The organism is Micromonospora sp. NPDC049679 (assembly GCF_040659735.1).
In the GTDB taxonomy this organism is placed as follows: domain Bacteria; phylum Actinomycetota; class Actinomycetes; order Mycobacteriales; family Micromonosporaceae; genus Micromonospora_I.
Map to the genome: position 1 here is coordinate 1 of NZ_JBFANZ010000002.1, position 57,208 is coordinate 57,208.

Annotated in this window: 53 protein-coding genes and 1 pseudogene (1 of these 54 cut by a window edge); 25 read left to right on the top strand and 29 right to left on the bottom strand. The window is 71.6% G+C overall.

From position 1 onward, the window contains the following. Positions 1-85: 85 nt before the first annotated feature. Positions 86-1,174 (bottom strand): UDP-N-acetylmuramate dehydrogenase, encoded by a 1,089-nt coding sequence (locus AB0J06_RS01730; RefSeq protein ID WP_357423489.1) that lies wholly within the window; start codon positions 1,172-1,174, stop codon positions 86-88. A gap of 66 nt (positions 1,175-1,240) precedes the next feature. Here AB0J06_RS01730 and AB0J06_RS01735 point away from each other — a divergent pair, with 66 nt between their 5' ends. From AB0J06_RS01735 to AB0J06_RS01760, 6 genes are all read left to right on the top strand, one after another. Further along, positions 1,241-2,005 carry a maleylpyruvate isomerase N-terminal domain-containing protein gene (locus AB0J06_RS01735; RefSeq protein WP_357423491.1) on the top strand — a complete coding sequence of 255 codons (765 nt, stop codon included), beginning with the start codon at positions 1,241-1,243 and terminating at the stop codon, positions 2,003-2,005. A 146-nt stretch (positions 2,006-2,151) separates the two neighbouring features. Next, positions 2,152-3,462 carry an ABC transporter substrate-binding protein gene (locus AB0J06_RS01740; protein WP_357423493.1) on the top strand — a complete coding sequence of 437 codons (1,311 nt, stop codon included), beginning with the start codon at positions 2,152-2,154 and terminating at the stop codon, positions 3,460-3,462. A gap of 127 nt (positions 3,463-3,589) precedes the next feature. Continuing rightward, positions 3,590-4,600, top strand: coding sequence for a sugar ABC transporter permease (locus AB0J06_RS01745; protein ID WP_357423495.1), 1,011 nt, complete (start codon positions 3,590-3,592; stop codon positions 4,598-4,600). Beyond that, entirely contained in the window at positions 4,600-5,475 is an 876-nt protein-coding gene (locus AB0J06_RS01750) for a carbohydrate ABC transporter permease (RefSeq protein WP_357423497.1), read from the top strand. Before AB0J06_RS01745 ends, AB0J06_RS01750 begins: the two co-directional genes overlap by 1 nt. 35 nt (positions 5,476-5,510) lie before the next feature. Further along, positions 5,511-6,905, top strand: coding sequence for a GH1 family beta-glucosidase (locus tag AB0J06_RS01755; RefSeq protein ID WP_357423940.1), 1,395 nt, complete (start codon positions 5,511-5,513; stop codon positions 6,903-6,905). Between the two features lie 22 nt (positions 6,906-6,927). Further along, positions 6,928-7,944: a LacI family DNA-binding transcriptional regulator gene (locus tag AB0J06_RS01760; RefSeq protein WP_357423499.1), complete on the top strand. Its 1,017-nt coding sequence runs from the start codon at positions 6,928-6,930 to the stop codon at positions 7,942-7,944. Positions 7,945-7,992: 48 nt separating this feature from the next. Here the strand turns inward: AB0J06_RS01760 and AB0J06_RS01765 are convergent, their stop codons facing one another. From AB0J06_RS01765 to AB0J06_RS01805, 9 genes are all read right to left on the bottom strand, one after another. Next, a complete protein-coding gene (locus tag AB0J06_RS01765; RefSeq protein WP_357423501.1) occupies positions 7,993-8,766 on the bottom strand; it encodes an EI24 domain-containing protein in 774 nt (257 codons plus the stop codon). 621 nt (positions 8,767-9,387) lie between these two features. Continuing rightward, positions 9,388-10,275: an alpha/beta fold hydrolase gene (locus AB0J06_RS01770; protein ID WP_357423503.1), complete on the bottom strand. Its 888-nt coding sequence runs from the start codon at positions 10,273-10,275 to the stop codon at positions 9,388-9,390. Further along, a complete protein-coding gene (locus AB0J06_RS01775; protein WP_357423505.1) occupies positions 10,272-10,586 on the bottom strand; it encodes a DUF2516 family protein in 315 nt (104 codons plus the stop codon). Before AB0J06_RS01775 ends, AB0J06_RS01770 begins: the two co-directional genes overlap by 4 nt. 69 nt (positions 10,587-10,655) lie before the next feature. After that, a complete protein-coding gene (locus AB0J06_RS01780) occupies positions 10,656-11,210 on the bottom strand; it encodes a hypothetical protein (protein ID WP_357423507.1) in 555 nt (184 codons plus the stop codon). After that, on the bottom strand, positions 11,210-11,848 hold the full coding sequence (locus AB0J06_RS01785; RefSeq protein ID WP_357423509.1) for a helix-turn-helix domain-containing protein: 639 nt from the start codon (positions 11,846-11,848) through the stop codon (positions 11,210-11,212). The genes AB0J06_RS01780 and AB0J06_RS01785 overlap by 1 nt, the downstream gene beginning before the upstream one ends. A gap of 187 nt (positions 11,849-12,035) precedes the next feature. After that, complete coding sequence (locus AB0J06_RS01790) at positions 12,036-12,995, bottom strand: asparaginase (RefSeq protein WP_357423511.1); 960 nt, start codon at positions 12,993-12,995, stop codon at positions 12,036-12,038. Between the two features lie 45 nt (positions 12,996-13,040). Then, positions 13,041-13,880, bottom strand: coding sequence for a 3-keto-5-aminohexanoate cleavage protein (locus AB0J06_RS01795; RefSeq protein ID WP_357423513.1), 840 nt, complete (start codon positions 13,878-13,880; stop codon positions 13,041-13,043). A 47-nt stretch (positions 13,881-13,927) separates the two neighbouring features. Beyond that, the gene (locus AB0J06_RS01800; RefSeq protein ID WP_357423515.1) at positions 13,928-15,013 is read right to left on the bottom strand and encodes a folate-binding protein; all 1,086 of its coding nucleotides are present in this window, start codon (positions 15,011-15,013) and stop codon (positions 13,928-13,930) included. Continuing rightward, complete coding sequence (locus AB0J06_RS01805) at positions 15,010-15,432, bottom strand: Fur family transcriptional regulator (RefSeq protein WP_357423517.1); 423 nt, start codon at positions 15,430-15,432, stop codon at positions 15,010-15,012. The genes AB0J06_RS01800 and AB0J06_RS01805 overlap by 4 nt, the downstream gene beginning before the upstream one ends. 23 nt (positions 15,433-15,455) lie before the next feature. Between AB0J06_RS01805 and AB0J06_RS01810 the strand changes: the two genes are divergently transcribed. Further along, a complete protein-coding gene (locus tag AB0J06_RS01810; RefSeq protein ID WP_357423519.1) occupies positions 15,456-16,301 on the top strand; it encodes an aminotransferase class IV in 846 nt (281 codons plus the stop codon). Between the two features lie 137 nt (positions 16,302-16,438). On the opposite strand, the gene AB0J06_RS01815 is transcribed toward AB0J06_RS01810, so the two are convergent. Together AB0J06_RS01815 and mtfM are read right to left on the bottom strand one after the other, a co-directional pair. Beyond that, on the bottom strand, positions 16,439-17,029 hold the full coding sequence (locus tag AB0J06_RS01815; protein ID WP_357423521.1) for an FABP family protein: 591 nt from the start codon (positions 17,027-17,029) through the stop codon (positions 16,439-16,441). Between the two features lie 49 nt (positions 17,030-17,078). Beyond that, positions 17,079-17,183: a small membrane protein MtfM gene (mtfM, locus tag AB0J06_RS01820; RefSeq protein WP_357423523.1), complete on the bottom strand. Its 105-nt coding sequence runs from the start codon at positions 17,181-17,183 to the stop codon at positions 17,079-17,081. A gap of 25 nt (positions 17,184-17,208) precedes the next feature. Here mtfM and AB0J06_RS01825 point away from each other — a divergent pair, with 25 nt between their 5' ends. Next, a complete protein-coding gene (locus AB0J06_RS01825; protein ID WP_357423525.1) occupies positions 17,209-17,571 on the top strand; it encodes a DsrE family protein in 363 nt (120 codons plus the stop codon). 82 nt (positions 17,572-17,653) lie between these two features. Here AB0J06_RS01825 and AB0J06_RS01830 read toward each other — a convergent pair whose 3' ends face one another. Both AB0J06_RS01830 and AB0J06_RS01835 read right to left on the bottom strand, forming a co-directional pair. Further along, complete coding sequence (locus AB0J06_RS01830) at positions 17,654-18,520, bottom strand: hypothetical protein (RefSeq protein ID WP_357423527.1); 867 nt, start codon at positions 18,518-18,520, stop codon at positions 17,654-17,656. 60 nt (positions 18,521-18,580) lie between these two features. After that, entirely contained in the window at positions 18,581-19,054 is a 474-nt protein-coding gene (locus AB0J06_RS01835; protein WP_357423529.1) for a winged helix-turn-helix domain-containing protein, read from the bottom strand. 305 nt (positions 19,055-19,359) lie between these two features. On the opposite strand from AB0J06_RS01835, the gene AB0J06_RS01840 reads away from it, so the two are divergent. Continuing rightward, positions 19,360-23,763, top strand: a complete 4,404-nt coding sequence (locus AB0J06_RS01840; RefSeq protein ID WP_357423531.1) for a S8 family serine peptidase — start codon at positions 19,360-19,362, stop codon at positions 23,761-23,763. Positions 23,764-24,100: 337 nt separating this feature from the next. Here AB0J06_RS01840 and AB0J06_RS01845 read toward each other — a convergent pair whose 3' ends face one another. The 5 genes and pseudogenes from AB0J06_RS01845 to AB0J06_RS01865 form a co-directional block, all read right to left on the bottom strand. Then, on the bottom strand, positions 24,101-24,421 hold the full coding sequence (locus AB0J06_RS01845; protein ID WP_357423533.1) for a DUF1416 domain-containing protein: 321 nt from the start codon (positions 24,419-24,421) through the stop codon (positions 24,101-24,103). A gap of 2 nt (positions 24,422-24,423) precedes the next feature. Continuing rightward, positions 24,424-25,272 (bottom strand): sulfurtransferase, encoded by an 849-nt coding sequence (locus AB0J06_RS01850; protein WP_357423535.1) that lies wholly within the window; start codon positions 25,270-25,272, stop codon positions 24,424-24,426. 228 nt (positions 25,273-25,500) lie between these two features. Further along, positions 25,501-25,578, bottom strand: a pseudogene (locus AB0J06_RS01855) (Ms5788A family Cys-rich leader peptide); the annotation flags it as partial. 68 nt (positions 25,579-25,646) lie between these two features. Then, complete coding sequence (locus tag AB0J06_RS01860) at positions 25,647-26,435, bottom strand: DUF2993 domain-containing protein (RefSeq protein WP_357423537.1); 789 nt, start codon at positions 26,433-26,435, stop codon at positions 25,647-25,649. Between the two features lie 88 nt (positions 26,436-26,523). Then, on the bottom strand, positions 26,524-27,642 hold the full coding sequence (locus AB0J06_RS01865) for a hypothetical protein (RefSeq protein WP_357423539.1): 1,119 nt from the start codon (positions 27,640-27,642) through the stop codon (positions 26,524-26,526). A 258-nt stretch (positions 27,643-27,900) separates the two neighbouring features. Here AB0J06_RS01865 and AB0J06_RS01870 point away from each other — a divergent pair, with 258 nt between their 5' ends. The 7 genes from AB0J06_RS01870 (at position 27,901) to pstB (ending at position 35,071) form a co-directional block, all read left to right on the top strand. Next, a complete protein-coding gene (locus AB0J06_RS01870) occupies positions 27,901-28,614 on the top strand; it encodes a response regulator transcription factor (RefSeq protein WP_357423541.1) in 714 nt (237 codons plus the stop codon). A 219-nt stretch (positions 28,615-28,833) separates the two neighbouring features. Beyond that, complete coding sequence (locus tag AB0J06_RS01875) at positions 28,834-29,697, top strand: polysaccharide deacetylase family protein (RefSeq protein WP_357423543.1); 864 nt, start codon at positions 28,834-28,836, stop codon at positions 29,695-29,697. Positions 29,698-29,757: 60 nt separating this feature from the next. Continuing rightward, complete coding sequence (gene mshD / locus AB0J06_RS01880; protein WP_357423545.1) at positions 29,758-30,699, top strand: mycothiol synthase; 942 nt, start codon at positions 29,758-29,760, stop codon at positions 30,697-30,699. A 259-nt stretch (positions 30,700-30,958) separates the two neighbouring features. After that, the gene (gene pstS / locus AB0J06_RS01885) at positions 30,959-32,065 is read left to right on the top strand and encodes a phosphate ABC transporter substrate-binding protein PstS (protein ID WP_357423547.1); all 1,107 of its coding nucleotides are present in this window, start codon (positions 30,959-30,961) and stop codon (positions 32,063-32,065) included. Positions 32,066-32,106: 41 nt separating this feature from the next. Beyond that, a complete protein-coding gene (gene pstC, locus AB0J06_RS01890) occupies positions 32,107-33,207 on the top strand; it encodes a phosphate ABC transporter permease subunit PstC (RefSeq protein WP_357423549.1) in 1,101 nt (366 codons plus the stop codon). Then, positions 33,204-34,274, top strand: a complete 1,071-nt coding sequence (gene pstA, locus AB0J06_RS01895; protein WP_357423551.1) for a phosphate ABC transporter permease PstA — start codon at positions 33,204-33,206, stop codon at positions 34,272-34,274. Before pstC ends, pstA begins: the two co-directional genes overlap by 4 nt. Positions 34,275-34,294: 20 nt before the next feature. Further along, positions 34,295-35,071 carry a phosphate ABC transporter ATP-binding protein PstB gene (gene pstB / locus AB0J06_RS01900; protein WP_357423553.1) on the top strand — a complete coding sequence of 259 codons (777 nt, stop codon included), beginning with the start codon at positions 34,295-34,297 and terminating at the stop codon, positions 35,069-35,071. 126 nt (positions 35,072-35,197) lie between these two features. Here the strand turns inward: pstB and AB0J06_RS01905 are convergent, their stop codons facing one another. Beyond that, positions 35,198-36,019, bottom strand: coding sequence for an NUDIX hydrolase (locus AB0J06_RS01905; RefSeq protein ID WP_357423556.1), 822 nt, complete (start codon positions 36,017-36,019; stop codon positions 35,198-35,200). 170 nt (positions 36,020-36,189) lie between these two features. On the opposite strand from AB0J06_RS01905, the gene AB0J06_RS01910 reads away from it, so the two are divergent. Continuing rightward, positions 36,190-37,158 carry a Gfo/Idh/MocA family oxidoreductase gene (locus AB0J06_RS01910; RefSeq protein WP_357423558.1) on the top strand — a complete coding sequence of 323 codons (969 nt, stop codon included), beginning with the start codon at positions 36,190-36,192 and terminating at the stop codon, positions 37,156-37,158. 126 nt (positions 37,159-37,284) lie between these two features. On the opposite strand, the gene AB0J06_RS01915 is transcribed toward AB0J06_RS01910, so the two are convergent. The 4 genes from AB0J06_RS01915 to AB0J06_RS01930 form a co-directional block, all read right to left on the bottom strand. After that, on the bottom strand, positions 37,285-38,292 hold the full coding sequence (locus AB0J06_RS01915; RefSeq protein WP_357423560.1) for an inorganic phosphate transporter: 1,008 nt from the start codon (positions 38,290-38,292) through the stop codon (positions 37,285-37,287). A 74-nt stretch (positions 38,293-38,366) separates the two neighbouring features. Continuing rightward, positions 38,367-38,993 carry a DUF47 family protein gene (locus AB0J06_RS01920; RefSeq protein WP_357423562.1) on the bottom strand — a complete coding sequence of 209 codons (627 nt, stop codon included), beginning with the start codon at positions 38,991-38,993 and terminating at the stop codon, positions 38,367-38,369. Between the two features lie 127 nt (positions 38,994-39,120). Then, positions 39,121-40,077: a PPK2 family polyphosphate kinase gene (locus AB0J06_RS01925; RefSeq protein WP_357423564.1), complete on the bottom strand. Its 957-nt coding sequence runs from the start codon at positions 40,075-40,077 to the stop codon at positions 39,121-39,123. A gap of 79 nt (positions 40,078-40,156) precedes the next feature. Beyond that, positions 40,157-40,660, bottom strand: a complete 504-nt coding sequence (locus tag AB0J06_RS01930; protein WP_357423566.1) for a DUF402 domain-containing protein — start codon at positions 40,658-40,660, stop codon at positions 40,157-40,159. 261 nt (positions 40,661-40,921) lie between these two features. On the opposite strand from AB0J06_RS01930, the gene AB0J06_RS01935 reads away from it, so the two are divergent. Next, positions 40,922-41,512 (top strand): TetR/AcrR family transcriptional regulator, encoded by a 591-nt coding sequence (locus tag AB0J06_RS01935; RefSeq protein ID WP_357423568.1) that lies wholly within the window; start codon positions 40,922-40,924, stop codon positions 41,510-41,512. Positions 41,513-41,543: 31 nt separating this feature from the next. Further along, positions 41,544-43,730 (top strand): ATP-dependent DNA helicase, encoded by a 2,187-nt coding sequence (locus tag AB0J06_RS01940; protein WP_357423570.1) that lies wholly within the window; start codon positions 41,544-41,546, stop codon positions 43,728-43,730. 36 nt (positions 43,731-43,766) lie between these two features. On the opposite strand, the gene AB0J06_RS01945 is transcribed toward AB0J06_RS01940, so the two are convergent. Further along, positions 43,767-45,095 carry an AI-2E family transporter gene (locus AB0J06_RS01945; protein ID WP_357423572.1) on the bottom strand — a complete coding sequence of 443 codons (1,329 nt, stop codon included), beginning with the start codon at positions 45,093-45,095 and terminating at the stop codon, positions 43,767-43,769. Between the two features lie 150 nt (positions 45,096-45,245). Here AB0J06_RS01945 and AB0J06_RS01950 point away from each other — a divergent pair, with 150 nt between their 5' ends. Beyond that, positions 45,246-45,584, top strand: a complete 339-nt coding sequence (locus AB0J06_RS01950; protein WP_357423574.1) for a co-chaperone GroES — start codon at positions 45,246-45,248, stop codon at positions 45,582-45,584. Positions 45,585-45,628: 44 nt separating this feature from the next. Here the strand turns inward: AB0J06_RS01950 and AB0J06_RS01955 are convergent, their stop codons facing one another. Continuing rightward, positions 45,629-47,149 carry a PrsW family intramembrane metalloprotease gene (locus AB0J06_RS01955; RefSeq protein WP_357423576.1) on the bottom strand — a complete coding sequence of 507 codons (1,521 nt, stop codon included), beginning with the start codon at positions 47,147-47,149 and terminating at the stop codon, positions 45,629-45,631. Positions 47,150-47,302: 153 nt separating this feature from the next. Then, positions 47,303-48,475 carry an FUSC family protein gene (locus AB0J06_RS01960; RefSeq protein ID WP_357423578.1) on the bottom strand — a complete coding sequence of 391 codons (1,173 nt, stop codon included), beginning with the start codon at positions 48,473-48,475 and terminating at the stop codon, positions 47,303-47,305. 80 nt (positions 48,476-48,555) lie between these two features. On the opposite strand from AB0J06_RS01960, the gene AB0J06_RS01965 reads away from it, so the two are divergent. Next, positions 48,556-49,200: a metal-dependent phosphohydrolase gene (locus AB0J06_RS01965; RefSeq protein WP_357423942.1), complete on the top strand. Its 645-nt coding sequence runs from the start codon at positions 48,556-48,558 to the stop codon at positions 49,198-49,200. Here the strand turns inward: AB0J06_RS01965 and AB0J06_RS01970 are convergent. Continuing rightward, complete coding sequence (locus AB0J06_RS01970; protein WP_357423580.1) at positions 49,197-49,469, bottom strand: DUF4031 domain-containing protein; 273 nt, start codon at positions 49,467-49,469, stop codon at positions 49,197-49,199. The two genes, AB0J06_RS01965 and AB0J06_RS01970, sit on opposite strands and share 4 nt — an antisense overlap. 36 nt (positions 49,470-49,505) lie before the next feature. On the opposite strand from AB0J06_RS01970, the gene AB0J06_RS01975 reads away from it, so the two are divergent. Next, a complete protein-coding gene (locus AB0J06_RS01975; protein WP_357423582.1) occupies positions 49,506-50,900 on the top strand; it encodes an FAD-linked oxidase C-terminal domain-containing protein in 1,395 nt (464 codons plus the stop codon). Between the two features lie 45 nt (positions 50,901-50,945). Here AB0J06_RS01975 and AB0J06_RS01980 read toward each other — a convergent pair whose 3' ends face one another. Beyond that, entirely contained in the window at positions 50,946-52,784 is a 1,839-nt protein-coding gene (locus tag AB0J06_RS01980) for a glycerol-3-phosphate dehydrogenase/oxidase (protein WP_357423944.1), read from the bottom strand. A 79-nt stretch (positions 52,785-52,863) separates the two neighbouring features. On the opposite strand from AB0J06_RS01980, the gene AB0J06_RS01985 reads away from it, so the two are divergent. The 3 genes in view from AB0J06_RS01985 to AB0J06_RS01995 are tightly spaced (at most 49 nt apart) and all read left to right on the top strand, a layout consistent with a single transcriptional unit that may run on beyond the window. Further along, positions 52,864-55,326 carry a S8 family serine peptidase gene (locus tag AB0J06_RS01985; RefSeq protein WP_357423585.1) on the top strand — a complete coding sequence of 821 codons (2,463 nt, stop codon included), beginning with the start codon at positions 52,864-52,866 and terminating at the stop codon, positions 55,324-55,326. 49 nt (positions 55,327-55,375) lie between these two features. Continuing rightward, positions 55,376-56,302: a GNAT family N-acetyltransferase gene (locus tag AB0J06_RS01990; RefSeq protein WP_357423587.1), complete on the top strand. Its 927-nt coding sequence runs from the start codon at positions 55,376-55,378 to the stop codon at positions 56,300-56,302. Positions 56,303-56,341: 39 nt separating this feature from the next. Continuing rightward, positions 56,342-57,208 carry the 5' portion of a sugar porter family MFS transporter gene (locus tag AB0J06_RS01995; protein ID WP_357423589.1) on the top strand. It continues 585 nt past the right edge of the window, so only the first 867 of its 1,452 coding nucleotides appear in the window; the start codon lies at positions 56,342-56,344; its stop codon lies beyond the right edge, outside the window.

Below are 57,208 nucleotides of genomic sequence, written 5' to 3' on the forward strand. Positions count from 1 at the left end.
CGCGGCGGGGGCCGGGCGGCCGGGGGGGGGCGGGGGCGGGAGGGGGCGGGGGCGGGGGCGGGGGCGGGGGCGGGGGCGGGAGGGGTTAGAGGGAGCAGTTGACGAGGACCGGCTCGGGGTGCAGGGTCACGCCGAAGCGGTGCCGTACGCCGTCACGGATCTCCCTGGCCAGCGCGAGCAGCGCGGCGGTCGAGCCGCCGCCCCGGTTGGTCAGGGCAAGGGTGTGCTTAGAGGAGATCGCCACCCCGTCCGGCCCCCGGTAGCCCTTCGGAAAGCCGGCCCGGTCGATCAGCCAGGCCGCGCTCAGCTTGACCACCCCGTCCGGCCCCGGCCACGAGGGCGGCTCGCCGATCTCGCGGGCTCGCTCCCGCAGCAGCGCGTACGCGGCCGCGTCGAGCACCGGGTTGGTGAAGAACGAACCGACCGAGCAGGTGTCCGGATCGGCCGCGTCGATCACCATGCCCTTGCTCGCGCGGAGCCCGAGCACCGTGCTGCGGGCCGCGGCGAGCGGGACGCGGTCGCCGACCTGCACACCGAGCGTCCGGGCGAGTTCCGCGTAACGGACCGGGGCCGACAGGGGCGAGCGGGCCAGCCGGAAGTCGACGGAGAGCACGGCCCAGCGGTCGTTGTGCTTGAAGACGCTGCCCCGGTAGGCGAATCCGCACTCGTCGGCGGACATACTGCGGATCTCGTCGGTGGCCCGGTCGTAGACGCGGACGGCGGTGACCGTCTCGGCCACCTCCTGCCCGTAGGCCCCCACGTTCTGGATCGGGGTGGCGCCGGCGCTGCCGGGGATGCCGGAGAGGCATTCCAGTCCCGACCACCCGGCGTCGACCGTGGCGGCGACGAGTTCGTCCCAGGGCTCGCCGGCCTCCACCCGGACGTGGACCGTGTCGGCCTCCTCGGCGAGCACGCGCACGCCGCGGGAGCGGACCAGCAGCACGGTGCCGGGGAAGCCGGCATCGCCGATCACCACGTTGCTGCCGCCGGCAAGGATCAGGATTGGCTGATGGAGCAACGCGGCTTCGCGTACTCTTTCCACCATTCCGTCCGCATCTGTTGCGGTAACGAGTCGCTGAGGCGGACCACCCAGGCGCAGGGTGGTATAGCTCCCCAGCGGTGTCGGGGCCGTCGGGTCTGCGGCGGTTGGCGCGTCGGCGCTAACGTCGGGCACGCCTTTCACCCTAGGCTGGGGAAGCCGGGCCAACCCACTGGCGGTCCGGTCAATCCGGAGGACGCGATGAGCAGAGTGCACGGAACCAAGGACTTCTGGATCGGCGCACTGCGTGCGGAGGGTCCGGCCTTCCACGCCGCGGTCAGCGAGGCGACGCCCGACACGCCCGTGCCGTCCTGCCCGGACTGGACCGTGACCGATCTGGTCCATCACCTCGGCTCGATCTACACGTGGGTCCGCGAGCATGTGGCCCGGGGCGTCACCGACGTCCCGCCGAAGCGACCGCCGACAGACGGGCTGCCGGTCGGCGAGGCCGCGATCGAGTGGTGGCAACAGGAGTTCGACCAGCTCATGCTCCTGCTCGACGGGCTCGACCCGGAGCTGCCGGCGTGGAACTGGGCGCCTCAGGCCAAGCGGGCCGGCTTCTGGCACCGACGGATGGCGCACGAGACGGCGGTGCACCGGTGGGACGCGCAGATGGCGGTCGCGGCGGTCGAGCCGATCGAGGCCAAGCTCGCGGTCGACGGGGTGAGCGAGGTGCTCGACACGTGGCTCCCGGCCGGACGTCGGCAGGCCGATCCCGCCCCGTACGGGGTCGTGCAGCTGATCGCCGTCGACGCCGCCCAGGAGTGGTTCCTCAGACTGCGCGGCGAGGGCGTGGCGCTGCTCGACACCGACACGATCCTCGACAGCGACGACCACAACACCCGCACGATGGCCTCCGGCACCGCCAGCGACCTGCTGCTCGCGCTCTGGGGACGGGTTGGTTTCGACGTCTTCGAGATCGCCGGTGACCCGAACCTGCTCAAGGCGCTGCGCACCGGTCGATGACCCTCCGCCCGGCGGGGCGAGGTAACACGCTCGCAACTTTCTGAGAGCGCTCTCTTGACACGACCATGCCCCCGGTCCAGTCTTCCCGGAGAGCGCTCTCTTACATGCGTCACCCCCACCACGCCACGACCTGAGAGGGGTCACAGATGGGCGTCATCCCGCGTCGTCGCCGCGTCGCCGCGGCCGCGGCCGCCGCGTTGACCGTGCTCGCGGCGGCCACCGCCTGCGCCGGCGCCGACACGTCGAGCGCCGACGGCAAGGTCACCCTGACCGTCGACGTCTTCGGCCAGTTCGGCTACGAAGAGCTCTACAAGCAGTACATGGCGAGCCACCCCAACGTGAAGATCGTCGAGCGGGGCACCGGCGGCAACCTCGACGAATACTCACCGAAGCTCACCCAGTGGCTCGCGGCGGGCAAGGGCGCCGGGGATGTCGTCGCCATCGAGGAGGGACTGCTCGTCGAATACAAGGCCAACCCGAAGAACTTCGTCAACCTGCTCGACCATGGAGCCGCCGACCTCAAGGGCAACTTCATGGAATGGAAGTGGAACCAGGCGTTGACCGCCGACGGTAAGCAGCTCATCGGGCTCGGCACGGACGTCGGCGGCATGGCCATGTGCTACCGCAGCGACCTGTTCGCCAAGGCCGGCCTCCCCACCGACCGCGCTGCGGTCTCCAAGCTCTGGCCGACGTGGCAGGAGTACATCAAGGTGGGCGAGGCCTTCAAGGCGAAGAACACCGGCGCCTCGTTCCTCGACGCCGCCACCAACACCTTCAACACCATCGCGCTGCAGACGGCGGGCAATGCCGCCGGCTACCACTACTACGACACCGACAACAAGCTCGTCGTCGACACCAACCCGGCCGTGAAGCAGGCCTGGGACATCACGATGGACGTCATCGACTCGGGGCTCTCCGGCAAGTACGGCGCCTGGTCCGAGGAGTGGGTCGCCGCCTTCAAGCAGGCCAAGTTCGCCACCATCGCCTGCCCCGCCTGGCTCACCGGGGTGATCGAGCAGAACGCCGGCGCCGACGCCAAGGGCAAGTGGGACATCGCCTCGGTGCCCGGCAACGGCGGCAACTGGGGTGGTTCGTTCCTCGCCGTGCCCCGGCAGGGTAAGCACCAGGCCGAGGCGATCGAACTGGCAAAGTTCCTGAGCAGCCCGCAGGGGCAGATCGGCGCCTTCAAGGCCAAGGGCCCGCTCCCCTCCTCGCCGCAGGCGCTGGACGACCCCGCGGTCAAGGAGGCGACCAACCCGTACTTCACCGACGCTCCGGTGGGGCAGATCTTCGGGTCGGGCGCGCGGAACCTGAAGCCGGTCTACATGGGACCGCGCAACCAGGCCGTGCGCACCGAGGTGGAGAACGCGGTGCGCACCGTCGAACTGGGTCAGCGCAGTGCGGCACAGGGGTGGCAGGACGCCGTGGCCAACGCGAAGAAGGCCGCGGACAAGTAACCCCCGGGTGTGGCGGACGGGGCCGATGGCACGCCTTCCATCGGCCCCGCACCGCGGCGCGTACCCGTCCTGCGATCCGCGGACCGCCCGCGGAACTCCCCGTCGATCAGCGGTAAGGAACCCCCCGATGAGTCTGCATCTGGAGGTCGGCCCGCCCCGCGAGGGCAGCCGGGCCGGATCCGGGCCGGCCCGGCAACACGGGCGACCGGACCGGTCCCCGCGCGCCTGGCTGAGCCGGTTCGACCTGTTGCTCTCCCCCTACTTCTACATCGCGCCGTTCTTCGTCCTCTTCGCGATCTTCGGCGCCTACCCGCTCGGTTACACGCTCTGGGTCTCGCTGCACGACTGGGATCTGCTCGCCGAGGAGCAACCCTTCGTGGGGCTGGACAACTACACGCGCCTGCTGGGCGACGCCGACTTCTGGAATTCCGTCGTCAACACGCTCGGCATCTTCGCCCTCTCCACCGTGCCGCAACTGCTCCTCGCGCTCTGGTTGGCCCACCTGCTCAACCGGCGGCTACGCGCCCGCACGCTGTTCCGGATGGGGGTGCTCATCCCCAACATCACCTCCACCGCGGCGGTCGCGATCGTCTTCGGACAGCTCTTCAGCCGCGAGTTCGGCATGATCAACTGGCTGCTCGACCTCGTCGGGGTCGACGGCATCGACTGGAAGGCCAGCAAGCTCACCGCCTGGATAGCCGTGTCCACCATGGTCGACTGGCGATGGACCGGCTACAACGCGCTGATCTTCCTCGCCGCCATGCAGGCCATCCCCCGCGACCTGTACGAGGCGGCGGCGATCGACGGCGCGCGGCAGGCCCGGCAGTTCTGGTCGATCACCGTCCCGCTGCTGAAACCGACCATCATCTTCTGCGTCATCGTGTCGACCATCGGCGGCCTGCAGCTCTTCACCGAACCGCTGCTCTTCAACTCCGGCACCAACCCGATCCGGGGCGGACCGATGCGGGAGTCCCAGACGATGACGATGTACATGTTCGAGAACGCGTTCGCCCCGAACTTCAACTTCGGGTACGGCTCCGCCGTCGCCTGGATGCTCTTCGCACTGATCGTCGTCGTGGCGCTCATCAACGTGCTGATCATCCGCAGGCTCGGCAACGACCCGGGCGGGAGGCAGTGATGACCATTCTGCAGATGCGGGGAAGGGCCCGTGCCGGCGCGAGCGGGCACCTGTGGGGCGCGAGCCGGCTCACGTACGCCGCGCTCGCCGCGACCGCCGTGCTCTCGGTCTTCCCGATCTACTGGATGTTCGTCGTCGCCACCCGCTCCAGCGACGCCATGGGGCAGGTGCCGCCGCCGGTGACGCCGGGCGGCAACTTCCCGGCCAACCTCGACCGGCTCCTCGGCAACGCCGACGCTCACTTCATGACCGGCATGCTCAACTCCGCGATCGTCGCCGGCGCGGTGACCGTCTCGGTCGTGTTCTTCTCGTCGCTGGCCGGCTTCGCCTTCGCCAAGCTGCGGTTCCGCGGGCGGAACGCGCTACTGCTGGTGATCATCGCGACGATGATGGTGCCGACCCAGCTCGGGGTCATCCCGCTCTACATGCTGATGAGCGAGCTGAACTGGAACGACCATCTGCAGGCGGTGATCATCCCGTTCCTGGTCACCGGCTTCGGCGTCTTCATGATGCGCCAGTACGCCAGCCAGGCGGTCAGCAACGAACTGATCGAGGCGGCGCGGATCGATGGCTGCAGCACTCTGCGGATCTACTGGAACGTGGTGCTACCCGCTCTGCGCCCGGCCGCCGCCGTACTCGGGCTGCTGACCTTCATGACCACGTGGAACGACTTCCTCTGGCCGTACGCGGTGCTCAACGATCCGGAAAATCCCACCGTGCAGCTCTCGCTGCGCGCCCTCTCCAACGGCTACTACCAGGACATGTCACAGATCTTCACCGGGACCGCGATAGCTACGCTTCCACTACTGCTCGTGTTCATCGTTTTCGGCCGCCAGATCATCGGCGGGATCATGGAAGGTGCAGTCAAGGCGTGAACAGCTTGGATCCGCAGTTGGTGACCGGTCCCGCCCTGCTCGAACGGCCTGCGACAGAGGTGCGTTTTCCCGAGGGCTTCGTGTGGGGTGCGGCGACCGCGGCGTACCAGATCGAGGGCGCCGCCCGCGACGACGGCCGCGGGCCGTCCATCTGGGACAGCTTCAGCCGCACCCCCGGGAAGGTGCACGCGGGGCACACCGGCGACGTGGCCTGCGACCACTACCACCGGTACCGCGACGATGTGGCGCTCATGGCCGACCTGGGGTTGCACGCCTACCGCTTCTCGGTGGCGTGGCCCCGTATCCAGCCCGACGGCTCCGGCCCGGTCAACCCGCGCGGCCTCGACTTCTACGACCGGCTCGTCGACGAACTCTGCGGACGCGGCATCGATCCGATCGTCACGCTCTACCACTGGGATCTGCCGCAGACCCTGGAGGACCGGGGTGGCTGGGCGAGCCGGGAGACGGCCGAGCGCTTCGCCGACTACGCCACCGCCGTCTACGCCCGCCTCGGTGACCGGGTGACCACCTGGACCACGCTCAACGAGCCCTGGTGCTCGGCCTATCTCGGCTACGGCAACGGGGTGCACGCGCCGGGACGGCAGGACCCGGCCGCCACCTTCGCCGCCGTACACCATCTGCTGCTCGCGCACGGCCTGGGCGCGCGGGCACTCCGCGCGGCCGGCGCGACGACCGTCGGAATCACCCTCAACCCCGCGGCCGTCTTCCCCGCCGACCCCGCGAGCGCCGCCGACGAGCAGGCGGTACGGCTCGTCGACGGACTGCACAACCGGATCTTCTTCGATCCACTGCTGCGCGGCCGCTACCCGGCCGACGTTCTCGACCACGTCGCCCGCTTCACCGACCTCGCATACCTGCGCGACGGTGACGAGAAGATCATCGGTGGCCCGGTGGACCTGCTCGGCATCAACTACTACGCGCCCACCTATGTCGCCGCCCGGCCCGGCGCCGTGGGCGGTGGCGGCGCCTATCCCGGCACGGAGGGTGTCGAGTTCCTGCCACCGGTCGGGCCGCTGACCGACATGGGCTGGATGATCGAGCCGGGCGGCCTCACCGCGCTGCTCGAGCGGGTCTCCCACGACTACCCCGGCGTGCCGATGATCGTCACGGAGAACGGCGCGGCGTTCGAGGACAAGTTCAACCGCGACGACCCCGACGCCGACGGTCGGGTGCCGGACGCGGACCGGGTCAGCTACCTCGACGGGCACCTGCGGGCGGCGCACGAGGCGATCTCCCGTGGCGTCGACCTGCGCGGCTATCTCGTATGGTCGTTGCTGGACAACTTCGAGTGGGCGGAGGGCTACCGTAAGCGGTTCGGGATCATCTACGTCGACTATCTGACGCAGCGACGGGTGCCCAAGGACAGCGCGCGGTGGTATCAGGAGGTCATTCGTCGTAACGGCCTGTGAGTGATCTTGTGGAGGATGCGGCATGACGGTGGCCCGGGAGCGACCCACGCTGGAGGCGGTGGCCCGGCGGGCCGGGGTCTCCCGGGCCACCGTCTCGCGCGTCGTCAACGGCTCGACGACCGTCGCCGAACCCATCCAGGAGGCGGTCCGCCAGGCCGTCCGCGAACTGGGCTACGTGCCCAACCTCGCCGCCCGTAGCCTGGTCACCCAGCGGACCGATTCGATCGCGCTGGTGTTGCCCGAGTCGGCCAGCCGGATCTTCTCCGACGACCAGTTCTTTCCCGGCATCATCCGCGGGGTGAGCCAGGAGCTCGACGCGGCCGACAAGCAGCTCGTGCTGATGATGGCCAACTCGACCGCGAGCCAGGAACGGATCGAGCGCTACGCCACGGGCCGGCACGTCGACGGCGTCATGTTCGCCTCCATGCACGGCGTCGATCCGCTACCCGGCGTCCTCACCCGGATGGGCATCCCGGTGATCTGCAGCGGACGGCCGTTGGGGCGCGCCGCCGTGCCCGTCCCCTACGTGGACGTCGACCACGTCGGCGGCGTCGCGAAGGCGGTGCGGCACCTGCTCGACTCCGGGCGGCGCCGGGTCGCCACGATCGCCGGGCCGCAGGACATGGTCGCCGGCATCGACCGGCTCGCCGGCTACCGCAACGAGCTGCAGGACTCGGGATGCCGCTCGATCGTCGCCGTCGGCGACTTCACCCGCGAATCCGGCGCGTTGGCGATGCGGCAACTGCTCAACGACGATCCACAACTCGACGCGGTCTTCGTCGCCTCCGACCTCATGGCGCACGGCGCGTTGCGCACCCTGCGCGAGACCGGACGGCGGGTCCCCGACGACGTGGCGGTGATCGGGTTCGACGACATCGAGATGGCGCGCTACACGGATCCGCCGTTGAGCACCGTCCGCCAGCCGATCCACGAGATGGGGCGCGAGATGACGCGCCAACTGCTCCGGCTGGCGGCGGGTGAGGAGATCGAGCCGGAGCTGATCCTCCCCACCGAGCTGATCATCCGCGAGAGCAGCTGAGCCCGCTCGACCCGGTCGCGGTCACGTTCCCCGCGACCACGGTCTCGATTACGCCGACTCGGTCGGCAGGCCGAACACCCGCCGGGCGAGCAGCGTGCCGCCCGCGACCGCGGCGGGCATGACGAGCACCGCGCCGAGCGGGATCAGGAAGCAGCAGAACACGCTCACCCCGAAACCCAGCGCCAACGGCCGGTTGGCCTTGAGCAGCGCGCGGCGGTCCGGAAGCCGCAGGCCACGGCGGTAGAAGGGGGCAGCGACCAACTCGACGGCGAGGAACCAGCCACCGATAACCGCGGCGATCACCGGAATGACCGTCTGCCCGACCACCGGGATGAAGCCGGCGACGAAGAGCGGGATGCCGACCAGCAGCGACATCAACACCAGTCGCAGCGAGTCGAAGAGGCTGTGCCGCAACGACACCCACCACGGCACGTCGATCTGGTTGGGCACGCCACCGAAGCGCTCCTCCACCTTCTCCGAGATCTTCTCGTAGAACGGGTCGCCGATGAGGAGCGTGACCGCGGTGAAGACGAGTACGCCGACCAGACCGCCCACGCCGAGCAGCGCCGCCGCGACGGCGAAGCGGATCAGGTCACGCATTCCCTCGGACCAGTTGTCCGCGAACGGGGTGAGCAGGTCGGCCAGGTCGGAGACGAAGTAGATGAGCGTCCCGTACGCGGCGAGGAAGAGCAGACCGGAGATGAGGGCCGGAATGATGCCGAGCAACAGCAGCCGCGGGTTGCTCACGTACATGCCCAGCCCGCGGCCGAGCAGCACGACCCCGGCGAAGAACTGGCTGAACGTGCTCTGAGGTCCCTTCACGACGGGGAAGCCTAGTGCCCCCCGTCCAGCCCCGCGCGGTGAGCGGAGCGCGGGCCGGCCTCGGCCGCGGCATGGGATCGCTGCGTCGGGGTGGAGTCGGGATCGCGTGTCCCGGTGGGCTGGCCCGTCGGCTGCCCGGTGGGTTCGGGTTCCGGGGTGGACTGCGCCGTGGGGGACGTGGCGGGCATCGTCGCCGCCGGCGCGGTCGCCGTCGGCATGGAGGGCGGCGGCGTGACGGGTCGCGGGGTCGAATCGCCCGGCGGCTCCGTCGTGCCGCTGGCCGGTCCCGGGACGTCACCCCGCGGATGGCTGGACGTCGGCGTCGGCATGGGGGGCGTCGTATCCGCGGTACCCAGGATGACCACACCGGCCGGCACCGGCGGGAGCGGCGGGGCGTCGCCCGCCCAGGCCCAGCCGGCCCAGATCGAAAAGGGCAGGCCGGAGATCACGACCAGGCAAAAGACCGATTTGGGCGAAGTATGCACATTAAATCACCGCTTTTTAGGCGGTTTCGGTTACGCCTTCGGACGGGTGAACATGGCTGAATGGACGATCGCCGGTCGACGAGACGGAGCGCGTACGCGCGGTCGACCCGTCCCGCGCTCTCCACCTCGGCCACCGCTACTCGTTGAGAAAGCTCCCGATGCGCTCCCGCAGGTCCGCGCGATTGTTCCAGAGCACGCCCGGCTTGTCGTACACGTGCAGCGTGGCACCGGGAAGCCCGGCTGCAAGCCGCTCCGCGACCTCGACCGGATGCAGTTCGTCGCCGGCGCAACCGATCACCAGCGCACGGGCGCTGACCGCGGCCAGCGCGGCCCGGTCGGCGACCGCGACCTCGTCGAGCAGGCCGTCGAGAGAGGACCCGAGCCCGTCACGCATGAGCTGGTCGATGCGCTGACGCAGATAGGCCCAGCCGGCCGGGGTGTTCCGCACGGCGGGGGGCAGTTCGGCGGAGACCACCTCGGCCACCGCCGACAGGTCGCCGGCCTCGACCGCGGCGATGAGCTCCGTCAGTCGCTGCCGCGCCACGGACGGCCGCGCCTCGTCGAGTACCGCGGGAAGGAAGAAGACCGCCCGATCAAAGCGCTCCGGGCTCTCCGCGAGCAGCCGGCAGAGCGTCGCGGCGCCCAGGCTGACGCCGAGGGCGCGGGTCGCGCCGGACAGATCGGCCACGGCACGCAGATCACGGGCGAGATCCCCGTAGCTCCACGGGCCGGGCGGCGCGTCGGAGCGGCCGTGCCCCCGGAACTGGAAGAAGACCTTGCGGCCGACCACGCCGCTGGCGAGTGGACGGGTGACGGCGATGCCACTGGCGAAGCCGTGCGCGAACACGGTGACCGGGTGACCCACCCCGGTGACCAGCCGCTCCAGCAGGACCCCGTGCGGCGTCGCGACGAGCTCGGTCTCCGGCTCGGGCAGCGCCGGCCGTCCGGTCCGCGGCGCGGTGGGACCCGGCCCGTACGTGCGCGGGCCACCGTCAGGCGGCGGGGGCCAGCGGAAATCTCTCACCAGAAGCCTTTGCCATCGGTCAGGTCACGCAGGCCGACGCGGACGTCGAGCAGATAGATCAGGGAAGCGGCGATGCCGACCAGTCCGAAGATGCTCAACACGCCGAAGCCGAGCAGGGTGAGGAGCAGGCAGATGCCGAGGATCGCCAGCCAGGCTCCCTTGGGGATGGTGCCGATCGCCGGGAAGGCATCGGAGCGCTGGGTGAGGCAGTGCACGAAGGCGACGCCCTCCACGACAAGGGCGAAGACGAGGAGCGCCAGGTCGATGACGGTCTTGACATCGAGGTAGAAGATCGGCGCGGCAGTGACCATGCGGTGAAGTTTATGCCGCAAGCCCCGGGTGCGTACCATCCGGCGCACCCGGGGCTTGCACGGTGGTCGTTACTTGGCGGTCGCGCGCGTGCGCTTGGCCGGCTTCGCGGCCTTGGCCACCGGCGCGTTCTCCTGCACGATCTCCGCGACGTCGGCCGGGGTGGCGGTGACCTCGGCGGGCGCCTCGGTGGCCTCGATGTCGGCGTTGACGGTCTCGGCGGCCTGCACCACGCCGGTGCCGACGACGCGCTCGCCGTGGGCGACGAGCGCCCCGTAGACGGCGACGGCCCGCTCCTGCGCGGCCTGCGCCCCCGCGACGAAGGCGGCGGTGTTGCGCGTGGCGACCTCACGCAGGCGCTCGACGTCGAGCTCCTGCGTGGTGGCCTTCTCACGCAGGTTGGCGGCGGTGGTGTTGGCGGCGCGCAGGGTGGCGGCGGCCTTCTCGCGGAGCCCGGTGGTGCTGGTCACGGCCTTCTCGCGCAGCTCAACCGTGGTGTTCACGGCCTTACCGCTCAGGTCGGTGACGACCTCGGGCAGCTTGCGCAGCTGGCGGTAGGCGAGGTCACCGGCGCCGGCGACGGCGTAGAGCGGGGCGGGGATCCGGGTCGTCCTGGGCTGGCTCATTACTTCTCCTCCTCGGCCGCGGGTGCGGTCGCGCTGTTCGGGTCGGTCATTTCCGGGCGGACGCGGGTCGCCTTCCTGGCGACCCTCTTCACTGGCTTGGGGGTGGTCGCGGGCGCGGGGGTGGCACCGGCCTCGGTCACCGCGACGGACTCCAGCACGCTCTCGATCGGGCTCGCCGCTGGCTGCTGCTCGGCGACCACGACGGTCTCGGTGGCAGCGGGGGCGGACGCGGCGGTGTCCCCAGCGGAGGGATCGGGCTCCGCAACGGGCGCGGCGGCAGCGGCTTCGGCGAGGCGGGCGTTCTCCCGGCGGAACGTCTCGTAGATCTGGCTCAGCGACTGCTTCTGCGACATCGTCAGGTCGGCGTCGGCCGCGATCGCGGCCAGGACGCCCTGCCCGTTGTTGTCATCGAGCAGCCCGGCGCGCAGGTACATCACCGGCGTGGACACCCGCAGCGCGCTGGCGAGCTGCTGGAGGACCTCCGCGCTCGGCTTGCGCAGGCCGCGCTCGATCTGGCTCAGATAGGGGTTGCTCACGCCCGCCTGGTCGGCGAGCTGACGCAGCGAGATCTTCGCGTTGCGGCGCAGGTCGCGGATGAAGCCGCCGACGTCACGGGGCAGATCCTTCGGTGTGGCCATGACCTCGACGGTAAACCTCATCGCTTGCAACTGCAAGCGAAGTGCTAGCGACAGTTAGCGGGGTCACTCATGAATGTGTTTTTCCTCGAACGCCCCCGGCCGGTCAACGCCGCACTGCTGGAGTTTCTGGCGCCGGTCTGACCCGCACGCGGCGCGATCGTCCACGCACACCGGTTCGTTACGCGTGCTACCAGATGGCGCGGACGCCACCCACCCGCTGGCCGGCGCCGAAGAGCGGCACCTCGGCCAGCTCGGCGAGGATCGGAGCGTCCACGCCGAGCCGGCGCAGCGCCGAGACGAGCACCGGCATCCGGGCCCGCATCTGACCGTCGTCGATCTTCATCGCGACGGCGCCGACGCCGGGAAGCGCGACCGCGAGCACCCCCTCCGCGCCTCCCTTGGCCAGCAGCGCGGGCACCCCGGTCATCAGCCGGGTGTCCTCGGCAGTCGTGCCCGCGACCACCGCCGGGTGCGCTCGCATCGCCGACGCGACGGTCTGCTCGACCGACCCGGCCGCGCCGCAGACCAACCGCAGGTAGGCGCCGGCCAGTCCGGTCAGCGAGATCGCGAGCACGGGCGCCCCGCAACCGTCGACGCCGACCGCGCCCGCCGGCTCACCGGCGAACTCCTCCACCGCGGCGGTCACCTGCCGCTGCAGGGGGTGGTCCGGATGCCAGTACTCCTCCAGCGGCCATCCGGCCGCGAGGCAGGTGAGCAGCATCCCGGTGTGCTTGCCGGAGCAGTTCATCTGGATCCGCGCCGGGCCTCCGCCAGCCCTCAGGACGGCGGCCGCGGCCTCCGCCCCGATCGGCATGTCCGGCGGGCAGCGCAGCGCGGACTCGTCCAGGCCGGCGCTGCGCAGCAGCGCACGTACCCGCGCGAGGTGGAAGTCCTCGCCGTGGTGGCTGGCGCAGACCAGGGCCAGATCGGCCGGATCCGCCAGCCGCAGGCCGGCGCGGAGCATGCCGATCGCCTGCATCGGCTTGCTGGCAGAGCGCGGGAAGACCGGCGAGGTGATGTCACCCGCCGAGGTCACCACCGTGCCACCCGCATCGAGCACCGCCACTGAACCGCGGTGGAAACCCTCCACGAAGTCGGAGCGGACCACCTCAGCGAGCGGCACGCCGCCCTCGTAAGTCTTTCTCATCTTTCCGACCGTACCCATCGGGCTTTGCGCCGCCGTGACGAAACGTCAGGACCGGGCCGAAAGGCCGAGCAGCTGCCGGGCCTCCCCGGTGGTGGCGGGCGGTCGCTGCGCGAGCTGAGCGAAGCCGACCGCACGGGCGACGAGCTGCATGTTGGACTCGACCGGCCGCCCCTTGGCGTAGGTGATCGTGTCCTCCATCCCGACCCGCAGGTGACCGCCGGCGGAGAGCGACGCCAACATGACCGGGATCGTGCTACGCCCGATGCCGGTGGCGGAGAAGCTCGTCCCCTCCGGCAGGTCGCGCAGCGCCTGGTGGCAGGCGACCAGCGCCTCAGTGGTGCCGGGCATCCCGCCGGGCACCCCCATGACGAAGTCGACGTGCACATGCCCGCCGGCCGGCAGCCCGTACTTGTCGAGCAGCCGCCGCAGGGACGTCAACTGGCCCAGGTCGAAGATCTCGTATTCCGGCACGATCCCGCGCTCCTGCATCCGGGTGTGCAGGTCGACGATGAACGCCCAGCGGTTGAGGAACACGTCATCACCGAAGTTGACCGTGCCCATCGTGCAGGAGGCCATGTCGGGGGCGGCGTCGAGCACGGCGAGCCGGTCGGACTCCGGGTCGGTGACCGCGCCGCCGCTGGAGAGCTGCACGATCAGGTCGGTGGTGTCGCGCAGCGCCGCGACGGTGTCACGCAGACGGCCCAGATCCAGGGTGGGGCGCGCGTTGTCGTCGCGGATATGGACGTGGATCACGGAGGCGCCGAGCGCCTCGCATTCCTTGGCCGTGCTGACCAGCTCATCGAGCGTCACCGGCAGCGCCGACACGGCCTCTTTGGTCGACTCGGCGCCGGTCGGCGCAACCGTGATCAACGTCATTGTTGTCATGCCACTGATAGTCGCACACCCGATGATCGACTCGCCCGTGGCGATCCTCAGTCGGGGTCGATCGCCGCCGCCGACTCGGCGACCAGCAGCGGGGCGTCATCAGGCACGTTGCGCTTGACCACCGCGAGGGCGACCATGCCCAGCTCGAAGTGGCGCACGGCGGTGCCGACGAACCCGACCGCGCGGCCGTCGCTGGTCACCGGAGTGCCGACAGCCGGCGGCTGATCGGTGGCCACCCCGTCGAGATGCAGCAGGACGAGACGACGCGGGGGCCGACCGAGGTTGTGCACCCGGGCGACCGTCTCCTGCCCGCGATAGCACCCCTTGTCCAGGTGCACCGCGGGCGCCACCAGATCCACCTCTGCGGGAATCGTGCGGTGATCCGTCTCGAACCCCACCCGTGGCATCCGCGCCGCGACCCGGATCGCCTCGTACGCCCAGAGCCCGGCCACGGGCACTCCGGCGTCCGCCAGTCGACCGGCGACCTCCTCGATGGCGCCCCGCGGCACCAGCAGATCCACCCCGAGCCGCACCCGCCGGGCCCAGCCCGTCCCGTCGCCGGGCAGCGGGCGGACCTCGTACATCGTGGTGGGGCGGGGCGGCATGGCGCCGGCGGCGAACTTCGGGCCCGGCACGACGACCGCGTCCGGTTCGGCCAGCCCCTCGACGCCGAGGGCGGCGGCCGCCTCCCCCGCGCGCGGTCCGACCAGCGAGAGCAGCGCCCAGTCGGCGGTCGCGTCGCGCGGCTCGACGCGGGTGAAGAAGCGCATCTTCTCGAGGAACGCGAGCAGCGGGTCGGCCCCGCCCGGCTCCGTGTCCAGCCACGTCGTCACGCCGTCCTCGGCGACCATCGCGTGGTGCTCGACGTGTCCGTGCGGAGAGAGCACGAGCAGTTCGGTGCCCTGCCCGGCGCGGAGGTTGGCAAGGTGCTGGGTGGTGAGCGTGTGCAGCCAGCCGATCCGTTCCTCGCCGGGCACCGCGAGGACCCCGCGATGCGACCGGTCGACCAGACCCACCTCGGTGGCAAGCCGGCGCTGCTCGCGCATCGGGTCGCCGTAGTGCGCAGCCACCCCGGCGTCGCGCGACTCCTCGTCGAGCGCCTCGATCGCGACCGCACCCGCAATGTTGATCATTCTCGCTCCCCACATCGCCGGCAGACCCCGAACAGTGCCACGTGCCCGATGTCGACCGAGAACCCCTGCCGCTCCTCCAACTGCCGCGCCAACGGCGCGAGCAGCGTCGGATCCAGCTCCGTCACCGTCCCGCACGACCGGCAGACCAGGTGGACGTGCTGGTCGTCGCCGGCTCGGTGATAGGTCGGCGACCCGTGCGACAGGTGCGTATGGGTAACCAGCCCCAACTCCTCGAGCAACTCCAGCGTGCGGTAGATGGTGGTGATGTTCACACCGGCGGCCACCTCACGCACCGCCGTGTGCACCTGCTCCGGTGTCGCGTGCCCCAGGTCGTAGACGGCTTCCAGAATGAGCTGTCGTTGCGCGGTCAACCGCAACCCACGCGACCGCAGCATCTCCGCCAGGGATGATTCCGACACCGTCCGATCATAGTGTGGGACGCATGTCCCGCCACCAGGTCGTCGCCGTGCTCGGTCGGGGCGTCGTGCCACCCGACACCCCGGTGCTCCCGGTGACCGACCGGGGCGTGCTGCACGGCGACGGGCTCTTCGAAACCATGCACGTCCGCGACGGCCGGCCGTGGCTCGCCCACCAGCACCTCGACCGGCTGCGCGGCGCGGCGAAGGCGGTCGCGCTGCCGCTTCCCGCCCCCGCAGATCTGGCCGCGCTCCTCGCCGAGACCTGCGCCGGCTGGCCGGCCGGCATGGAGGGGGCGCTGCGCCTGGTCTGCACACGTGGCGCGGAGGGCGGCGGCGCCGGCACCGTTTTCACAACGCTGTCCGAGGTGGAGCCCGGGCTCGTCCGCGCCCGGCGCGCCGGCATCACGGTCGCCACCCTGCCCCTCGGAGTCGCCGCGACCGCCCGCGCCGGCGCGCTCTGGCTGCTCGCGGGGATCAAGTCCACGTCGTACGCCGCAAACCTCGCCAGCCGACGGTGGGCCGCCGCGAACGGGTTCGACGACGTCCTCTGGACCTCGACCGACGGCTACGCCCTGGAGGGACCCACCGCCAACCTGGTGTGGCTCGACGGGGACGTCCTGTGCACCGTGCCGGCCGACCGCACCGGAATCCTGCCCGGCATCACGGCCCGGTGGCTGCTCGACCACGCGGCCACCCTCGGTTGGAGCGCGGCCGAGCGGATGGTGACCCCCGACGAGTTGCGTGACGGCGGCGGTGTCTGGCTCACCTCGTCCGTCCGCGGGCTCGCCGAGATCCGCTCGCTCGACGGGAACGCACTCCCGCCGTCACCACACACGGCGATGATCCGCCAGCTGCTCGGCTTCACCTGACCGCGCCGCGCGGCGTCTCGCCCCGCCCGGTCCCGCCTCGCCTCGCCTCGCCTCGCCGATCCTGCAGTTGTGGCGCGAACCTATCCCGCCGTCAGCGGCCTGTCCGGCGCCACAACTGCAAGATCGCGGGGATCAGGTCAGCCCGCGACCCGGGTGAGACGGGCAGACAGGTGCGGCGAGAGCCCGTGGCCGACCGCGGCCATCTCCTGGGCGTAGAGGAGCGCGCCCTCGACAATCCCGAAGAGCCGATGGCCGGCCGTGACCTCCTTGGCGGTCGTCGTACGAACCACCGCGTCGGTCGACAACTCGACCTGCATCCCGTTGACCCTGCCGAGGTAGAGCTCCATGACCCCGGTCGGGCTGATCATCATTGCTTCGAGCTCATCGGTCGCGCGGTCGCCGTCCATCACCGGCCGCCACCAGCCCAGCTCCCGGCCCGCCGGTCGGACCGGCCGGGACTGCTCGTCGAGCAGCCACGCCCGCGACTCGTACTGCAGGAACGGACGGCCGTCATGGCTGATCCGGATCTCCTGCCCGTAGTCGAAGTCCTCGATGGTCGGATAACCCCCGCGCCCACGCCCCCGCCACACACCGACGTACGGCAGCAGGCCGAGCAGCGCCGGGTGCAGGTCCGGACCGACGCGCAGGTCGTGGGTCTCTTCAAAGGGGTACGGCTCAACCGGCGGCGCGTTCAGCCACGGCGGCTGCATCGGGTTGTCGCTCACCAAATCCGCCTTCCGTTCGCGACTGCGGGGCTCGCAAGCTCACTCCTCGCGCTCACCAACGTCCTCTCGAAATCCGTACCGCGAGATACACCAAACCACCGGCCAGTGCGCCGAAAGCGGCGACCAGCAGGCTGACGAACCCAATCTCGGTAACCATGACAAGGTCATCCTATGCTGGCCCCATGGCTCGCACTCTTGTCGTCAAGGCCACCGCCGGTTCGGACTCCCCCGAGCGGTGCGCGCAGGCCTTCACGGTGGCCGCGACGGCGGTCGCCTCGGGCGCCGAGGTCTCGCTCTGGCTGACCGGCGAGGCGTCGTGGTTCGCCCTGCCGGGCCGGGCGCAGGAGTTCGAACTGCCCCACTCGGCGCCGCTCGCCGAACTCCTGCACGTGGTGCTCACCAGCGGCCGGGTCACGGTCTGCACACAGTGCGCGGCACGACGCGAGATCAGCGAGGATGACGTGCTCCCGGGCGTGCGGGTCGCCGGGGCCGCCGTCTTCGTCGAGGAGTCGTTGGCCGAGGGGGCGCAGGCGCTCGTCTACTGAAGCCGCTCAAGATCCGGCTGATCGGGCCGTTGCGGACCCGGCGCGCCGCCGACCCGCGCGACGTACTCCCTGATCACCGCGGTCAGGCGGGCGGGCAGGGGATGGTGACGCTGACCCGCACCTGGTCGTCGCCGCGCTGAACGACCACCCCCCGGTCCGGGGTGCGGTAGACGTAGCGCTGCGGCGTGTCGAGCACGACGGTGGCGCCGGCGGTGATCGAGCGCAGGCCGTCGGCGAACGGGGTCGGCGTGCCCACCTGACCCGTCGCGTGCGCCGTGACGGTGCCGCCCCCCGCCGGGCAGGCCGCGCCCACGGTGCGCCCCAACTCGATCCCGGACGCGTCGAGCGCGGTCAGCACGCGCTGCGGCTCCTCGTTGATCGGTCGACCGGGCAACAGGTCGGCGATCGCCACGTCGACCGGTCGGCAGCCGGTCGACACGGTCAGGGTCACCACGCCCGGTGCGCCGACCCTGCCGCGGACGCTGACGAACTCGCCGGCGTCGCCGCGTAGGGAGTGCGAGCCGCCGTCCGGGCTGTGTCGCACCTGCGCGTCGTAGGAACGGGGCAGCGACGCCGCGATCCGGTCGAGCAGCGCGGGGCCGCCCGCCTCGGCGGTGTAGAAGGTGATCTCGTTGGTGAGGGTTCCGCCGGAACGGATCGGCGTGATCCGGCAGCCCTCGTCGAGCGTGTCGCCGGCCACATCGGTCACCACATCACCGCCGGCCGCGGCGATCAGGTGCCCCACCGCCCGGGCGACCACGGATGACGCCTCGCCGATGCTGCGCTGCTCGCGGACCGTCGGCTCGCCGTGCCGGACGGAGAGGTAGGCGAGCGCCGCGAGCAGCAGCGCCCAGAACACGACCACTGCGAGCAGCCACCGGTTACCCCGGGAGGGCGCGCCGTCGGACTGCGCCGGCATCGGGGTCCGGGCCGCTGGGTCGGTGGTCACCGCGCCATGGTGCCAGGTCGGGGAAAGCAGACGGCCCGGTGGGCTGCCGGCGGCGTCGGGTCAGCTCCGCACGGTGAGGCGGTAGCCGACGCCCCGTACCGTCTGCACCTCGGGACCACCCTTGGCGGCGCGCAACTTGCGCCGCAGCCGCTTCACCGCGGAGTGCAGGATCGCGGTGTCGCCGAGGTAGGCGCCGCCCCACACGGAGCCGAAGAGCCGCTCGTACGTCCAGACGGCGACCGGCGGGCTGGCCAGCCGCGCCAGCAGCTCGCGCTCCAGCCGGGTGAGCGTCAGCGGCTCATCCCGCCAGGTGACGAGGTGGCCGCTGGTGTCGACGACCAACTCGCCGAGAACGACCGGCCCGGGCTGGCTGGTCAGCTCGACCGACGGGGGCGGAAAGAGCATCGCGCGCAGCTCGGCGAGGTCGGTGCAGACCACCACCGTGCCGCAGTCGTCGAGCCGCCGGACGACCCGCTCGCGGATCGCCACGTCGGCGGAGACGCACACGACCAGTGGAACCTCACCATTGACCACCGCAAATCCTCCCCCGGATGCCGCGTGTCACCAGACAACGCCGTTTGGCCCAACGAGTCAACAGCGACAAGCGCCGATGGAACGAGGATCCGCACGGTCGCTGACAGCGTGCCCATGTACTGCCCGAGAACTGCTCGACACGACCCATTGATCACCACCGCTGGCCACTAAACCATGACTCCAAGCCGTCGTGGGGGCACCGTGCGTACACGATCGCCGCCCATGCCGCACGCGGGTCCGGAGCTCCGGAGCCGCGGGATCGGCGTCCGGCCGGATCGGGAGCCGTGAAAAGGGGGGAGCAGGCGATGTCGCAACACGCTCGGAAAGGGGGCGGCGGACGACCCGGATTGCGGCACGCGCTGGCCGTCGCGGCCGCCGTGGTTCTCGGCGTCACCGCACAACCGGCACCGGCTCCGGCGACCCCGCCGCCAGCGCGGGCAGCCGTCAGCAGTCAGCTCCTGACCGAGCTCGACGCGAAACCCAGCACCGGCTTCATGGTCTACCTGCGGGAGAAGGGCCAGCTGGGGTCGGCGGCCCGGCTCCCCGGTTCCGACGCACGGGCGGCCGAGGTCTACCGCCAGCTCAGCGGCGCCGCCGAACGCAGCCAACGCACACTCCGCGCCGAGCTGACCGCACGCAAGGCGACGTACCGGCCGTTCTGGATCGCAAACGCGCTCTGGGTGCGGGGCGACCGGGCCCTGGTGGACGCGATCGCGGCGCGTGCCGAGGTCGAGCGGATCGAACCGTCCCGCACCTACCCCCTGATCACGCCGCGACCGGCGACCCCCGGCGGCGGCTCCCACACCACCGCCGCCGAGTGGAACCTCAGCAACATCGGCGCCCCCCGCGTCTGGACCGAACTCGGCGTACGCGGCGAGGGCATCGTGATCGGCAGCATCGACAGCGGCGTCGACTACGAGCACCCGGCGCTCGTCGCTCAGTACCGCGGCAACCTCGGCAACGGCGCCTTCGACCACAACTACAACTGGTTCGACCCGGCCGACGTGTGCGCGGACCCCGCGCCCTGCGACAACAACGATCACGGCACCCACACGATGGGCACGATGGTCGGCGACGACCACGGCGACAACCAGATCGGCGTCGCGCCGGCCGCCAGGTGGATCGCGGCCAAGGGCTGTGAGACCGACACCTGCTCGGACGCGTCGCTGCTCGCGGCCGGGGAATGGATGCTGGCGCCGACCGACCTCAACGGGGGCAACCCCCGCCCCGACCTGCACGCCGACATCATCAACAACTCGTGGGGCGGCGGACAGAACGACCTCTGGTACCAGCAGACCGTCGCCGCCTGGCGCGCGGTCGGCATGTTCCCCGCCTTCGCCGTCGGCAACGCCGGCCCCGGCTGCGGGACCGCCAACTCCCCCGGCGACAACCCCGCCGCATACGCCGTCGGCGCCTACGACGTCAACAACGCGATCGCGAACCTCTCCGGGCGCGGCGCCTCCAAAGTCGACGGCTCGATCAAGCCCAACATCGCGGCCCCCGGGATCAACGTGCGCTCCAGCGTGCCCGGCGGCGGCTACGCCGCCTTCAACGGCACCTCCATGGCGACGCCGCACATCTCCGGCGCCGTCGCGCTGCTGTGGTCGGCGGCGCCGAGCCTGCGCGGCGACGTGCCGGGCACCGAGGCGCTCCTCGACGACACCGCCGTCGACGCCGACTCGACCGGTTGCGGCGGCACGACCGACGACAACAACAACTTCGGCGAGGGACGGCTCGACGCCTTCGGGGCGGTCAGTGCCGCCCCGCGCGGCGCGGTCGGGCGGGTCACCGGCACGGTGACGGTGGCCGACGGTGGCGCGCCGCTGGCCGGCGTGACCGTCAGCACCGGCACCCGCACTGTCGTGACCGGCCCGGACGGTCGCTACGCCCTCACCCTCCCCGCCGGGGAACACCCGCTCTCCATCACCGCCTACGGCTACGTGGGGCAGACCGCCACGGTGACCGTCACCGAGGGTGCCGCGACAACCCGCGACTTCGCACTCGCCGCCGCGCCGATGGTCACCGTCACCGGCCGGATCACCGACGGTTCCGGCCACGGCTGGCCGCTGTACGCGCGTATCGAGGTGACCGGTCGGCCCGGCGCGCCGGTCTTCACCGATCCGGCGACCGGACGCTATTCGCTCACCGTGCCCGGCAACGCCAGCTACCGGTTCACCACCACCGCCCGCTACCCCGGCTACCGCACGGTCACCACCGACGTGGCGGTCGGCGGCGACGCGAAGACCGTCGACGTCGCCGTACCGGTCGAACCGGCCTGCACCGCCATCGGCTACGCGGCCAGCTACGGCCCGCCGGTGTTGAGCGAGAGCTTTGACGACCCGCGTACGCCGACCGGGTGGTCGGTGGTGAACCGGACCCCGAGCGGCGGCTGGGTCTTCGACGACCCGGGAACGCGGGGCAACCTGACCGGCGGCAGCGGCGGTTTCGCCATCGTCGACAGCGACGCGTTGGGCAGCGGCAACACGCAGGACACCGATCTCGTCACGCCGTCCCTCGACCTCTCGGGATCCACCGCGCCCTACCTGCGGTTCAACAGCGACTGGCGGGCCGTGGGCGTGAGTGACACCGCCGACATCGACGTCTCCACCGACGGGGGCGCCAACTGGACGAACGTGTGGCACCAGACCGCCAGCCGACGCGGTCCGGTGGTCGAGGAGATCCCGCTCGCGCCGGCGGCCGGCGCCGCGAACGCGCGCGTACGGTTCCGTTTCAAGGGGACCTTCGCCTGGTGGTGGCAGCTCGACAACGTACAGCTGGCCAACCGCGACTGCGCGCCGGTACCGGGCGGGCTGGTGGTCGGCACCACGACCGACAAGAACACGGGCACCGCGCTCAACGGTGTCGCCGTCTCCAGTGTGGACAGGCCGACGGAGCGTGGCATCACCGCGCCCACCCCGGACGATCCCCACCTCGGCGACGGCTTCTACTGGCTCTTCTCCTCGCTCACCGGCGAGCACGCCTTCACCGCTACGAAGCCGCCGTACCAATCGGTCACGACGAACGTCACCGTCGTCGCCGATGCCGCCCGCTCCGCCGAGTTCGTGCTCGCCGCGGGCCGGCTGACGGTCGGGCCGACGTCGATCGAGTCACACCAGCCGTACGGCAGCACCCGCCGCGGCACGGTGACCGTGACCAACACCGGCAGCGCTCCGGCCACCGTCGAACTGCTCGAACGGCCGGGAGGCCTGCAACTCCTCTCGCGAGCCGGCGCGCCCCTGGTCGAGCATCGGATGAAGGGCATCAGCAAGGCACGCACCGGCATCGCGTACGGCGCGGGCCGCGGCAGCCCGGCGGCAGCGGCGCCGAAGGCGCCGGACACGGAGTGGTCCCGGATCACCAACCTCCCGGAGGCGATCTACGACAACGCCGCGGCGAGCCTGGGCGGGAAGGTCTACTCCGTCGGTGGCGGCGGCAGCGGCAATGGCCGTAAGGCCTGGGTCTTCGACCCCGAGGCCGATTCGTGGAGCGCGTTGCCGGGCCTGCCGACCGGTCGGGCGAAGCCGTCGGCCGCGGCGATGGGCGGCAAGCTCTACGTCTTCGGCGGTTGGGGCGACGAGGACCCGGTTGCCACAGTGGACGTCTTCGACCCCGCGACGGGCGCCTGGAGCACCGTCCCGGGCGCGACCAATCCCGAGCCGCGTGCGGCGGCCGGCTCGGCCGTCGTCGGCGGCAAGATCTATCTGATCGGCGGCTGCGTCGACAGCGCCTGCGCGGACTCCGCCGACCTGGTGATCTTCGATCCCTCGACCGGCACGTTCAGCACCGGGACGCCCTACCCGCACGTCGCGTCCTGGATCTCCTGCGGCGGGATCGGCGGCAGGATCTACTGCGCCGGCGGCACGGGCGCCACGGAATACACGGATGCGTTCTCCTACGATCCCGCGTCCGATGGGTGGAGCCCGCTGCCGGATCTCCCGCTGGACATCTGGGGGGCACAGCATGCCGCCGCCGGCGGCCTGTTGCTGATCTCGGGCGGGGTCACCGGCGGATCCAGCGCCGTCAGCAACCGGACCATCGCGTACGACCCGGCGGCGGGCGCGTGGCTCGACCTGCCGAACGCCGCGTTCGCCCGGTACCGCGGCGCCGGCGCCTGCGGCGCGTACAAGATCGGCGGATCTCCCTCGTCGTTCGTCGGCTCGGTCGAGTCGGAACGACTCGGCGGGCTGGAGCTCTGCGACCAGACCGGGGACGTCCCGTGGCTGGGCACCACGCCCACCACCTTCACGCTGTCGCCGGGGGCCTCCCAGAAGGTGACCGTCTCGATGACGGCCTCGGCCGAGGCCGGGGTCGCGCAGCCGGGCGCGTACACGGCATCGCTGGGCCTGGCGTCGGACACCCCGTATCCGGTCCCCTCGGTCGGCGTCGAGATGAACGTCTCGCCGCCCGGTTCGTGGGGCAAGATCCAGGGGACGGTGACGGGTCGGACCTGCGGCGGCGAGTCCCTCCCCGTCCGCGCCACGGTGCGGGTCAACTCGCTCAACAACTCCGGGGTCGGCTACACCCTCACCGCGCGCGGTCAGGGCACCTACGGGTACTGGGTGCCGAAGGGGCGCTACGAGGTGATCGTCGCGAAGGACGGATGGGTTCCGCAGACCCAACGGGTGCAGATCTCGGCCGGACTCGTCTCGACCTTCGACTTCACCCTCGCCCCGGTCTCGTCCTGCGATCGCCGGGCGGGCGGAATGTAGGCACGGACGTTCCCGCCACGCATTGGCCGTCGGACCGGAACGGATCCGGCGGCCAATGCCGTCACGGCGTGGAGTTCAGTTACCGGATAGCCGGCGTCACCGACCGCGAACGTTATTCATCATGTGCCCGGAAAGCCACGGAGACACGGTTCGCCAATTATCGGTGGAACATAGCTGTCTGAACAGCGATGAGGAAGCACGCGAATTGCCATCAGCAGAGAACACGCGGTCGGCAATACAAGCCTCCCGCCGTCCGATTCAACGGCGGCGGCCGAGCCGGTAAAACAGATCGCCGCCCGGGCCGTGGCCCGGGCGGCGATCTGATGGATCGAGAGGATCAGCCGACGCTGACGCCGACCTCGTTGACCCCACGACCGGCCGTCACCGACGCGTCGCCGTTGCCGTGGCGGGACAGGGCGCGCAGCGTCCAGGTGCCGGGGGCCGCGAAGAACCGGAACTGACCGGCCGGCGAGGTGACCACCTCGGCGGTGAACTCGCCGGTGGCGTCGAGAAGCCGGACGTACGCCCCGGCCACGACCTCACCGGCGGAGTCGCGGACGAGCCCGGTGATCACGGTTTCGCGCTCAAGGTCGACGCTGGCCGGCAGCGGAGCCGCCTGATCAGGCGCCGCACAACCGGAGTCGATGAGAGCAGCCATCGTCACGCCTCTCCGGGCTCGTCACCGAGCGCGACCGGCACGCCGATGAGGGAGCCGTACTCGGCCCACGAGCCGTCGTAGTTCTTCACGTTCTGCTTGCCGAGCAGCTCCTTGAGGACGAACCAGGAGTGCGAGGAGCGCTCGCCGATGCGGCAGTAGGCGATGAGGTCCTTGCTGAAGTCCAGACCCGCGTCGGTGTAGAGCGCGCGCAGCTCGTCGTCGGACTTGAAGGTGCCGTCCTCGTTGGCGGCCTTCGACCAGGGCACGTTGACCGCGGTGGGCACGTGGCCGCCGCGCTGCGCCGCCTCCTGCGGCAGGTGCGCCGGAGCGAGCAGCCGCCCCGCGAACTCATCGGGGGAACGCACGTCGAGCAGGCCCTTGTTGCCGATCGCGTCCACGACCTCGTCGCGGAACGCCCGGATGGACAGGTCGGGCTCCTGGGCGACGTACTGGGTGGCCGGGCGCGAGACGACGTCGGAGACCAGCGGCCGCCCGTCGAGCTCCCACTTCTTACGGCCGCCGTCGATCAGCTTGACCTCGCGGTGCCCGTAGAGCTTGAAGTACCAGTAGGCGTAGGCGGCGAACCAGTTGTTGTTGCCGCCGTAGAGCACCACCACGTCGTCGTTACTGATGCCCCGCTCGGAGAGGAGCGCCTCGAACTGGGACTTGTTGACGATGTCCCGCCGGACGGGGTCACGCAGGTCGGTGCTCCAGTTCAGCTTGACGGCGCCCTGGATGTGGGCGCTGTCGTAGGCGCTGGTGTCCTCGTCGACCTCGACGAAGACCACGCCCGGGGCGTCGATGTTCTTCTCGGCCCAGTCGGCCGAAACGAGTGCGGTGTCGCGACTCATCTGATCACTCCCTGGTTGATGCTTCCCGCCCCAGGAGCGGTCGGGAAGAGTGGAAGGTGGTGAGCCTGCGCGCGGATGATCAGGTGGTCGCACCACGCGCGGGGACCCAATAGGACGGATCACGGGTACGTGCGACGGCGCCGCTGCCGGGCGGAAAGGGTTAGTGGGTCCGTCGTCGCCGGCCGGAAGGCCGAAGCCGGCACGAGACCTGCGAAAGCAACCCCGCCGTCAGATGACGGGGCGACACAGGCAGGTGGCCACGCGGCACAGGTCGACCGCGCGCCGTTTGGTGAGGAACGTCCCCATGGAGGCGAGCTTACCAGCCAGGACACGGACCGCCTCAGGGCTGACCACGATCCGGGACGTCGCCCGGATCAGGCGACGGCGTTGATCGGCACGTCCTTCGCGGTGGCGGTGACGGACAGCCCGTCGGGCGTCGCGCGCACCTCCCGCAGATCGAGGCGGAACGGCAGCTTCGGCAGCGGCACGGCGATCGAAATCTGCTGCGCGTACGCGCTGACCAGCGCCTGCGCGGCGGGGACCTGCGGCAGGCCGTCGGCCGCCAGGTCGCTGAACCGGACCTGCACCCGACCGTCCTTCACGGTGAGGTCGGCCGTGCCGTTCACGGTGAACTGCTGACCGAGGATCTGCAGCGGCGCGGTCACCGTCAACTTGCCGTTCTTCTCGCCGAGCTTCACGCCCGGCTGCTCGATCAGTTCGGCGACGCTGTCGTAGGAGATGGTCGCCTTTCCGTCCACGTTCCGCGCGGTCACGTCGCCCTGGCCGCTGCGCAGCGTGTCCAGGGACGCGGTGACGTCGCGCGCGTCCACATCGAGGCGCGGCAGCCGCACGCTGTTGCCCGACACCTCGCCGTGCAGGTCGCGCAACACGATGCCGATCGACTCGTAACGACCGTCGACGACCTGGGTCAGGAACGGGAAACCGCCGACGGTCACCTGCGGGGGCGACGACTGCAGTTGCTGCTTCGCCACCTCCTGCCGTACCTGGTCGGCGACCTTGCGCTCCGCGAAGTTGGCGGCGACCCGGTCGGCGACGACGAGCAGCCCGCCGAGCACCACCAGAAGAACGATCGCGGTGACGAGAAGCCGGCGTCCCCACCGGCGGCGCGGCCGGTCCTCGTACGCCGGATAACTCTCTGCCACGCCGCCTCCTCGAAAGTGCCCGTCGCGGTCGTGATCGACCGACCGCTATCCGTCCAGCGCCTGTCTACCCCGTTTGGCGCTCCGTCACTCAGTTGAGGAACAACACACTGATCGCGTACGCGACCGGGGCCGCCAACGCGAAGCCGCCGAGCGGGCCCTGCATGTGTCGGGCCACCCACATCGTGGGGGGCTCCCCGGCCATCTGGCGCCCCGCCTCGGCGTACCCGACGGCGAGGTCGGCCAGGACGGCCGTCCCGGCCGCGACCAGCCCCACGACCGCGCCGCTGGTGGGAGTGAAGCCCACCAGGTAGATCCCGATGATCGCGCTGGTCAGCGTGCCGACCATCGCGCCGAGCACGACACCGGCCGCACCACGTGCCACCTGCGGCGCGAGTCGCGGCCACGGCATCACGGCATCGGCCAGCCGGGCGACGACCAGCGCGACGCCGGTGGCGGCGAGCGACACGAAGATCGCCTGGGTGCCGACGGGGATGCGGCTCAGCACGATGAGCGTGCCGAAGGAGACCACCCCCACCATGATCAGCAGGGTCGAGCCGAGCGAGTCGGTGACGCGTGCCCGGTCATGCGGACGGACGAGCTGGCCGATCACCCCCGCCACGAAACCGGCCGCCGCCACGTAGCCCAATGGCGCCAGCGCGGCGACCTGCGGCATAACCGCGGCCATGTCCGCCGCGCCGGCGACCAGGATGCTGACCCCCGCCACGACGGGAAGGGCCGGCGGACGGATCGCCATCGTCCAGGCGAGGACGAAGAGCACCTGTACCCCGAAGACCACCACGGCGAACGGGACCCGGGCCGCGCCCGGGCCGGCCGTCTGCGCGCCGAAGATCAAACCGATGCTGAGCAGGCCCGCGAAGCCGGCGATCGCCACGGAGAGCGGCCGACGGACGGGTGTTGGCTCGACCTCGTCGTCCCGCCCCGCATCCTCGGCCTCGCCACCGGCGGTCGCCTCCGGCCCCCGATCCCGGCCACGTCGGGTGGCCCGGCCACCGCCGCGCTCCCGCCGCCGCCCGGGCTCCGCACCCCCGTCGGGCTCGTACGCCGGGTCGGGCGCGGGGCCGCCGTCCTGAGTGGGCACGACGGAGCGGCCGTGCGGCGCGACACCGCGGGGCGGACGGGGCTGCCCCGGACGGGCGCCGTCGGCCCACGGATCGCGACCGGTTTCGGGAGACGTGGATGGAAACACGGGACCGATCGTGCCAGACCAGCCCCGCTCCGCGCCTGCCGCGGAGCGGTCGATCTCCGTGCGGCCCGCCGTTATCGGCGGTCATCGGCCCCGAACGGGCAGCACCAGGACGCGATGGACCGGAGATCCGATAAGCTGGGGGCCTTACCGCCCGCCAGCGAAGCCGGGATGACGCATTCCCCGCGGTAGTCCGGCTGACCGCCGAGCTACCGCCGGTCGCAGCGCGGCACCGTCGCGTCGCGAGGACGGAGGTGATGTGTGGAGATCCTGCTGCTGGTGACGGCGCGCCCTGGGGAACCCTCTGCCGTGTTGCCCGCCCTTGACCTGCTCCCGCACTCGGTGCGGACCGCGCCGCGGGACGTGCGCACCCTCGTCTCCGGGCCGAGCCCCGATGTCGTCCTGGTCGACGCCCGCTCGGAGCTCTCCGAGGCGCGCGCCACGTGCCGGATGCTGCACGCCACCGGGCTGGGCGTCCCGCTCCTCGCGATCGTCACGGAGGCCGGGCTGATCGCGCTCAACGCCGACTGGGGCGTGGACGACGTGATCCTCGCGAGCGGCGGCCCGGCCGAGGTCGAGGCCCGGCTGCGGTTGGCCGTCGGACGGCTCAACAGCGCCGGCGCGGGCGCGGGTGGCCTGATCCGCGGCGGCGAGCTGACGATCGACCCGGACACGTACGCGGCGAAGCTGAAGGGGCGTCCGCTCGACCTCACCTACAAGGAGTTCGAGCTGCTCAAGTTCCTGGCGCAGCACCCGGGTCGGGTCTTCACCCGCGATCAGTTGCTGCGCGAGGTGTGGGGCTACGACTACTTCGGCGGCACGCGCACCGTGGACGTGCATGTACGTCGCCTCCGGGCGAAGCTGGGCTCCGAATACGAGTCCATGATCGGAACGGTCCGGCAGGTCGGCTACAAGTTCGTGGTCCCGCCGAGCCGGCCACTTCCCGACGCGGAGCCGGCGGCCCTCCCGGTCTGACCGATGCCCGTCGAAGCGCCGCCCGGGACACGCCGGGCGGCGCTTCGCAACGTCGGCGAGTCAACTCGCTTTTTTGGCTAATAACATGAAACGCCCGTTTCGCGAAATTAATCGTCTTTAACCTTGTCGGCGTGCACCCGAACCAGCAGTTGGCCGCAGTATCGATAACCCGCACGAATTGCACATCGGGCAGTTCCGCGTCGAGCCGGGATTCGTGACATGACTTCCGCGCACAACGCTCGCATTCTGATGATTGCCGTCCTCGCCGCGATCACCATCATGGCCAGCGCCTACACGTGGAAATCGGGCAGCGTCTCCAATTCCCGCAAACATCCGCTCGCCTGGTCATTCCCCTCGCAGGCCGCCGCCGTGCCGCCCGGAATTCCGCGCGCACCGGGAACCCAACCGGATCGCGCCCGCCCGCCAGGGGCCGGGAAACTGCCGCTCGGCCCGGGCACGGACGGGCCGTTCGGATCGCGGCGGACCACCGGCGGACCGACCGTCGCCCTCACCTTCGACGACGGACCGGACCCCCGCTACACCCCGCAAATGCTGGCACTGCTCCGGCGCTACCAGATCAAGGCGACGTTCTGCATGATCGGCGCGAACGCGCAGGCCTATCCGAGCCTGGTGCGGCAGATCGCGGCGGAGGGGCACACGCTCTGCAACCACTCGTGGAGTCACGATCTGACTCTCGGGTCGCGCTCGCAAACCGAGATCCAGACCGACCTCGCCCGCACCTCCGCCGCGATCCGGGCGGCGGCGCCCGGCTTCCCCGTCTCCTACTACCGGCAGCCCGGCGGTAACTGGACCGCCGCCGTGGTGGCCGAGGCCCACAATCTCGGGATGACGTCGCTGGACTGGGCGGTCGATCCACGGGACTGGGAAAAGCCGGTCGCGGCGAACATCGCGGCGCTGGTGACGACGGAAACGGCCTCGGGATCCATCGTGCTGATGCACGACGGCGGCGGCGTCCGGACCGAGACCGTCACGGCTCTGCACGTGATCCTCCCCGACCTCACCCAGCGTTTCCAGCTCGGCGCGCTACCCCCCGGCACGGATTCCCCGCAGCAGCACAACTAGGGCGTGTTTCATAAGACCGTGCCCACCGCGCCACCGATGATCACGGGATAACGTGACGGGGTGACCAGCGCAGGATCTCCGGCCCTTCCCGCCGTCGAACGCACCGACCGGCTCCGCCCGTCCGATGTGCGCGACGTGCTGGCGCTGGCCCGGACGGCTGGTGACGCCGACGGCAGCGACCCGCTCTCCGAGCCCGTCCTGCTCCACATCGGGCGCGACGGCGGGTCGCCGGCGGTGCATCTGATGCTGCGCGATCCGGACGGCGCGCTCGTGGGGTACGCCCACGTCGATCTCGCGGATGAGGTCGAGGGGCCCTGGGCGGAGCTGCTGGTGCATCCGCTGCGCCGTCGGCGCGGTCTCGGGCGGCAGCTCGTCACGGCGGCGATGGCCGCCGCGGCCCGCACGGACGCCACCGGGCGACTTCGGGTCTGGGCGCACGGCGACCATCCGGCCGCCGGGGCGCTGGCGTTGGACCTGGGCTTCGAGCGGGCCCGGGTGCTGTTGCAGATGCGCCGCTCGCTCCTCGCCCCGCTGCCCGAGCCACGACTTTCCGGCGACGTCTCGCTACGCGCGTTCCGATCCGGCGCGGACGACGCGGCCTGGCTCGAGGTGAACGCCCGGGCCTTCGCGACCCACCCGGAGCAGGGCCGGTGGACCGTGGACGACCTGCGCGTGCGGATGGCCGAGCCGTGGTTCGATCCGGCCGGTTTCCTGCTCGCCGTCGACGGCTCGACGGGGCGGCTGCTCGGCTTCCACTGGACGAAGGTGCACCACGACCAGGGGGAACCGATCGGCGAGGTCTACGTGCTGGGGGTCGACCCGGACGCGCACGGCCTCGGGTTGGGCACCGCGCTGACGATCGCCGGGCTGCGTCACCTGCACGGCCGCGGGATCGGGCAGGCCATGCTCTACGTCGACGAGTCGAACGCCGCCGCGGTCGCGCTGTACACGCGGTTGGGCTTCGCCCGCTGGGCCGTCGACGTCAATTACCGACGGGGCTGACTGCCGGCATCAGCGTGACGAAGGGGCGCATTCGACACGCGGATGATACGGACAAATACTCCTCCCGCCCCGCAGTTCACCGAACGGACAACTCGCCCTGGGCCCGCCGCCACCTGAGTGGTCTCACCTGTTCATCCCCCGTTCACTTCTGACCGGCGAACCGGCTACCTCACCCTTCTAACTTGCGTAGTAGCTGGTCACTGGCCGGCTCCCGGGGCCTCGACCCCGGCGCTCCGCTTATGTGAAGGGAAACCCTCAGGTGAAGCTCCAGCGGCACGGCATCCTTGCCGGCATCGCCCTGACCGCGGTCGTCGCGCTCAGTGCGTGCGGCTCGGACAACAATGCGCCCAGCGGGACTTCCAGCTCCGCTTCCGGGTCAGCCGCCGCCAACTGCGCCACCGGCACCCTCAACGCGCAGGGGTCCTCCGCGCAGAAGAACGCCATGGCTGAGTGGATCAAGGCCTACCAGCAGCAGTGCTCCGGCGTGACCATCAACTACGAGCCCAGCGGCTCGGGCGCCGGCATCCAGGCGTTCATCGCCGGCACCGCCGACTTCGCCGGCTCGGACTCCGCCCTCAAGGACGACGAGCAGCCGAAGGCCGACGCGAAGTGCGTCGGCGGCAAGGCGATCCACCTGCCGATGGTGATCGGCCCGATCGCGGTCGTCTACAACGTCCCCGGCGTGGACAACCTGCAGCTCAAGCCCGCGACGATCGCGCAGATCTTCGCCGGCAAGGTCACCAAGTGGGACGACGCCGCGATCAAGGCCGACAACCCGAGCGCGAAACTGCCGGCCACCCCGATCCAGGCCGTGCACCGCTCCGACGAGTCGGGCACGACCGACAACTTCACGAACTTCCTGACCAAGACCGCCGAGAAGGACTGGACCTTCGGCAAGTCGAAGGCCTGGAAGGCCCCCGGAGGCTCGGGTGCCAAGGGTTCCGACGGCGTCGCGAGCGCGGTCAAGCAGGCCAACGGCGCGATCGGTTACGTCGAGATGTCCTTCGCCGACAACTCTGGTCTCAACTCGGCCAAGGTCGGCAACGGTGCGGGCGAGTTTGTCGAGCTGACCCCCGAGTCGGCCGGTAAGACCATCGCCGGCGCCACGGTCACCGGCGAGGGCGACGACCTCAAGATGTCGGTCGACTACAGCACCAAGGAGGCCGGGGCGTACCCGATCGTCCTGGTGACGTACGAGATCGTCTGCGGCAAAGGGCTGGCGGCGGACAAGCTCCCGCTGGTCAAGGGCTTCCTGGGGTACGCGGCGAGCACCGACGGCCAGTCGACCCTGACGGAACTGGGCTACGCGCCGCTGCCCGATTCGGTCCGCGCCAAGGTCGAGACCGCGGTCAAGAACCTTTCCTGACCGAGATCACTTATCCCCTCGAGACGACAGCGAGCGAGCAGATGGGCGAATCGCCTTCCCGCTCGGCCGACGCCAGCACCGGCGGGTCGCGCGTGACCACCAGTCACGCCCGGCCCGCCGGTGCCGTGGCGCCCACCGAGACCCTGACCGACATTCCATCCCCGACCGGGCCGCAGTTCGGCCCGGGCAGCGGCATGGGCGGCGGCGGTGGACTGCCCCGCCGCCGGGCCTTCGGCGCCGAGCCCGCGTTCCGTGCCGTCACCCTCGCGGCCGGCGCGACGATCCTGATCATCATCGTCGCCATCGCGATCTTCCTGATCGCCAAGGCCGCACCCGCGCTGCGCGCCAACACGGCCAACTTCTTCACCGCGAAGGAGTGGTTCCCCAACGAGGGACGGTTCGGCATCGCCGCGCTGGCCTTCGGCACCGTGCTCACCGCGGTCATCGCACTGGCCGCCGCGGTGCCGGTGGCGCTGGGGATCGCGCTCTACCTCTCGCACTACGCGCCCCGGCGCGTCGCCACGACGCTGGGCTTCCTCATCGATCTGCTCGCCGCCGTGCCCAGCGTGGTGTTCGGCCTGTGGGGCCGGGAGGTCTTCATCCACCCCGTGGACGACTTCGCGGCGTGGCTCAACAGATACTTCGGCTGGATTCCGATCTTCGGCAGCGAGGGCCCGTACGGCCGCTCCGTCATGCTCGGTTCGCTGGTGCTGGCGATCATGGTGCTGCCGATCGTCACCTCGCTCTCCCGCGAGGTCTTCACCCAGACGCCGAAGGCCAACGAGGAGGCCGCCCTCGCGCTGGGAGCCACAAAGTGGGAGATGATCCGCACAGCGGTGCTCCCGTACGGTCGGCCCGGCATCGTCGCCGCCGTCATGCTCGGCCTCGGTCGGGCGCTCGGCGAGACCATCGCACTCGCGATGACCCTCGGCGCCACCTTCGGCATCTCGTTCAACCTGATCCAGAGCGGCGGCAACTCGATCGCGGCGAACATCGCGAACGGGTTCGGTGAGGCGAGTGACCTCGGCCGCGGCGCCCTCATCGCCTCCGGCCTGGTTCTCTTCGCGATCACCCTCGTGGTCAACATGACCGCGCGGGCGATCATCTACCGCCGTCGCGAGTTCACGGAGGTAGCCGCATGACCGCCCCGGCCCTGTCCCCCACCGCGACCGCGCTGCGCGGCCGGCGGCTCCCGAAGTGGGCGCCGCTCGGCATCGCCGCGCTCGCCCTGGCACTGTCAGCCGCGATCGTCTACGGCGCCGCGATCGGCGGTTGGGTGCTCATCCTGGCCCTGGGGACGCTGCTCTACCTCGCTGGGCTCCACGGCGCGGCGACGGTGGTCGAGGGCCGCCGTTCGGCCCGCAACCGCACCTGGAGCGCGCTGATCCACTCCGCGTTCATCCTCGCCGTACTCCCGCTCGGCTCGGTCGTCTGGACGCTGGTCTCCAAGGGAGCCGAACGGCTCGACGCCAACTTCTTCGGCACCTCGATGAACAACATCGGCCCGCGGGACCCCATGGGTGGCGCGTACCACGCCATCCTCGGGACGCTGGAACAGGTCGGCATCGCCGCCGTGATCAGCGTGCCGCTCGGCATCCTCGGCGCCATCTACATCGTCGAGTACGGTCGCGGGCGCTTCGCCAACACCATCCGCTTCTTCGTCGACGTGATGACCGGCGTGCCGTCGATCGTGGCGGGCCTGTTCATCCTCGCCTTCTGGGTGCTCATCGTCTCGCCGATCTTCAACAACGGCCGTCCGGGCTACTCCGGCTTCGCCGCGGCGCTCGCGCTGAGTGTGCTGATGTTGCCGACCGTCGTGCGCTCCACCGAGGAGATGCTGCGGCTGGTCCCCGCGCCGCTGCGCGAGGGGGCGTACGCGTTGGGCGTGCCGAAGTGGAAGACGATCCTGCGGATCGTGCTGCCGACCGCGCTGCCCGGCATCGTCACCGGCGTCATGCTCTCCATCGCCCGCGCCGCCGGCGAGACCGCGCCCGTCCTCCTCGTGGCGGGCGGCACCGCGGCGATCAACTTCAACCCGTTCGAGAACAACCAGTCCTCGCTTTCCCTCTTCGTCTACAGCCAGGCCACGGACTCGTCGAAGTACGCGCCGGACCGGGCATGGACAGCGGCGCTCACCCTCGTGGCGCTCGTGCTGGTCCTCACCATCGCGGCGAAACTGCTCGCCCGTCGCAACCGGCTCGGCCGATGAACCCCGGAGGAACGATCACCATGGCAAAGCGCATCGAGGCGGTGGGCGTCACCGCTTACTACGGGGCCTTCAAGGCCATCGAGGACATCAGCCTGACCGTCGAGCCGAAGACCGTCACCGCCCTCATCGGCCCCTCCGGATGCGGGAAGTCCACCTTCCTGCGCTCGATCAACCGGATGCACGAGGTGCTGCCGGGGGCGCGGGTCGACGGCAAGCTGACCATCGACGACCAGGACATCTACGACTCGAACGTCGATGTCACGGCGGTACGCCGGACGATCGGCATGGTCTTCCAGCGTCCCAACCCGTTCCCCACCATGTCCATCTTCGACAACGTGGTGGCCGGGCTGCGCCTCAACGGCGTGCGCAAGAAGTCGGTCCTGCAGGACGCGGCCGAGAAGGCGCTCACGTCGGCGAACCTCTGGGACGAGGTCAAGGACCGGCTCGGCAAGCCGGGCGCCGGGCTCTCCGGCGGTCAGCAGCAGCGGCTCTGCATCGCCCGCACAATCGCGGTGGAGCCGCAGGTGGTCCTGATGGACGAGCCCTGCTCGGCGCTCGACCCGATCTCCACGCTGGCGATCGAGGACCTGATGTTCAAGCTCAAGGACCGCTACACGATCATCATCGTGACGCACAACATGCAGCAGGCCGCGCGGGTCTCGGACCGCACCGCCTTCTTCTCCATCGAGCGCACCGGCGACCCGGGCCGGCTCGTCGAGTACGACTACACCCAGAAGATCTTCAGCAACCCCAGCATGAAGAAGACCGAGGACTACATCACGGGACGCTTCGGCTGACCGGCGCTGCGCCGCCACCGCCTCGCTCGATCAAGGGATCCCCGGTCGATCAAGGACGTATGCACACAATCGGAGATCAATCCGTGCGCATACCTCCTTGATCGACGGGGGTGGAGCGAGCGGCGGTCAGGACAGGACGAAGCGGACGCGGCCGTCGGCGTAGACCTGCAGGGTCGGGGTGATCGGCGTCGCGGCGTCCCGCTCGGCCGCCGCGGCGAGCACCGCCGCCACATCGCCGTACGCGGCCACCTCCCGCAGTGTCACCATGGTCGGCGGCAGCATGGTGATCTCCCCTGCCTCCGCACGCGCCAGCGCCTCCGCGGGCCGGATCCACATCGTGTGGTCGGCCTCGCCCGAGACGTCCCGGGTCCGCTGCCCCTCGGGCAGCAGGGCCACAAAGAAGTAGGTGTCGAAGCGGCGCGGTTCGAACTCGGGCGTCACCCACCGCGACCACGGCGCCAGCAGGTCCGAGCGGAGCCCTAGCTGCCGGGCGTGCAGCAGATCGGCGAAGCCCGTGTCCCGGGCCACCAGCCCCTGCCGTGCCGCCTCCCAGTCATCGCCGCTCACGTCTCCGACGACGGTGCCCGGACGCGGACCGGCCAGCAGGACGCCCGCCTCCTCGAACACCTCGCGCGCCGCGGCGCAGACGACCGCCTGCGCCGACTCCGGTGGCAGCTCCAGGCGGCTCCCCCACTCCGTCTGCTGCGGGCCCGACCAGCCGAGGTGCACCTGCGAGTCGGAGGGGTCGACGCCACCGCCCGGGAAGGCGTAGACACCACCGAAGGTCATCGTCGCGGCGCGGCGGATGACGTACACCTCGAAGCCGTCGGGCGCGGGCCGCAACAGCAGCACGGTGGACGCCACCCGCGGCACCGCCGGGGTGCCGCCCGTCGCGTAGAACTTGCTGGCGTGCTCGACCAGCCCATCGGGCACCACGAACTCGGTCAACGCGCACCGCCGTCCCGGCGACGCCGGCCTGAAATGTCTCGGAGAACCACGCCGCGAGCCTAGGTGCATCTCGTGCGCTGATGCCACGCCGACCCGCGCTCCGCGCCGCACGATCTTGACTGATGGGCACGGCGGCCGGGGCGTCCCGCGATTTCGGCTAGCGTGCGGCCATGACACGTTGGGGCATCCTGGCCACCGGTGGCATCGCCACCAAGTTCGTCGAGGACCTCCGGCTGCTGCCGCACGCCGAGGTCATCGCGGTGGGGTCGCGCTCGCTGCCGGGCGCGCAGGCCTTCGCCGACCGGTTCGACATCCCCCGCGCGTACGGCTCGTGGGCGGCGCTGGCCGCGGATAGCGACGTTGACGTGATCTATGTCGCGACGCCGCACGTCGCCCACTACGCCGCGACCATGACGTGCCTGGAGGCCGGACGGGCGGTGCTCTGCGAGAAGCCGTTCACCCTGGATCTGGCGACGACCACCGAGCTCATCGAGGCCGCGCGCGCCCGTGACGTCTTCCTGATGGAGGCGATGTGGATGCGGTGCAACCCGACGATCCTGCGGGTGGTGGAGCTGGTCCGCGACGGCGCGATCGGCGAGGTGACCACCGTGCACGGCGACTTCGGGTTGGCCGGGCCGTTCGCGCCCGACCACCGGATGCGTTCCCGCGCGCTCGGCGGCGGAGCCCTGCTCGATCTGGGCGTCTACCCGGTCAGCCTGGCCCACCTGCTGCTCGGCGTGCCGGATCAGGTGCGCTCGTGGGCGAAGCTGAGCGCGGAGGGCGTCGACGAGAACACCGCAATGATCTTCGGGTACGACTCCGGCGCGGTCGCCACGTTGACCTGCGGAATGGTCGGCGCGACCCCGATCGCGGCGACGATCACCGGGACGCGGGGCCGGATCGAGATCCCCGCCCCCTTCTACTGCCCCGGCGAGTTCACGCTGTGGCGCGACGGCGCCGAGCCGGAGACCGTGACGGCTGCGGGGCAGGGGTCGGGCTACCAGTACGAGGCGGTTGAGGTGCAGCGCTGTCTGTCGGCCGGGCTGCGGGAGAGCCCACTGGTGCCGCACGCGGTGACGCTGGAGGTGATGGCGCTGCTCGACACGGTTCGCGAGCAGATCGGCGTCACGTACGCCTGATCCCGTCCTGTCGATCAAGGAGTTTCGCCTCGATCAGGGCCCTCCGCACACGCCTGTGCGGAGGGCCCTGATCGAGGGGATGAAGCGACCGGCCGGGTCGATCGATCGACCCGGCGGGGCGGACGGTCAGCCGAAGAGCGGGCGGACCATGAAGTAGACGATGCAGGCGATGGCGGCGGCCGCCGGGAACGTGATGATCCAGCCGACCACGATGGTGCCGGCGACGTTCCACCGCACCGCCGAGATTCGCTTCGTCGCCCCGACGCCCATGATCGCCGAGGTGATCGTGTGCGTGGTCGAGATCGGCGCGTGGAGCACCAGCGCGTTGAAGTAGAGCACCGCACTGGCGACCGTCTCGGCCGCGAATCCCTCGGGCGGCCCAAGGTCGATGATCTTCCGACCGAGCGTGCGGATGATCCGCCAACCCCCGGCGTACGTGCCGAGCGCCAGCATCGCGGCCGAGGTCCAGAAGACCCAGCCCGGGATGTGGCTCTTGCTGTCCTGGAAGCCGCCGGTGTAGAGCGCGAGCACGATGATGCCCATCGTCTTCGCCGCGTCCTGCATACCGTGACCGACCGACATGGCCGCCGCCGAGACGGTCTGGGCCCACCGGAAGCCACGATTGAGCTTGCCCGGCTGCCCGCGGCGGAAGAGCCAGTAGATGCCGATCATCACGACCGCGCCGAGGACGAGGCCGACGATCGGCGAGAGCACCATCGGGATGATGACCTTCTCGAGGATGTTCCCCCATTGCACGATGCCGTCTGCCGCGAAGAGCGTGGCCCCCACGAGGCCGCCGAAGAGAGCGTGGGAGGACGAGGAGGGCAGGCCGAAATACCAGGTGATCAGGTTCCAGGTGATCGCACCCACCACGCCGGCGAAGACGACGCCGAGGCTCACCAGACCGGTCGGCAGGGTCACCAGATTGTCGCCGACGGTCTTCGCCACGCCCGCACCGAAATGCGCGCCGACGAAGTTGCCGACCGCGGCGAGGGCCAGCGCGACCCGGGGGGTGAGAGCACGCGTCGAGACGCTGGTGGCGATCGCGTTCGCCGCGTCATGGAAGCCGTTGGTGTAGTCGAAGGCCATCGCGGCGAGGATCACCGCGAGGACGGCGACGAGTTCCGGAGTCACGAACGCGCCCCGTCCCGGCCGGCCGGCGGTAAGGCACCGGCATCACTACGTCGGATAATTGGGATCGTCACCGGTCAGGACTCCTTGACCGCGATTGTCTCGACGGTGTTCGCCACGTGCTCGAAGGCGTCGCAGGCGGCCTCCAGCTCGTCGGCGACCTCCTTCATCTTCAACACCGTGAGCGCGTCGTACTCGCCGGAGAAGAGGCGGACCAGCAACATCCGGTAGGAGCGGTCGCCCTCGTTCTCGAGCCGGTTGCACTCGATCCAGTAGTCCTCGAGGTCCTTCATCGCGCGCAGCCGCGGCATCGCCTCGGCGGTCAGCTTCGCCTGCTGGTCGAGCACCTCGACGAGCTCGTGCATCTCGCGCGGCAGGGACGGCAGCTTGGTCAGCCCGTAGAGGTAGAGCAGGTTGCCCACCGCCTCCAGGTGGTCCATCACGTCGTCGAGCTGCGACCCGAGCCGGTAGATGTCCTCCCGGTCGAACGGGGTGATGAACGTGGAGTTGATCTTCTTGTAGAGGTCGTGCGTGATCTGGTCGCTGTCGTGCTCGACCTCGGTGAGCCGATCACTCACCGACTGGACGTCCACGTCCGGCAGCGCGAGTTCATTGAGGAGTTCGGTGCCCCGGACCAGGTTCTGCGCGGCCCTGGTGAAGAGCTCGTAAAAGGCGCCCTCGGTGGGGCGGAAGGAAAACTTCACGGCGACCTCGCTGCGTCTGGTTGGCGGGTGTCGGGTCCCCGGGGAAGGTCTTTCCCCCGGATCCTCGGGGAATGCTAGGTAACGCGAAATGACCGCTCCTGAGCGGCTACCCCCAGTCACGTCACATTCAGTTCACGTTCACCTCGTGTTCACCTTCTGCCTCCCTCAGGAGTCGCGTCCGCTCCCGCGCGACGTCGAAGTCCGCGTCCGGATAGCTCAGCCGCAGCTCCGCGAGCGTCTCGCGCAGCAGATGCGCCACCGCCCAGTCGCGATACCACTTCCGATCGGCCGGCACGACGTGCCAGGGCGCCTGCAAAGTGCCGCAGCGCCGCAGCGCGTCGGCGTAGGCCGCCTGGTAGTCATCCCAGCGCGCCCGGGCGTCCACGTCCGCCGGGTCGTACTTCCAGCGCTTCGTCGGATCGTTCAGCCGGGCCAACAGCCGCTCGCGCTGTTCCTCGTACGAGATGTGCAGCATCACCTTGACCAACGACACGCCGCTTCCCACCAGTTCGGCCTCGAAGGCGTTGATCTCGTCGTACCGCGCCCGCCAGGTGCGCTCCGGCACGAGCGACTCGACCCGCGCGACCAGCACGTCCTCGTAATGTGAGCGGTTGAAGACGCCGACGTACCCGGGCGCCGGCAGGGCGCGCCGGATGCGCCAGAGGAAGTCGTGCCGCCGTTCCTCCACGGTCGGCGGCGCGAACGCGCGGATGTGGAGGCCGAGCGGGTTCATCACCCCCGCCACCCGCTTGATCACGCCGTCCTTGCCGCCGCAGTCCATCGCCTGCAGCACGATCAGCACGCGCCGACCGCTCTCCGGGCGCTGCTTCGCCTCGGCGAAGAGCATCTCCTGCTGACGCGCGAGCTCGGCGCCGAGCTCCGCCACCTGGGCGCGCGCCCAGGCTTTCGGGTCGCCCCCCACGACGTCCCGCGACGGCAGCCCTGGCGTGGACCGCGGATCGACGGCGCGCAGCTCCGGTGGACCCGATCCCTCCCCCACCCGCAACAACTGCCGCAGCGACGTGCTCCCGGCACCGGCGGCGCGGGGTCTGACCAGCTTGGGCCCGGCGGTGTGCTCGCTCATCAACCGATCATTGCCCACCCGGCCCGACCCCGCCCGATGATCAGCAACGGGTGCCGCGACGAACGCGAGGACGGCCGGATCAGACGACCAGGGCCAGCCACTTCCGGTACGCCGTGGCGAAGGGCTCGGTGCCGTCGCCCAGGGCGCCGAAGAGCCACTCGGCGGCCGCCTCCGCATGGGCGACCACGTCGTCCGGGTAGCCGAACATGCGCCGGTGCTCCGCGAACTCGTCCTCATCGCGCAGCTCGACCAGCCCCGTGGCCCGGCGTCGCACGACGTCGAGGTCGAGGTCGATCAGGTGGACCGTGTCGCCCTCCCAGCGCGCGGGGCTGGCGATGTCGCAGTAGACCTCGCTGGTGCGTGGCGCCGGGTTGAACATCCCGGTCCACCAGGCGTCGTGCGGCACCAGCAGCACGAAGGGAATCTGCTCCACGGAAGGCCGGCCGTGGTAGACCGAGCGGGTCCCCTTGGCGACGCCGAGCCAGGTGCCCAGATCGTCCTCGGCCAGTCGCCGGGCGGGGTAATCACGGTGCGCCGCGCCGTCGTATTTGCGGTAGACGACCCGGACGACATCGCTCGACATGCTCGCACCCTAACCGATTATGGCCACCCCTTGCGGCTAGCTAACGCCGTTAGCTAGCCTCGGCTAACATAGTTAGCCGAGGGGCGGAAAGATGGGCACGGAGCATCGCGCGTCCGCGCCGACTCAGGCACCGGCGGATGATCGGATCAACACCCTGCTGACGCGGGGGTTTCAGCGTCGGCCGGAGACAAAGGACGGCGGCCGCATGCCCGGGCGACGGACAGGTGGGCGGGCGCCGCAGTCGGAAAGACGACACGATCGGTGAACGCCGCGAGCCGACAGCCACGGCGTGCCCGGCCGGTCACCGCGCCGGCGCCGCCCGAGCACCCACCCCGGGTGGCGCAGATCCTCGCCGCCGCCCGGGCGGTGCTCACCGCGGAGGGGTCGGACGCGCTCACCATGCGGCGGCTCGCCGCCGAGCTCGGCATCCGGGCGCCGTCGCTGTACAAACACCTGCCGGGCAAACCGGCCGTGACCGAGGGGCTCGTCGCAATCGCCCTCGCCGAGTTGAGCGCCGTCCTGCACGATTCGGTACGGCGGGCGCGGCGCGGTCGCGAAGTGGCGGCCCTCCTGCGCGCCTACCGTGCGTGGGCGCTGGCCGAGCCCAACCTCTACCGGATGGCGAGCGGAGGACCCGTCCCGCGCGATGCACTGCCCTCCGGCTTACTGCGGTGGGCGGCGGAGCCGTTCCACCTCGTTGCCGGCGAGCCGGCGCTGGCGCGGGCGCTCTGGTCGTACGCCCACGGCATGATCATGTGGGAACTCGACGGCCGGCAGCCCTCCGGGCCCGAGCTGGACGCCACCTGGTCCGCCGGGGCGGCGGCCTTCCAGGCGGCACGCCGGCCGACCTGACTCGTGGCCGGCCCGCGGCTGTGGACGAAGTGTGCCGCCCGTCGCCCTGGCTGTGGATAAGCCGGGCCGGCGCAGCGTCGGACGGTACGGTCGCACGGTGACCGCCACCCCCGCAGCCGCCAAGTCCTCCTCCCGCCGCCGGCGCTCCGGCCGCCCGAGCGCGGCCGACCTGCTCGCCGCCGCGGTCGGGGCGGTCCCCGGCGGCGCGGCCCGCCCCGGGCAGCAGCAGATGGCATCGGCGATCGAAGAGACGATCGCGTCCCGCGAACACCTGATCGTCCAGGCCGGCACCGGCACCGGCAAGTCGCTGGCCTACCTCACGCCGGCGCTCACCGTCGACGGACCGGTGGTGATCTCCACCGCCACCCTGGCCCTGCAGTCCCAGCTCGTCGACCACGACCTGCCCCGACTGGCCGACGCGGTCGAGCCGGTGCTCGGCCGGCGGCCGACGTTCGCGGTGCTGAAGGGGCGGCACCACTACCTGTGCCTGGCGCGCCTGGACAACTCGAACGAGGACGAGCCGGAGGACACGCTCTTCGACGCGCCGGCGCCGAGCGGGGGCACCAAGTGGCTCGGTGAGGCCGGTCGGCTCGGCAAGCAGATCCAGCGGCTGCGGGACTGGGCGGCGGAGACCGACACGGGCGACCGCGACGAACTCGACCCCGGCGTCGACGACCAGTCCTGGCGGCTGGTGTCGATGCCGGCGCGGGAGTGCGTCGGCGCGAGCCGCTGCCCGTACGGGCAGGAGTGTTTCGCCGAGGCGTCGCGGGCGCGGGCCCGCGAGGCCGACATCGTGGTGACCAACCACAGCCTGCTCGCCGTCGACATGCTCGCCGGCCGGCACATCGTGCCGCCACACAAGTTGCTCGTCGTCGACGAGGCCCACGAACTCGCCGACCGGGTCTCCTCGGCGGCACAGGCCGAACTGGTGCCCGAACTGATCGACCGGGCCGCCCGTCGGGCGCGCACCCTGCTCACGCCGGAGTCCGCGGAGGCGCTCGTCGAAGCGGGCGACGCGCTGGCCGTCGGCCTGGCCGAGTCGCCGGCCGGGCGGATCACGGCGGGGCTGCCGGCGGCGCTGCGGGATGCCTGCACCCTGCTCGACGCGGCGACCCGCAGCGCGCTCGACGGCATCGGCGACATCAAGGCCGACGACCCGGACCCGGTCCGTAAGCAGCAGGCGAAAGCTGTGCTCGACGAGCTGTCGACGACGGCGCAGCGTCTGCTCGAGGAGGCGGACCACGACGTGGCCTGGGTGGAGAAGCCGGAGGGGGCGGGCGCGGGGCGCCGCGCCCTCGTGGTGGCGCCGCTCTCGGTCGCGGGCACGCTCGCCACCCACCTGTACGACGAGCGCACCGTCGTCGCCACCTCCGCCACCCTCGCCCTGGGCGGTCGGTTCGACACGGTGGCGCGGGCGCTCGGCCTCGGCCCGGCGCCGGCCCCTGCTCCGTCACCGGCGGCGGCGGCCGTGGCCAGCACGGCGAGCAAGGGCCGCAGGACCGCCTCGCCGGCCTCGACCGCGGTCGAGGTCGGGGCGAGCGAGGGTCCGGGGTGGCGTTCGCTCGACGTCGGGTCGCCGTTCGACTACCCCCGGCAGGGGATCCTCTACGTGGCGTCCCACCTGCCGCGGCCCAGCGCCTCCGGTCTGCCCGAGGCGGCCGGCGAGGAACTGCTCAAGCTGGTCGGCACGCTCGGTGGCCGTACCCTCGGCCTGTTCTCGTCGCGGCGGGCGGCGCAGCAGGCGGCGGAGCTGTTGCGCGCCCGGACCGACCTGACCGTGCTACTCCAGGGCGAGGAGGCGCTGCCGTTGCTGGTACGCCGCTTTCGCGAGGACCGGTCGAGTTGCCTCTTCGGCGTCATGTCGCTGTGGCAGGGGGTGGACGTGCCGGGCGACGCGTGCCAGCTGGTCGTGATCGACCGGCTCCCGTTCCCCCGGCCGGACGAGCCGCTCGCCGCCGCGCGCGCCGCGGCGGTGGATGCCAGCGGCGGCTCCGGCTTCGCCGCGGTGAGCGTGCCGATCGCCGCGGTCCGGCTCGCCCAGGGCGTGGGGCGGCTGATCCGCTCGACCGGCGACAAGGGCGTGGTGGCGGTGCTGGACTCGCGGCTGGAGACGGCCCGCGGGTACGGCACGTTCCTGCGCCGGTCCTTGCCGCCGTTCTGGTACACCACCCGCCCCGACGTCGTGCAGGGCGCCCTCCAACGCCTCGCTCAGAGCTAGGTCACTTCCACCACGATCAAGCGGATACAGCGGGAGTCAGACGGGTAGCTGCGGCGGTTGGGTGCCCACGACGACGGCGTCCGGTGGCGGCTCGGGAGAACGCCGACGCGAGAGCCGCCGGATGCCGGTGTTGAGCACGGCCACCAGCGGCACCGAGACCAGGGCTCCGGTGATCCCGGCGAGCACGACGCCGGAGGCGATCGCCACGATCACCGCGAGCGGGTGGATGGCGACCGCCCGACCCATGATCAGCGGCTGCAGGACGTGTCCCTCCAACTGCTGCACCGCGATCACCGCGCCGAGAATGATCAACGCGGTCACCCAGCCGCTGTCGACGAGCGCGATGAGCACCGCGACCGCGCCGGAGAGCGCGGCGCCGACGATCGGGATGAACGCGCCGAGGAAGACCAGGGCGGCAAGGGGGAAGGCGAAGGGAATGTCGAACACCACGAGGACGAGACCGATGCCCACGGCATCGATGAACGCGACGAGCACGGTGGCCCGGACGTAGGCCACGAGCGTCGCCCAGGAGGCCAGCCCGGCGTCGTCGACCCGCCAGCGGGCGTTGATCGGCAGCAACCCGACGAGGAAGCGCCAGATTTTCCGGCCGTCGCGCAGGAAGAAGAAGGTCGCGAAAAGCACCAGCAGGGTCCCGGTGAGCACCTCGAAGAGGGTCGCCGCGGTCGAGACGGCGCCGCTGGTCAGCGACTCCGTGTGTTCGTCGATCCACTGCTGGCCGGCGTCGATGTAGCGGTTGAGTTGGCCGTCGGAGAGGTGCAGCGGGCCGGTCTTGAGCCACTCCTGGATCTTCCGGATGCCCCCGCTCGCGTTCTTGGAGAGCTGCGGCGCCCCGTTGATGAACTCGTTGACCACCAGGGTGAGCGTCCCGATCACCGCGGCGAGCCCGCCGATCACCACCACCGCCGTCGCCAGCGAGCGGGGGAACCGTCCCCGCAGCAACCAGCCGACCGCCGGCGCGAGCAGCGCCGAGAGGAGCAGCGCGATGAGCAACGGAATGACGACGATCCGGACGGTGCCGATCACCTTGAGCAGCGCCCAGCCGACGATCCCGATGACGATCAGACGCCAGGACCAGGCCGCCGCGATCCGCAGACCGTGCGGAACGTCCGCGTCGTCCCGGCTCGAGGTCGACGGGTGACCGCCGCGCGGCGGCTCTCCACCCGCACCCGGCACCGCGACCGGCTGGTCCGGCACGCCGTCGTCGTGCTCACTGTGCCGGGGGTCGCTGCCGCGCGCCGGATTGCCGTCGCGCGCCTGCGACCGCGCGGAGCGGACCGAGGCCCGGCCCGTGTCGTAGGCGCGGCGCAGACTTCCACGGATCTGCTCGAACCGGCTCAAGCGCACCCCCTACTTTGCGAATCGGTCTACCTACGGTAGCGGTCGGTAACAGCGCATCCGCGTCTATCAAGCCCTGAATTGCCCCCCACTTTCCCGAACCACGCCTGCCGTAACCACCCGGGAACGCCGGGCGGGGCGCACGGTACGGTTCCGAACGTGACCGCCGACCCGCACACCGAGCAGGGCCTTCCCATCCGACTGCTGCACGACCGCGTCCTGGTCCGCGTCGAAGGCAACGAGGGTGAACGGCGTTCGACGGCCGGGATCCTGATCCCGGCGACCGCGTCCGTCGGCAAGCGGCTCTCCTGGGCCAGCGCCGTCGGCGTCGGCCCCCACGTCCGGTCCATCGTGGTCGGGGACAGGGTGCTCTTCGACCCCGACGAGCGGTCGGAGGTGGAGCTCCACGGCCGCGAGTACGTGCTGCTGCGGGAACGTGACGTGCACGCGGTGGCCGCCCAGCGGGTCGAGCCCAACTCGACCGGGCTCTACCTGTAGCGGCGTTCGACCGGTAGGAGCCGGCGACCTCGCGACGCCTCGGGTCAGCGGAATCCGGGCGGCGGGCCGTAGCCCCCGCCGGGCGGACCATAGCTCCCGGGCGGCGGGCCGTAGCCCGCTGGTGGCGCGGCGTGGCCCGGCCCCATCGGGTAGCCGGGGGCGCCGGGATAACCGGGCACCGCCGGCGCCGGCGCGAACACCACCGGGATCGGCACCACCGGCTCGTCGGGCGCCTCCACCGTGCGCCGCACGCCGTCCGGGAACATCACCTGGTACCGCTCGCCGTCCCACACCGCGTCCGGCGCCTGCGGATCCCGGCCGACGAACACCTGTCGATAGGCCGCGATCGCGTCGAGCAGCCGTCGCTCCTCCATCGAGACCCGCGCGACATCGGCCGGGCGGGTGTCGAGGCCCCGCAACTGCCCGTCGCGGAGCAGCGCCAACTTCGTCGCGGCGGCCTGATACGCGCGCATCGCCTTGACTCCGGCGTCACCGGCGACCCGGCGCGCCCACCGTCGGGCCGAGTGCCGCCGGCCCAGGCTGCCCAGCGCGGCCACTTCCGGCGGCGAGAGCCAGCCGGCACGCACGTAGTCGGGGAGGACGCGCTCGGTGAGCCGCCCCTCCCAGCCGCGCAACCAGACCGCGAGCCCGACCATGCCGAAGAAGATCGGCACCATCACGCCGATGTAGCCGTAGAGCAGGATCAGGTTCTGGCCGGTGGCCGCGGCGAGCGACGGCATCAGGTTCCACGTGCCGTGCAGCATCATCGCCACCAACAGCCCGGCGAGCGGCGCCAGCCAGCGCACCCGGCGATCGGCGGCCCGCGAGGCGATGCCCAGGCCGACCCCCGTCATCGAGGTGAAGAGCGGGTGGGCGAAGCCGGTGAGCAGAATCCGCACGATGAAGATGGCGAAGACGTTCTGCGCCCCCGTCGCCGGCCCGTACTGGTGGGCGCCGGCCGCGTAGCCGTGCCCGCCGAGGTAGAGGATGTTCTCCACCATGGCGAACCCGATCGCGGAAAAGCCACAGTAGACGATGCCGTCGGTGATGCCGGACCATTCGCGGCGACGGGCGGCGAAGAGCAGGATCGGCCCGAGCGCCTTCGTCAGCTCCTCGATGAAGGGCGCGACGAGCACCGCCACCAACGCGTCCGGCAACCCCCAGCTCGCGAACAGGTCCGCCGCCCAACCGTTGACCTTCAACGACGCGGCGGTGGAGACGAACGCCCCCCAGGCGAAACAGAAGATCAGGTATCGCATCGGCTCGGGCTCGTAGCGGTCGAGCCAGAGGAAGCAGGCCACCAGGACGGGCACCGGCAGGATCGCCGCGACCAGCCCGATGACCAGCGCCTGGATGCCGAGACTCTCACCGAGGGTGAAGAGCATGAACACGGCGCACGCCGCGATCAGCACGATGACGCCGGCCATCACCAGCCCGCGGCGCCACGCGCTCCGGCGCCCGGCCACCTTCTCGGGGAGGGGCGGCGCCGGCTGCGGTGAATGGAAGCTCCCAGGGGACGGGGGCGTCGACGGATAAGGGTCCGCACCCGGCGGGAGGTCAACCATTCCGCCAGCCTAGCCACCCCGTCCCCACCGGTGGATCTCCGATGCCCAAACCGGGACCCTCGCCCGCCCGTTCCGGCGCAGGTCACGGGTGAGGACCACCCCTTGGTCACGCCCGCCCCGGCCGCCCGCGTGTTCGCGTACCCGGCGCGCCGGTCACGGATTCGATTCGCCCGCCCGGCCGAACGCCGCGCTCACCAGCCGGTCGACCTCGTCGGGGTCCGCGCCGGTGGCCCGGACCAGGTCGCTCGCCGTCGCGCGGAGCTGGGCGACCACGACGCTGCTGTTGAACCGCATCCCCGCCCCGTACGCCGCCCCGGCCTGCCGAACGCCGGCCAGCGCCCGCTCCCGCGCGCCCTCCGGCGACACCCCCTCGGTCAACTCGCGGCGCAACAGGGTGACCGCCTCGGCGAGCAGGCGGAGCCCGGCGGGAAGCTGCTCCGGCACCGGCTCGCCGTCATCGAGCATGGAGATGACCCTGCGGGTGAGCACACGCGTGTTGCGCAGCGCCCGTCCGAGGTATTCGGCGCTCTCCACGTACTGCGAAAGGGTCCCCCGCGCCCGCCAGCGCGCGGGCGCCAGCGTGGCGGTCTCGTTCGCGGCCTGGATGGCGTCCTGAAACGCGGCGAGCCGACGCTCCGCGTCCCGCATCCGGTCCAGCGCCTCACGGGCGCGGTCGGGGTCACGACCCTCCACGGCCTCGGCGGTCTCGGTGAGGCCGTGCGAGAGCAGGTCGAGCGCCGGGTTGGCGGCCCGCCGCACCACGGTGAGCGGGTTGAGCGGAAGCAGCAGCGCCATCACGCCCATGCCGACCAGACCACCGACGAGCGCGTCGAGGAACCGCTCGTAGTACACACCGCCGCTGGGTGGGGCGAACGTCGCCACCAGCACCGCGGAGTTGGCGGACTGGGTCACGAGCCCCGAGCCCGTCCCGAGGAAGACCGCGACGATGATGGCGAGGGTGACGACCAGCGTGATCTGCCAGGGGCCGCTGCCGATCACCAGGATCAGCGCATCGCCGATCGCGATGCCGACCGCGACCCCGATGACGAGTTCGAGCGCGCGGCGCAGCCGCTGACCGACGGAAGCGGCGAGCGTGATCACGGCCGAGATCGGGGCGAAGAACGGCTGCGCATGCCCGATGAGCGTTCCGGCGACCAGCCAGGCCAGCCCGGCGGCGAGCCCTGCCTGCAGCGCCAGCACGATGTTGACGCGGACGCGGTGGAAGCGGTCGCCGAGAGTCGCGGTCGAGTGGTGGCGCAGCCTGTCGAGGCCGTGGGTGAGGCGACCCCGGGCCGCGCTGGCCGGCTCGTTCTGCGCGGCCGCCATGTCCGGGACATTACCCGGATGACCGGCGCGAACCGCCGGAAAAAGGCAGGGGCGGCCGGAGGGAGACTGGTGACGTGACGATGCTGATCGACCGGTGGCGGAGCGCCGTGCGGGGCGCGGGAGCGACCGGCGACGAGGAGACGGTGACCGGCGCGGGCATCGAGTTGATCGAGCGGTGGCGCGAGCCGCAGCGGCACCACCACGACGTGACGCATCTCGACGCCGTGCTGTCCGTTGTGGACGGGCACGCCGACTTCGCCGCGGAACCCGATCTCGTGCGGCTCGCGGCGTGGTGGCACGACGCGGTCTACGACCCCCGGGCGGACGGTGACCGCAATGAGCGGGAGAGCGCCGCCCTGGCCGGGCGGGTGCTGGCGGGGCTCGGCCTCGCGCCGGCCGCCGTGGCGGAGGTCGACCGGTTGGTGCTGCTCACCGCCGGCCACGCCGTCGATCCCGGTGACCGCGACGGGGCGCTGCTCTGCGACGCCGATCTCGGGGTGCTCGCGGGCGCTCCCGACGCCTACGACCGCTACGCGGCGGCGGTCCGTCGCGAGTACGCCCATGTGCCGGCCGGGGCGTTCCGCGACGGACGGGCCGCGGTGCTCCGCCGGTTGCTCCGGCTCCCCGCCCTCTACCGGGTCCCGGCGCTGGCGGCGCGGTGGGAGGGACCGGCGCGGGCCAATCTCGCCCGGGAGTTGGCGGCGCTCGCGGCGGAGGAGGGCTAGGCGCTGCGCCGCACCGTGTGCTTCGGACGGCGTAGCCCGGCGGCGCGCAGCAGCCGGACGATCTCCCGCCCGGGCACCACCCGCGCGCCCAGCCACACCGCCATCCGGAACCGTTCGGCCGGGAGGTCGTAGTGGTCGCGGTCGAAGCCGCGGGGCGGCGCGCCGAGCATCTCGGCGAAGACATGCAGTTCCGCGTACGACACGTCGCTGACCAGGTGGGACCAGAGCCGGCCACGGGCCGGCCAGGCGGGCGGGTCGACGTAGAGCATGGCCGTCACGGTAGTCGGCGGGCTAGCCTGCCACGCATGTCAGACCTTTTCGAGGAACTGCGCGCGGCGCTCCCCGAGGGCGCGGTGCTGACCGACCCCGACCTGCTCCGCGGTCACCAGCGTGACGAGGCCGACCTCTGCGCCGCCGGCATGCCGGCGGTCGTGGTCCGCCCGCGTACGACGGCGGAGGTGGTCGCCGTGGTGCGCGCCGCCGCGGCGCGCGGGATCCCGGTGGTCCCGCAGGGCGCCCGGACCGGCCTGGCGGGCGCGGCCAACGCGGTCGACGGCGCCATCGTCGTCTCGATGACGGCGATGGACGAGATCGTCGAGATCGACCCGGTCAACCGCATCGCGGTGGTGCAGCCGGGTGTGGTCAACGCCGCTCTCTCGCGCGCGGTCGCGAAGCACGGTCTGCGCTATCCCCCCGACCCCGGCTCGTGGGAGTCGTCCACCATCGGTGGCAACGTCTCCACCAACGCGGGCGGAATGTGCTGCGTCAAGTACGGCGTCACCACGGAGTATGTGATCGGCCTGGAGGTCGTGCTCGCCTCGGGCGAGGTGCTGCGCACCGGCCGGCGGACCGCGAAGGGGGTTGCCGGGTACGACCTGACCCGGCTCTTCGTCGGCTCCGAGGGCACCCTCGGCATCATCACGCAGGTGACGGTGGCGCTGCGGCCGGCCGCCGAGGAGTCGCTCACCCTCGTCGCGGTCTTCCCGTCGACGGCGGCGGCCGGCGCGGCGGTCGCGGCGATCTCCTCGGCGGGGCTGACGCCGAGCCTGCTCGAACTGCTCGACCGGACCCACCTCGGGGCGATCGAGGCCTACCAGCCGATGGGGCTGCGCACCGACGCGAAGGCGCTGCTGCTCGCGGCGGCCGACACGGGGACCCGGGCGGCGACGGAGCTGGAGCGGATCGCCGAGCTGTGCACCTCGGCCGGGGCGGACGAGGTCTACGCCGCCACCGACGCGGTGGAGGCCGCGGCGCTGCTGCAGGCCCGCCGGCTCGCACATCCGGCGATGGAGAAGTTCGCGGCGGACGCCTTTCCGGGTGGCAACGGAGGGCTCATCGTCGATGACGTCGCGGTGCCCCGCACCGCGCTGGCCGCGCTCCTCGACGGCGTCGAGACGGTCGCCGCGGAGTACGGGGTGGCGATCGGCGTCGTCGGCCACGCCGGCGACGGCAACCTGCACCCCAACATCGTGGTCGACCGGGCAGACCCGGCAAGCGTGGAGCGGGGGCGGCAGGCATTCGACGCGATCATGCGGCTCGCGCTGGGGATGGGTGGCACGTGCACCGGCGAGCACGGCGTCGGACTGCTCAAACGGGAGTGGCTGGCGCAGGAGATCGGGCCGGTCGGCGTGCGGGTGCACCAGGCGATCAAAGCGGCGCTGGACCCCGGCGGCCTGTTCAACCCCGGCAAGGTCTTCTAACGGGCTCCCGCCGCCTCTGCCGATCATGGAGTAGCGACGACGCGTCTACCTCGCGGCGGGCGTGGTACCGGGACTGGTGCCCGCGACGGTCGGCTGGGCCGGTCCGACCCCGCGGTCGGCGGCGAAGCCGCGCACATCGTGCGCGCCCATCCGGGCCGCGTCGGCGGTGGCGTCGTCGGGCATCCGCTGCGACTGCCGCTCCGCCTCCACCCGGGCCAGGTAGTGCTCCACCTCGCGGGCCCGCACCGCCGCGTCCCAACCCAACACCGAACCCATGATCTCGGCGGCCTGCTCGGCCGACTCGGCGCCCCGGTGCGCGGTCTCGATGGAGATACGGGTCCGTCGCGTCAGCACGTCGTCCAGGTGCAACGCGCCTTCGTCCCGCGCGGCGTAGGCGATTTCCGCGGCGACATACTCCGGCGCGCCGGCGACCGGGGTGGCGAGAAGAGGATCGGCGGCGATCATCGCGAGCAGATGCACGGTGAGCGTGCCGTACCGCTCGAGCAGGTGCTCGACGACGCCGGCGGGGATGGCGTGCCGCCGGGCCAGGTCGGCCCGGTCGCGCCACATCGCCGCGAACCCGTCGGCGCCGAGCAGCGGCAGATCGGCGGTGCGCGAGGGGCGGTCCACCCCGAGCCGACGCACCGCGCGGTCCACCACGTCGCTCGCCATCACCCGGTAGGTGGTGTATTTGCCCCCGGCGACCAGCAGCAACCCGAGCATCGGCTCCACCACGGCGTGTTCGCGGGAGAGCTTGGAGGTCGAGTCGGCCTCGCCGGAGAGGAGCGGCCGGAGCCCCGCGTAGACGCCCTCGATGTCCGAGGTGGATAGCGGACGGTCGAGCACCGTGTTGACCTGCTCCAGCAGGTAGTCGATGTCGCGTGCCGAGGCCGCCGGATGCGACCGGTCCAACTGCCAGTCCGTGTCGGTGGTGCCGATGATCCAGTGGCCACCCCAGGGGATGACGAAGAGCACCGAGCTCGGCGTACGCAGGATCAGCCCGGCCTCGCCGGTGATCGCCGAGCGGGGCACGACGAGGTGCACGCCCTTGGACGCCCGTACCCGCAGACCTGGCCGGGCGCCGACGTCGTTGAGCATCTGCGCCATGTCGTCGCTCCACACCCCGGTGGCGGCGATGACCGTACGCGCGCGGACCTCGAACTCCGCGTCCGGCGAGTCGGGCGGCGCCTCCATGTCGCGGACCCGGACCCCGGTCACCTCGCGCGCCTCACGCAGCAACCCCACGGCGCGCGTGCTGGTGACGACGGCCGCGCCGAGGCTGGCCGCGGTGCGGGCCAGGGTGACCACGAGTCGCGCGTCGTCGACCTGGCCGTCGTAGTAGCGGATCGCCCCCGCGACGGCGTCCGCGCGCAGGCTCGGAAAGACCCGCCGCGCCCCCTCGCGGGTGAGGTGCCGGTGCAGGGGCATCCCCCGTCCGCCACCGAAGACGCCCGCGAACGCGTCGTAGGCCGCGACGCCCGCACCGTAGTAGGAGCGCCGCCAGGTGCGGGCGGGCAGGGAGGCCGGCCCGTGTCCGGCGGGGAGCGGTACGAGGATCGGCACCGGTCGCACCAGGTGCGGCGCGAGCCGGGTGGCGAGCAGGCCGCGCTCGGTCAACGCCTCGTGGACCAGGTGCAGCTCCAGCTGCTCCAGGTAGCGCAGGCCACCGTGGATCAGTTTGCTGGACCGGCTGGAGGTGCCGGCGGCGTAGTCACGGGCCTCGACGAGCGCGACCTTCAGGCCGCGGGCGGCGGCATCGACCGCCGCGCCCGCGCCGGTCACCCCACCGCCGATGATGAGGACGTCGAAGCGCTCGCCGCGCAGGCGGCGCAGGTCGGTGGCGCGGCGCAGCGGAGAGAGCTGGCCGGCGGTGTACCGGGACACGGCAGGGTCACGCACCGCTCCACGGTAGCCCGGATCGGCGGATCCGTAGAGGTGTCACCCCCGTCGTACTGTGTCGCACATGTCCGTCGGTCCCGCGCAACCCCCGCCGTCCCTGCCGGGATCCGGCCCGTTTCCCGCGCCGCCACCGCCGCCACCGCCGCCACCGCCGCCGACGCCCCGGCAGCGGCCGAATCCCTGGCCGGTGGTGGCCGCGGCGCTGGTCGGGGCCGCAGCGGTGGCGCTGACCGTCGCCGCCGAGACCGCCGGCTGGTTCGTCGAGCAGATGCTGCTCATCCTCGGGTTCGACCAACCGGCATGGACCAGGCCGCTGGCCAGCCTGGTCGCCACGCTGCTCGTCGCGATCCCGGCCGGGCTGCTCGCCGCGCTGCCGCGCTCCCCCGGCGTACGCGCCGCGGGTCGCGTCTGGCTGCTGGGCGCTACCGCGCTCGCCGGGTTCGGCCTGCTGCGCGCCGTTCCGCTGCCGCACCACGAGCTCTATCTGGGCGCGCTGACCCTGTTCGCCGCCGGGGGCGGGCTCGTCGTACGCCTCCGCCACCCGCCGGCGACGTCCATGCCGGTGGCCACGCCGCTGGTCACCACGCCGGTGGTCACGCTGTTCGGCGTCGCCGCCGGGCTGGCCCTGCTCCTGCCCTGGCTCTGGCTGGGGGCGCTCGGCGGCGCCCTGGAAACGGCGCTCGCGGTCACCGCGGCGGCGGCCGTCGGCTGGCTCGCCGTGGGCATCCTCGACCGGCCGTTCTGGGCCGTGTACGACCGCGGTCCCGGGCGTCCGGCGCTGCGGTTGGTGCTGCTCGGCGGCCTGGTCGCCGGCGTGGCGCTGACGCTGCTCGCCGCCGGCGTGGGGCAGAGCGGCGCCCAACTCGCCGCGCTGCTCGTGCTGCCCCCGGCCGCGTTCGCCGCGGCCGCGCTGGCCGCGTTCGCCCACCGGGCCGGGGCCGACGTCGCGCCCCCGGTCGGCTGGTTGGTCGGCACCGCGGCGGTGGGTCCGCTCGCCTTCGTGGACCCCGAGGAGATCTCGCTGATCCTCGTCGGACGCGATGTCCCGTTCTGGGCGGCCATCGCCGCCGGCGGTTCGCTCGTGCTCGCCCTCCTGCTCGGTCTCGGTTACGCGGTCGCGTTCGCCCGCCGGCGCACGCCGACGCCGCGGCGGTCGGTCGGCGCGCTCACCGCGGCGGCCGTGCTCGTCACGGGCGCCGCCGTCCATGTCGGCCTCGGTGCGCCCGGGCTGCATGGCGAGAAGCTCTTCGTGGTGATGAAGCAGCAGGCCGATCTGAGCGGGGTCGCGGGCCAGCCGGGGCCGGCGGGGCGGGATTCGCGGGTGCGCGAGGTCCGCCGGCGGTTGGTCGCCCACGCGGCGGCCTCGCAGGCTGACCTGCGCCACGACCTGGAGCGGTGGCGCCTGCGGCACCGCCCCTACTACCTGGTCAACGCGATCGAGGTGGAGGGCGGCCCGGCGTTGCGGGCCCGGCTGTCGCGCCGCGCGGACGTCGACCGCGTGCTGCTCGGCCAGAACCTGCGTCCGCTGCCGGCGCCGCCCCCCACCGAGCACGGCGCGGAGCCGCCCCCGTCGGCACCACCGTGGAACCTGACGATGCTCCAGGCCGACCGCGTGTGGTCGGAGTTCGGCGTGGACGGATCGGGGATCGTGGTCGGCAGCTCCGACTCCGGGGTGGACGGGGCGCATCCGGCCCTCTCCGCCGGCTTCCGCGGCGGCGACGACTCCTGGTACGACCCGTGGAACGGCACCCGCACCCCGAGCGACCACGGCGGGCACGGCACCCACACGCTCGGCTCCGCCGTCGGCGGCCACAACGTCGGCGTCGCCCCGGGCGCCCGCTGGATCGGCTGCGTCAACCTCGACCGCAACCTGGGCAACCCGGCGCGTTACCTGGACTGCCTGCAGTTCATGTTGGCACCGTTCCCGCTCGGCGGCGATCCGATCGCCGACGGCCGGCCGGAGCGGGCGCCGCACGTGCTGACCAATTCGTGGGGGTGCCCGCCGATAGAAGGATGCGATCCGGGGGCGCTGGCTCCGGCGACCGCCGCGCTGGCCGCCGCCGGGATCTACGTGGTCGCGGCCGCCGGCAACACCGGCCCCTCGTGCGGGTCGATCGAGGATCCACCGGCGATCTATCCCGACGTGCTGACGGTCGGCGCGGTCGATCGCGAACGGCGGGTCACCGAGTTCTCGAGCCGCGGGCCGGTGGCGGGCGGGCCGGCGAAGCCCGACGTGGTCGCGCCCGGGGCGGACGTGCTGTCGGCGATGCCCGGGGGCGGCTACGCGAGGCTGGACGGGACGTCGATGGCGACCCCGCACGTGGCCGGCGTGGTGGCGCTGATGTGGTCGGCCAACCCGGCGCTCATCGGTGACATCGCCCGCACCCGCGACATCCTGCGCGACACCGCCCGTCCATCGGAGACCTTGCCCGCCGGCTCGGACAACTGCGGCCGGACCGCGAACGTCGACGGTGCCGGTCTGGTCGACGCCTACGCCGCCGTGCAGGCCGCACGACCGCGCCGCTAAAAAACCTCGTTTCACCAACATCGGCGGACAGGCCCTAAGGTCGGCCACCATGGATCATGGATTCTCGATCGAGGAGCTGACCGACGCCGATCTTCCCGCCATGGTGGGGCTCTGTCGGGACGCACTGGACCTGTCCGACGACGCGGCCGAGGCGGAACCGATCGTCTCGTGCCTCTGGGGGGAGGCCGGCTCGCGTCGGGCCATCGGATTCGGAGCGCGGGTCGGCGGCGTGCTGCACGGGGTCGTGCTCGCATCGGTGGGGCGCGGCGACGCGTCGGTCGGTCACGTCGACCTGCTCGCCGTCCACCCGCAGGCACGGCGGCGGGGCATCGCACGGGCCCTGTTGGGACGGGTCGAGGACGCGCTGCGGGGGCAGGGCGTCGGGGAGGCGCGTCTCGCCGGCAATCCGCCCTACTACGCCTGGCCCGGCATCGACGTCCGCTACACCCCGGCCATCTGCACCGCGCTCGCGCTCGGCTACGAGCAGGATCGTACGGCCTGGAACATGACGGCCGATCTGTCGTCCGGGACGTCGGCGGCCGTACGGACCACCGGGCCGGCCGAGGAGCGGCTCGCCGCGGCGGGCGTCACCGTACGCGCCGCGACGGTCGACGATCTGCCGGCCTTGACCGGGTTCGCCGAGGTGACCTTCGGCGGTTCGTGGGCGGGCGAACTCGCGCAGTCGGTGGGGCGGGCGGGGGCGGGTTGCCATCTGGCCGTCCGCGCCGACGGGGAGTTGCTCGGTTTCGCCGCGTACGGCGCGTGCCGGCCGACCTGGTTCGGCCCGATGGGCACCGCCCCGACCGCGCGGGGACTGGGCATCGGGGGTGTGCTGTTGCGGCGGTGCCTGCGTGATCAGCAAGCGGCCGGTCACGCCCGGGCGGAGATCGGCTGGGTCGGGCCCGTGCGGTTTTACGCCGAGGCAGCGGCGGCAGGGATCGAGCGGGTCTTTTTCCTCTACCGGAAACAACTATAGTTAGTCAGACACATCGCCTATGTACGACAGGATGATGGTGTGGATCCGGACCGACCCGACGCCGCCAACTCGCCCGACGCGTCACCGTCAGCGCCACGACCCGGACCCGCCGCCGAGGAGGGGCACCATGGCGCGGTAGTGCTGGTGTCCGGCGCCGCGGCGCTCGGCGGTTTCCTCTTCGGCTACGACACCGCCGTGATCAACGGCACGGTGGACGCGTTGGAAGCCCAGTTCGACATGTCCGCGGGGCTGCTCGGCTTCGTGGTCTCCTCCGCGCTGCTGGGCTGCGCGGTGGGCGCCTGGTTCGCCGGTCCTCTCGCCGACCGGCTGGGACGGATCCGGGTCATGCTGATCGCGGCGGTCCTCTTCGCGATCAGCGCGGTCGGGTCGGCGCTGGCGATCGGCCCGATCAGCCTGGTGGTGTGGCGGGTCGTCGGCGGCCTGGCGGTCGGCGCGGCGAGCGTGATCGCCCCCGCCTACATCGCCGAGATGTCCCCGGCGGGGCTGCGCGGGCGGCTCGGCTCGCTGCAGCAGCTCGCCATCGTCACCGGCATCTTCGTCTCGCTCCTCGTCGACTACGCGCTCGCGCGGGTGGCGGGCGGAGCCGCGGAACCGGTGCCGTGGGGTGGGGCGGCCTGGCGCTGGATGTTCGCCTCGGCCGCCATACCGGCGATCATCTACGGCTTGCTCGCCCTGCAGATTCCCGAGTCGCCGCGGTTCCTGGTCAAGCAACGTCACCTCGACCAGGCCCGCAAGGTGTTGCAGCGGTTCGTCGGCGGGAATGTCGAAGCGCGGATGCGGGAGATCAGCCGGTCGCTGGCCGGCGGGGAGCAGGCGGTGCAGCTGTCGGATCTGCGTGGTCCACGGTTCGGCCTGCTGCCGATCGTGTGGGTCGGCATCGTGCTC

What these genes read in the sequence shown, in the direction of transcription:
- AB0J06_RS01960 (WP_357423578.1), bottom strand. Translation starts at nt 48,475, where the DNA reads ATGGCGGCCGCGCAGAACGAGCCGGCCAGCGCGGCCCGGGGTCGCCTC.
- AB0J06_RS01970 (WP_357423580.1), bottom strand. Translation starts at nt 49,469, where the DNA reads ATGCTCTACGTCGACCCGCCCGCCTGGCCGGCCCGTGGCCGGCTCTGG.
- AB0J06_RS01990 (WP_357423587.1), top strand. Translation starts at nt 55,376, where the DNA reads ATGGATCATGGATTCTCGATCGAGGAGCTGACCGACGCCGATCTTCCC.
- AB0J06_RS01790 (WP_357423511.1), bottom strand. Translation starts at nt 12,995, where the DNA reads ATGAGAAAGACTTACGAGGGCGGCGTGCCGCTCGCTGAGGTGGTCCGC.
- AB0J06_RS01985 (WP_357423585.1), top strand. Translation starts at nt 52,864, where the DNA reads ATGTCCGTCGGTCCCGCGCAACCCCCGCCGTCCCTGCCGGGATCCGGC.
- AB0J06_RS01845 (WP_357423533.1), bottom strand. Translation starts at nt 24,421, where the DNA reads ATGGCTGCTCTCATCGACTCCGGTTGTGCGGCGCCTGATCAGGCGGCT.
- AB0J06_RS01780 (WP_357423507.1), bottom strand. Translation starts at nt 11,210, where the DNA reads ATGAGCCAGCCCAGGACGACCCGGATCCCCGCCCCGCTCTACGCCGTC.
- AB0J06_RS01875 (WP_357423543.1), top strand. Translation starts at nt 28,834, where the DNA reads ATGACTTCCGCGCACAACGCTCGCATTCTGATGATTGCCGTCCTCGCC.
- AB0J06_RS01810 (WP_357423519.1), top strand. Translation starts at nt 15,456, where the DNA reads ATGTCCCGCCACCAGGTCGTCGCCGTGCTCGGTCGGGGCGTCGTGCCA.
- AB0J06_RS01745 (WP_357423495.1), top strand. Translation starts at nt 3,590, where the DNA reads ATGAGTCTGCATCTGGAGGTCGGCCCGCCCCGCGAGGGCAGCCGGGCC.
- AB0J06_RS01975 (WP_357423582.1), top strand. Translation starts at nt 49,506, where the DNA reads ATGTCAGACCTTTTCGAGGAACTGCGCGCGGCGCTCCCCGAGGGCGCG.
- AB0J06_RS01785 (WP_357423509.1), bottom strand. Translation starts at nt 11,848, where the DNA reads ATGGCCACACCGAAGGATCTGCCCCGTGACGTCGGCGGCTTCATCCGC.
- mtfM (WP_357423523.1), bottom strand. Translation starts at nt 17,183, where the DNA reads ATGGTTACCGAGATTGGGTTCGTCAGCCTGCTGGTCGCCGCTTTCGGC.
- AB0J06_RS01910 (WP_357423558.1), top strand. Translation starts at nt 36,190, where the DNA reads ATGACACGTTGGGGCATCCTGGCCACCGGTGGCATCGCCACCAAGTTC.
- AB0J06_RS01850 (WP_357423535.1), bottom strand. Translation starts at nt 25,272, where the DNA reads ATGAGTCGCGACACCGCACTCGTTTCGGCCGACTGGGCCGAGAAGAAC.
- AB0J06_RS01925 (WP_357423564.1), bottom strand. Translation starts at nt 40,077, where the DNA reads ATGAGCGAGCACACCGCCGGGCCCAAGCTGGTCAGACCCCGCGCCGCC.
- pstC (WP_357423549.1), top strand. Translation starts at nt 32,107, where the DNA reads ATGGGCGAATCGCCTTCCCGCTCGGCCGACGCCAGCACCGGCGGGTCG.
- AB0J06_RS01930 (WP_357423566.1), bottom strand. Translation starts at nt 40,660, where the DNA reads ATGTCGAGCGATGTCGTCCGGGTCGTCTACCGCAAATACGACGGCGCG.
- AB0J06_RS01825 (WP_357423525.1), top strand. Translation starts at nt 17,209, where the DNA reads ATGGCTCGCACTCTTGTCGTCAAGGCCACCGCCGGTTCGGACTCCCCC.
- AB0J06_RS01800 (WP_357423515.1), bottom strand. Translation starts at nt 15,013, where the DNA reads ATGATCAACATTGCGGGTGCGGTCGCGATCGAGGCGCTCGACGAGGAG.
- AB0J06_RS01840 (WP_357423531.1), top strand. Translation starts at nt 19,360, where the DNA reads ATGTCGCAACACGCTCGGAAAGGGGGCGGCGGACGACCCGGATTGCGG.
- AB0J06_RS01740 (WP_357423493.1), top strand. Translation starts at nt 2,152, where the DNA reads ATGGGCGTCATCCCGCGTCGTCGCCGCGTCGCCGCGGCCGCGGCCGCC.
- AB0J06_RS01955 (WP_357423576.1), bottom strand. Translation starts at nt 47,149, where the DNA reads ATGGTTGACCTCCCGCCGGGTGCGGACCCTTATCCGTCGACGCCCCCG.
- AB0J06_RS01735 (WP_357423491.1), top strand. Translation starts at nt 1,241, where the DNA reads ATGAGCAGAGTGCACGGAACCAAGGACTTCTGGATCGGCGCACTGCGT.
- AB0J06_RS01795 (WP_357423513.1), bottom strand. Translation starts at nt 13,880, where the DNA reads ATGACAACAATGACGTTGATCACGGTTGCGCCGACCGGCGCCGAGTCG.
- AB0J06_RS01775 (WP_357423505.1), bottom strand. Translation starts at nt 10,586, where the DNA reads ATGGTCACTGCCGCGCCGATCTTCTACCTCGATGTCAAGACCGTCATC.
- AB0J06_RS01965 (WP_357423942.1), top strand. Translation starts at nt 48,556, where the DNA reads ATGCTGATCGACCGGTGGCGGAGCGCCGTGCGGGGCGCGGGAGCGACC.
- pstA (WP_357423551.1), top strand. Translation starts at nt 33,204, where the DNA reads ATGACCGCCCCGGCCCTGTCCCCCACCGCGACCGCGCTGCGCGGCCGG.
- AB0J06_RS01750 (WP_357423497.1), top strand. Translation starts at nt 4,600, where the DNA reads ATGACCATTCTGCAGATGCGGGGAAGGGCCCGTGCCGGCGCGAGCGGG.
- pstB (WP_357423553.1), top strand. Translation starts at nt 34,295, where the DNA reads ATGGCAAAGCGCATCGAGGCGGTGGGCGTCACCGCTTACTACGGGGCC.
- AB0J06_RS01760 (WP_357423499.1), top strand. Translation starts at nt 6,928, where the DNA reads ATGACGGTGGCCCGGGAGCGACCCACGCTGGAGGCGGTGGCCCGGCGG.